Here is a 57,671-nt window from a genome sequence, read left to right as displayed (position 1 = left end):
CCTTTCTGCTACTGTAGCCAATTATGAGAGGGAAAAAAATGGTAGATGGTTTCAAAGGACGAATGAAGTCCGGAATGAACAAATACAGCAATTAAAAGAAATTGCCCAAGAACTGAATAAACTTGCAAAAGAACCTGACAAAGCAAAAAAGGAAGAGGTCGTTAATTCGCTGCTCAAGTCCATCATGGTTTTAGATAAAATTGATGCAGACATTGGAAAAGAACGTAATCTTTTCAAAAGTTCACTGCAGCGAGAAGTTATTGGGTTTAAAAAGCAACTTCAAGACATGTGTCAATTGGAAAACTATGCGATTAAACCTACTGCCAAGGGAAAAGGATTTCAACAACAACTTCAAGAAGTGCACTTGAAAAAACCTAGTGGTAACACCCCATTAGAACTGATTACTACTTTTGCTCAAGAAGAGCAATTTAAGAAAATAGCGAATCAGGAAGTACAAAAACTAGTGAGAGATTTACCTCATCATTGTCATACCGATCAGGCCATTGAGTTCTTTGCCCGCTTAACACCTGAAGAAGCAAATAAAGTAGCCTCCTATTTAAATTTAGAGTACCAAGAACTTACTCAATCAACAGACAAGCAAAAACTTTTAACAGAAGATATTCCTCAAGCGTTTAAAGAAGTCAATGAGAAACTTCTTTCCGGATTTAAAAAGGAAGGGATTATCAATGAAGAGGTTCATGAAAAATTAGTTGCATTAGCTGACAAAATTCCACCTGAGTTGGTCACTACTAAAAATCTTGAAAAGTGGTCACAGAAACCAGAAATGCTGAATGAAGCAGGAATTGGTAGTTTATTAAAAGAAGCCCAAGCCTCTTCTCCTTCAATCGTCTATAGAAGAAGTATAGATGAGATAACAGGAAGAACTGATCTTGGTTCGACACATACCCATACTATGAATTAACAGACCAGCAGAAGCTCCAAAACAGAGATAATGGGCTCTTCATTCAGGAGAGGCCTCACATACTAATGTGATATTAGCGTAGCATAAAACAAAAAACTGCTTTTTGGGTGGTGTTTATTCTTTATTTAGGGACTTTTCTTCGTTTATGAAAGACATAATATAATCCAGGCAAAACAAGCAAGGTTAAAAACGTTGAGGAAATAATACCGCCAATTACAACAGTTGCTAAGGGTCTTTGTACTTCAGAGCCCGTCCCTGTTGCCAAAGCCATAGGAACAAAACCTAAAGAGGCGACAAGGGCAGTCATTAATACAGGGCGAAGTCGTGCCAAAGAACCTTGTAATACCGCATCCTTTAAATACAATTTTTTTTGTTCCCGGAGCTTGTTGATAAAGGTAATCATGACTAAGCCATTTAATACAGCTACCCCTGAGAGAGCAATAAAGCCAACACCTGCAGAAATCGATAACGGAATACCGCGGCTCCACAAAGCAAATATGCCCCCGGTTAAGGCAAGAGGAATACCTGAAAATACTAATAATGCATTTTTTACATTGCCAAAACTCATAAACAACAGTAGAAAAATTCCAAGTAATGTAATAGGAATGACTATTTGTAACCTTTGTGAAGCGGATTGCAATTGTTCAAACTGCCCTCCCCAAGTAATCCAATAACCACTAGGTATTTTAACATTTTGTTCGATACGTTGTTTGGCATCATTCACGAATGAGCTTAAATCCCGACCACGAACATTGGCGCTCACTACGACACGTCGCTTGCCAATCTCACGACTGATTTGATTAGGGCTTTCACTACGCACCATTTTGGCTACTTCACTTACAGGAATATAATGACGTGCTCCATCTTTAGTAAGAGGCAATGGAATAAAAATCTGTCTCAATACATCAGAGCTTGAGCGTAAAGACTCCGGTAAACGAACGATTAAATCAAATCGCTTATCTCCTTCAAAAAGCTCTCCACCTTTTTTTCCACCTGTAGCAATCACAATGGCATCTTGGACCGCTCCAATTTGTAAGCCATATCGCGCTAAAGCATCACGATTAATTTCTACGGTCAACAGAGGCAACCCACTTACCTGTTCTACCTTGACATCTGCAGCTCCGGGAACTTTTTTAAGTTGAGTACTGATGTTTTCAGCAATAGCCAATAAAGTATTCATATCATCGCCAAATACTTTAACAGCCACATCGCTACGCACTCCTGAAATCAACTCATTAAAGCGCATTTGAATAGGCTGCGTAAATTCGTAATTATTACCTGGAATTTGCTGCACTGCATCTTCAATTTCTTGTACCAGTTTTTGTTTGGTTTTCTTAGGATCTGGCCAATTTTTTCGTGGTTTTAAAATAATAAAGGTATCGGCAACATTCGGTGGCATGGGATCCGTAGCCACTTCGGCGGTTCCCAGTTTAGCAAATACTGTTTTGACTTCAGGAAATTGTCGCACACGTTGCTCAACCAAGTCTTGCATCTCTATGGCTTGGGTCAGACTCGTTCCTGGAATACGCATAGCATGCATCGCAATGTCGCCTTCATCAAGGCTCGGGATAAACTCCCCTCCCATACGAAAAGCAATTAAAAAACTAATCATCACTAAAACTACAGCAGCACTTATAACCCCTAACCGAGCGTGAAAACAATACCGTAATATGCGTGAATAAGCTTGCGAAATATAATGAACTAACTTATTTTCCTTTTCTTGTACTGGTCTCCGTAAAAAAATTGCAATCGCGGCAGGGACAAAAGTTAATGCAAATAACATTGAAGCCATAAGGGCAATAATGACTGTTTCAGCCATAGGTAAGAACATTTTTCCTTCCACACCTGTCAATGTAAGGATAGGAAGATAAACTACCGTGATAATAAAAACCCCAAAAATGCTGGGTCGAATAACTTCTGTAGTAGCATAGGCAATTACCTTCAAACGCTCTTCAAGTATTAAGGGACGCTGTACTTCATGCTGTTTTTCACCCAAATGTTTCATGCAGTTTTCAACGATGATCACGGCACCATCTACAATTAAACCAAAATCAAGTGCGCCTAAACTCATGAGATTAGCACTGATTTTATTGGTCACCATACCTGTAATAGTGAGCAGCATGGATAAAGGTATCACCATGGCCGTAATCAGTGCTGCGCGAATATTCCCCAGAAATAAAAAGAGAATAATACAAACCAGCAAAGCCCCTTCCAATAAGTTCTTTTTCACCGTATTAATCGTGGCATTCACCAATACCGTACGATTATAAACGGTGGTCGCCTCTACTCCCTCAGGAAGCGACTTGTTGATTGCTTTCATTTTAGCAGCGACTCGTTCGGAAACAGTTCTGCTGTTTTCGCCCATCAACATAGACACAGTGCCTAATACCACTTCTTGGCCGTTTTCGGTAGCGGCTCCAGTGCGTAGCTCTGTACCTAAAATCACCTTAGCCACATCACGAATTCGTATGGGGGTTCCTTCAAAGCTGGCAATGACAATATTTTCAATATCAGGTATGTTTTGCACTTGTCCAGGAACTCGAATAAGGTTTTGCTCTCCATTATGTTCGATATATCCTGCACCCACATTTGCATTATTGCGTTGAAGCGCTTCAACTACCTCATTTAAACCTAAATTATAACGAACCAATTTAGCCGGATCAGGGGTAACATGAAATTGTTTTTCATAACCACCAATGGTGTTGACCTCAGCAACACCTTCTACATTGCGCAATTGAGGCTTAATAATCCAATCCTGAATCGTGCGCAATTCCGTGGGATTATGACGTTGAGTTTTAGGTACATTCGACTTATTGGTAATCGTGTACATAAAAATTTCGCCTAAACCCGTAGAAATGGGTCCTAAGGTTGTTTCTGCTTCGGGCGGTAATTTATCTTTAACCTCTTGTAGGCGTTCATTAATTAATTGCCGAGCAAAATAAATATCTGTCCCGTCTTTAAAAACGACTGTAACTTGTGATAACCCATAACGCGATAGAGATCGAGTATAATCAAGATTAGGTAACCCACTCAGTGCTAATTCAATGGGAAAAGTAATACGTTGTTCTACTTCAAAAGGAGAGTAACCAGACGCTTCCGTATTAATTTGAACCTGAACATTAGTAATATCAGGAACCGCATCTATAGGAAGCCTTTGAAAATTGTAGATCCCAAGTAAGACAATAATGAGCGTAAACAACAGGATAAACCAGCGATGTTTTAAAGAAAAGTGGATGATTTTTTCCAGCATCTTTGATCCTTAGTGCTCGTGGCTTGCGCCTTCTTTGCCAAGTTCGGCCTTAATATAAAAACTGTTTTTAGTCACATAGCACTGTCCTGCATCAAGTCCTGATAGTATTTCAACCCATTGCTCATCTCGTTGCCCCAACGCTACTGGTGTTGCTTCAAAATAATCGCCTTGTTGTACAAAAACTACATCTTGTTCATCCATACGCTGAAGCGCAGAAATTCGTACCGCTACCGGCACTATTCTTTCTTTGATTATAATTTCACCATTTACATACATACCAGGCAGCCAAAGACGGTTTTCATTGGGGAGAACAGCTCGCGCCAAAGTCGTTTGTGTATCTTCGATCCCTAAAGGTGCTATATAAGAAATAGTACTGGTCGACTTGGGTGTTCCCTCATCTCCCATTACAATAATATTCATCCCTTGTTTTACCAACGGCGCTTCCTTGCGATATAACGTAAAATCAGCCCAGACATTGTCTAAATTTGCAATTTCATAAATAGGTTTAGTATTTTGTGCTAACTCACCATTGGTTGCGTACTTTTGCACTATAGTACCGGTAATGGGTGCAGTGATGTTGTAATTTTGTAAACTTTCATTACTTTCAATGATTGCTAATAGCTCTCCTTTAGTCACTTCATCTCCTAAGTTTTTGTTCATGGATTTAATAATCCCTGAATAACGTGCATAAATAGGAGCCATTGTGTCGCGATTAGGAGTAATTTTTCCCACTACTTTGAGTTGTGTTTTAATGGTTTGACTTTGTGCTATTACCGTTTTTATTTCTGCTGCTTGAAGCATGGCAGGTACAAGTTTTACTCGCCCCTCATAAGTTGAATAATGCCAACTATAGGATTTTCCAGAATAGCTTAGTTTAAGCGACACATCAAAAGAATGAGGCTCTTGAATTACTTGTTTACTTTGTAAAAAATGCTCAACAGGAATAAAGGTAATTACCTCTTTTTTTTGATTAAACCGGGTTAATTGCAAAGTCAGTTGTGTTTGAACAGGAGAAATGGGTTTACCCTTCTGATACATATAGGCACGAAAATGAGGCGGCATTCCACGCTCAAAGAGAAGCAATTCCAGCGTCAAATCACCTTCTTTAAAAAGTCGACCGCCCTGAGGTCCTTTTTCAATTTCATGGTGCTCGTCTTCTTCTATTACCTGATTATCCTCACTAGCCCACAGAGAAAAAGAACTTGTTCCAAATAAAAAAATAAATAGAAATAAAAAGGAAATGAATGTTTTTATAAATTTCATTTACTCTCCTTAGTAGGATGCAACCCTAAAAGTCCAGTGAGTTGAATCAATGCCTTATGGTAATCAGCATGGGCTTGTTGGTAGTGGCGCTCTTCTTCATAGAGCGTATTAAGGGAGAGGGATAATTCAATATAAGTATAGCGTCCCATTTGATAACCTTCTTGAGCCAATTTGATTGATTTACGCGCTAAAGGCAATAATGAGCGAGTGACTTGTGTTGCCTCATACTCGCTTTGTTGAGCCTGTAAGAAAAGAGTATATGTGTTTTGCCGAACATCCAACCGCGTTCCTTGGTATTCATGGGCCGTTTGCGTGTATTGTGCTTCCGCAGTCAGAATTTTTCCTTGATTTCGATCAAATACAGGGACTTGTGCATAAGCAGACATCACTGCGGCATTACTCCCATCATCTGAAAAATGCCGCCCGCCAAGTTGGATGTTTAAATCAGGCCATACCGATTTTTTAACAGCTGTAATGGTTGAACGTTTGGCTTGGAGTTGTAATTGCATTTGTTGAAGTTGTGGGCTTTGTGGTAGTTTCTTCAATAACGCGTCCCATTTTAATTCTACATCAGGAAATCCTTTATCAATCAACGGTCGCTCTATCCTTAAACCATCACCTAATAACCGAGATAATTTAGCCCTTTGCGCCAACTCATCTCGCACTGCCTTATTTTCTTGGATACGCGCCTCGCCTAAACGAACTTGTGCTAATCGCAAATCCAATTCAGCGCCAGCGCCAGCCTTAACCCGTCGCTCGATAGCAGCCACAATATCTTGATTAAGGCGAACTAATTTTTTAGTCACTTGACGCCATTGCCCTGCATAAAATGCATCAACATAAGCAACTCCAACCGTTATATAGAGCGTGGCTTTTTGAACCTGAATTTGTGCTAAAGATACTAAATAATCAGCATAGGTTGCCTTTTTCAAATAGGCCAAACGATTCCCTAAAGGAATGGGTTGGGTCACAGAAGCAGTAGTTTCTGCCGCCTCATAGCTTGAATAAGAACCCGAGCCCCCGAAATTTTCAGCAGTTAAAGTAAGTTGTGGATTAGGGTAGAGACCGCTTTGAATAAAATATCCGCGCATTGCTTGTGCTTTCTCTATTTCCGCTTGTAACTCAGGATTATTACGATACGCAATTTCTAATGCTTGTTTAAAAGTAAATGGCTTCGCTGCAAGAGCTTCGCTCATCAAAAAGCTCATGGCTATAAAAAGAACAAAATAGAATCGCTGACGCATCCCACAACCATTAAGTAATCTATAAAATATGGATTCCCTAGTGTACCTTCATTTTAAATATTGATATAGCCCAATGATGCTCTATAAAACAGTAATTCATCGGTTTCTAAATAAATCATAATCTATGAAATTTTGTGAGGAATTTGCGTTGAGGAACATAGTATGAATACATATAAATTCATTTATGAAAAGTAAGTGGCAACTATTCAATACAGTTGCTACTTACATTCCGAAATAATTAAAATTTTAGTGTATTAATCGCTTCTACACGTTGGTTATAACCAAGGAGCTCGATTTCTATATCTTTGAATGCTTTTTCGCCATCTTCCTTAGTAAGCTCTGCCCCTAAACCTGCAAGTTTATCTTCGTTAAGATATCTCTCATAATTAGGATATGTAAGTAATATCTTTTTCAAGGCATCAATATAATCATCAACTGAGCTTAATTCTTCTAGCTCTTGAAATACCATATTCTTAAGAAGTTTTTGTAGTTCGGGGTGTTCGTTGTATTTTGGTCCCCGAAATAAAGAGTAGGTTCTGAACGTATGAGTGTGAGGAGGACCGCCTGTTACTTTTATTTCCCGATCCTCTTCTTTGGGTATATATATATCTTGAAATAGATGAACCAAGGTAATTCCCATGGCATATATATCGGTTTTTTCATCAAATTTCAAATAGAGATCGCTTGAGTTATGCGCAACATCAAAGCTCATTTGTGGTGTGGGAAGAAAACGTTCGGAATACATAGGAGTACTACCAACTAGGGGCATTTCGTTTTTGGGTCTAATCGAATCTAAATCCACAAAATTTAGCTTTCCATAATTCACCAATACATTACTTGGTTTTATATCATTATGAATTAAACCTTGTTTATGTAAAATACTAAGTTCTCTAAGTAATGAAATTGCCATAACGATACGTTGAGGAATAGGCATAGATTGTATTTGTTGCTGATCTGCAATATCGAGATTAACTCCTTGTAACCATTCAGTAACCATATATTGTTTGCTATTTCTTCGAAATGCATACCCTTGTCGTCCAAATTGCTTGGAGCAATAAGCTGCCCGCATCGCCAATCGTAATTCGTGGATAGTATTTCCAGAAAACATATCTTTATGGTAGATTTTTATGGCCAGTTTTGGCTCAAATACCGATAATTCTAAGCTACCCTTCTTAATTTTTCCAAAGCCCCCTCTGGGGTAGCTTTTATCATCTTTATGCTCCATAAAAAAATTAAGTATTGAACTACCATTATCACTTACTACTTTGTAACTCGAATAAGGTAATCCTGTTATTTTTCTCGAACTTTTAACACAGAAAAAACTATGCTTAGCAGGTGGTAAAGCCTCTGATTTTTGACGCAGTTCTTCTGTTGAGGGATAATATGTTTGCTTAGTAATTATTGAGTAGTATTTCTCAGGAATAATACCCGACTCAAGGATCAAATCTAGCTTTTTCAATTCAGCGCGATTTCCTGCTCTGGCAGCTGCTAATGCTTTCTCTAAAGCTTCTCCTGTTAAGCGAATTCCATTGCTAGTGACTGTCGTACAATCACTTCTTAATGTATCAATTAAGTTCCTCAAGAAATTAGCATCACTTCTAATTTGCTGTAAAATTCCCAAAATATACTCCTATAAAACTATAAACCGTGCGAAGTATATAGTTTGAATTAATGCAATGCAATTGCATGCTAGGTCAATCATTGTGACTATTTATCTATTAATATGGATATGATTTTAATGTGAGTTTGAATGCAATAAATGTTTAAACAGCCAACAAGGTAAGTTTCTAACTCTCTGAACAATGCGGTTTTGAACTATAGCGCACCCAACCAAGTTCTATACATCGCTGCAGGCTCGTTCGGCTCAATTATGTTTGATATATCCTTCGCCTTACTTTACTTACGCTTTGCGTAGAAAGGACTTAGTGGATAACGCAATACAAGAGGATTTTGATGAATAAGAGCTTCTCTCAATAATTAATGATAAAAGAAGCTCCATAACAATGTGAGAAGAAATGAATAATTACTTCACTATTTTTCTAACTTTTTGAATCGCACGAATTTGAGCAACTGCTCGTGCTAATTCAGCAGCAGCAACAGAATAATCCATCTCACCGCCTTTATTAGCCATTGCTGCTTCAGCATGAGCTTTTGCAGCAAGAGCAGCTGCTTCATCAAGATGATCAGCACGCTCAACCTCGTCGGCAAGAACAGTAACATAATTAGGTTGTATTTCCAGCATACCGCCCTGAACATAATAAATTTGTTGGCTACCGCCAGGTAAAGTAAGTCTCACTTCACCTGGTTTCAGAACAGTAAGTAGAGGGGCATGACCAGCTGTAATACCTATCTCACCTAATTCTCCAGTTGCAACAACCATTTCAACTAAACCGGAAAATATTTCATGTTCAGCACTAACTATATCTAAGTGCGTTGTTCTAGTCATATTTGCTTACCTCATAGGGTTTTAGCTTTAGCAACCGCTTCTTCAATGCTACCAACCATATAAAATGCTTGCTCTGGTAAATCATCATATTCACCAGCAAGAATGCCTTGGAAGCCTTTAATCGTATCTTTTAAAGAGACATATTTTCCTGGAGAACCAGTAAAGACTTCTGCAACGAAGAATGGTTGTGATAAAAATCTTTGAATTTTACGTGCACGAGTTACAACACGCTTATCTTCTTCAGAAAGCTCGTCCATACCAAGAATTGCAATAATATCTTTTAGTTCTTTATATCGTTGTAATGTCTGTTGTACACGACGGGCTGTATCGTAATGTTCTTGTCCCACAATGAGTGGATCTAATTGACGTGAGGTTGAATCTAATGGATCGACCGCAGGATAAATTCCCAGCTCTGCAATTTGACGTGACAATACGACTGTAGCATCTAAGTGAGCAAATGTTGTCGCTGGTGATGGATCAGTTAAGTCGTCTGCTGGTACATAAACAGCTTGAATTGAGGTAATAGAACCGGTTTTTGTTGAAGTAATACGTTCTTGTAACATACCCATTTCTTCCGCCAATGTCGGTTGATATCCCACTGCAGAAGGCATACGGCCCAGCAACGCAGATACTTCAACCCCTGCGAGCGTATAACGATAGATATTGTCAACGAATAACAATACATCACGACCTTCATCACGGAATTTTTCAGCCATAGTAAGACCAGTTAACGCAACACGTAAACGGTTACCTGGTGGTTCATTCATCTGGCCATAAACTAGTGATACCTTATCCAATACATTAGAATCTTTCATTTCATGATAGAAGTCATTTCCTTCACGAGTACGCTCTCCCACACCCGCAAATACTGAATATCCACTGTGCTCAATCGCGATATTACGAATTAATTCCATCATATTAACGGTTTTACCTACTCCGGCACCACCGAATAAACCTACTTTACCGCCTTTAGCAAATGGGCAAAGTAAATCAATAACCTTAATACCTGTTTCAAGTAGCTCTTGGCTACCTGCTTGATCTTCGTACGAGGGTGGCTTACGGTGAATAGACCAATGTTCCTCAGCACCAATAGGACCTGCATCATCAACTGGACGTCCCAAAACATCCATAATCCGTCCCAAAGTCTTTTTACCAACAGGGACTTGGATAGGATCACCTGTATTTTCAGCTTTTAATCCGCGCTTAAGTCCATCCGTTGTTCCCATGGCAATAGTACGAACAACACCATCACCTAATTGTTGCTGTACTTCAAAGACCAGATCACCATCAACAAGTTTCAATGCATCATTAATTTTAGGGACATTATCACGGGGAAACTCTACGTCCACAACCGCGCCAATAATTTCTACTACAGTTCCTAAGCTCATTTTATACCCTCTTATAAAGCGCTTGCGCCACCGACAATTTCTGCCAATTCTTGTGTAATAGCAGCTTGTCGAGCTTTGTTATAAGCTAATTGAAATTCTTTAATCAAATCACCAGCGTTTTCTGTTGCATTTTTCATCGCAATCATTTTAGCCGCTTGTTCACAAGCAATATTTTCAACTACAGCTTGATAAATTTGTAATTCGATATAACGTTCTAAAAGATTATCCAGTAACTCTTTAGCATCAGGTTCATAAATATAATCCCAATGATGCCCCATTGTCTTACTGTCTTCTTCTGATTTTGGCAATGGTAATAGTTGCTTCACCACAGGCTTTTGTGTCATGGTGTTCACAAATTCATTGTATACGATATGCAATGCATCAATAGTGCCATTGTTAAATGCATCCAGCATTACTTTTACAATACCAATAAGGTCATTAATGCTAGGTGTATCACCTAGATGATCTTTTGAACCGAGAACATTACTCCCAACACGCTTGAAAAATGCCTGTCCTTTACGACCAATAACAGCAAGATCTACTTCTTTTCCCTGCTCTTTCCAACTACGGATTGTTTTAACCGTTTCACGGAGTAAGTTGACGTTTAAACCACCACACAGACCTCGATCTGTAGTTACAACAATAAGACCTATGCGATTAATTTCGCGGTGACTCATAAACGGATGTCTATATTCTGAGTGTGCACGAGCAATGTGTTTTACCACCGCATAGATCTTATTCGCATAAGGTTTAGATGCGCGCATTCTCTCTTGAGTTTTGCGCATTTTACTTGCTGCTACCATTTCCATCGCACGAGTAATCTTTCGAGTTTTGTTAATACTCGAGATTTTCGAACGGATTTCTTTTGCTCCAGCCATATCTCATTTCGCCTTAAAATTGACTTACCAACTTGCTGTACGTTTAAAGTCTTCTACAGCATTCTTCAATTTCATTTCAATGTCATTATCATAACCGCCAGCTTCATTAATCAACTGCAACAGGTCAGGATGTGACGTACGCATGTAGTCATGCAATGAGGCTTCAAATGCTGCGATTTCATTTACAGGCACATCATCCAAATAACCTTTTTCTACGATGAACAATGCTGTGCCCATTTCTGCAACGGATAATGGCGAGTATTGTTTTTGTTTCATAAGTTCGGTAATTCGTTGGCCACGCTCTAATTGCTTTCGTGTTGCATCATCAAGGTCGGAAGCGAATTGAGAGAATGCCTCTAACTCACGAAACTGAGCAAGCGCTAAACGAGTTCCACCACCTAGCTTTTTCATGATCTTAGTTTGTGCAGCGCCACCCACCCGTGATACAGAAAGACCCGAGTTGATCGCAGGTCTAACACCTGAGTTGAATAAATCCACATCAAGGAAAATCTGACCATCGGTAATAGAAATTACGTTCGTTGGTACGAATGCAGATACGTCACCTGCTTGAGTTTCAATAATTGGCAATGCTGTTAATGAACCTGTTTTTCCTTTAACTTCGCCATTAGTCAGTTTTTCTACTTCATCAGCATTAATTCGTGCTGCTCTTTCTAATAAGCGTGAATGTAAATAGAAAATATCACCTGGATATGCTTCACGACCTGGCGGTCTTCTCAACAACAATGATATTTGTCGATAAGCCCAAGCTTGTTTGGTTAAGTCATCGTATACAATTAAAGCATCTTCACCATGCTCCATGAAATATTCACCCATGGTACAACCAGCATAAGGCGCAATAAATTGCAATGCGGCTGAATCAGAAGCTCCAGCGACGACAACAATGGTATGCTCTAAAGCATCATGTTCTTCAAGTTTACGTACAATTGCCGCAACAGAAGAAGCTTTTTGTCCCACTGCCACATAAATACACTTAACACCGGTACCTTTCTGATTGATAATCGCATCAATTGCAATTGCTGTTTTTCCTGTTTGACGGTCACCAATAATCAATTCACGTTGACCGCGCCCAACCGGAATCATCGCATCAATTGCTTTTAATCCAGTTTGTACTGGTTCATCCACTGATTTACGTGCAATAACGCCAGGAGCAACTTTTTCGATTGGTGACATACCGGATGCTTCAATTGGTCCTTTACCATCAATTGGATTTCCTAATGCATCAACAACACGACCTAGAAGACCTTTTCCAACTGGAACTTCAAGAATACGACCAGTACATTTACCTTTTTGTCCCTCAGCTAAAGAAGAATATTCACCTAGAACAACCGCGCCTACTGAATCTCTTTCAAGGTTAAGGGCCAGACCGTAAGTACCGCCTGGGAATTCTATCATTTCACCAGCCATTACATCTTCAAGACCATGCAAACTTACAACACCGTCTTTCAAACTAACAATCGTACCCTCATTACGTGCTTCGGATACTACACTAAAGTGTTCTATTTTCTTTCTGATTAATTCGCTGATTTCAGAAGGATTTAACGCGACTTGTTCTGACATGGAAACTATCCTCTAAATTAAGCGGCTAAGTTGGTGCTAAGCTTATTAAGCTTGCCTCGAACTGAACCATCTATAACTAAATCACCCGCTCGAATTATTGCTCCACCAAGCAAGGAAGGATCAATACTGATTTTTAACGAGACCTTACGCTTTAAGCGCTGACTCAATGATTCTATTAAGCGTTGTTGTTGTGCACTTGTTAACTCAGAATAACTACATACATTCACATCTAGCGTTTTTTCTTGATCTGCACGATGTATTTCATAAAGTGCGTAAATCTCTGGTAATAACATTAGTCGCTTATTTGTAGCTAATAACGCGATGACATTATTTATTGGTCTGTCGTCATTTGACTTTGTACCAACTGCTGTTTGCAACAACTCTATATGTTGTTCAACAGTTGTTGCTGGATTAGTTACAAACTTCTCCGCCTCTGGAGTCAACACAGCTAGAACAAGATTTCTCAAATGAGCTGACCACTCAGCTAATTTATTTTCCCCTAAAGCATATTCAAAAATCGCCTTAGCATAGGGTCTGGCTATGGTGGTGCTATCAGACATTTTAAATCTCTTCTATCAAGTTATCTAACAATGCGGTATTTGCTTTGGCATCCACTTCACGCATCAGAATTTTTTCAGCACCGGTTATTGCTAAGCTTGCCACTTGTTTGCGCAACTCATCTTTTGCATGATTTATTTGTTGCATCAATTGCTCTTGGGCAAGCTTCATCTGAACCTGAGCCTCATGCTTAGCTGCGTCCTTTGCTTCTTCAATAATTTGAGCAGCGCGCTTGTTTGCCTTTTCAATGATGTCTGTCGATTGAATTTTTGCTTGCTTTAATTCATCTTTGACACGATGTTGTGCTAGCTCGAGTTCTTTTCGACCACGTTCTGCAGATGCTAAACCATCAGCAATTTTGTCTTGTCTCTCTTCCATAGCTTTTGCCAAAGGAGGCCAAACTAATTTCATAGTAAACAAAACAAAAGCCGCAAATACCAGCATTTGTACTATTAGTGTTACGTTAATTTCCACCGTTTATCTCCTGTAACAATTAGGGCGCTTTGCGCCCTGAACTATGTGTTATCAAGAACCTATACCGCTAAGGAAAGGATTTGAGAAAGTAAAGAATAACGCGATACCTACTCCAATCATAGTTACGGCATCTAATAAACCAGCAACGATGAACATCTTAACTTGTAGCATTGGAACCATTTCTGGTTGACGAGCTGAGCCCTCAAGGAATTTGCCACCAAGCAAACCAAATCCTATCGCTGTACCCAACGCACCCAAACCAATTAACAAGGCAACCGCAACAACGGTCATACTTTGAATTTGTGCTATTAAACTAGCGGCTTGCATATTTATCCCCTTTACAATGGATGAAAATTAAAATCGGTTAGTGATCTTCATGCGCTAAACTAAGATAAACAATAGTTAGTACCATGAAAATAAATGCTTGCAATGTGATCACCAGGATATGGAATATTGACCAAGCCAAAGCCAAAATAAATTGAGCTGTGCCTAAGGTCGCAGTACTTACTGGTGATGATGTTGCAGCATTTAAGGTTAACAGCGCGATTAATATAAAAATCAATTCGCCTGCATATAAGTTTCCAAATAACCGGAGTGCCAATGAAATAGGTTTAGCAATGAGGCCGACCAACTCAAGCAACAGGTTAAATGGTATGAATCCGGGATGATTAAAAGGTTGTAGTGTAAGCTCTTTTATAAACTTTTTAGGACCTTTTATTTTAATGCTATAAAAAATAATAAGCATAAATACTGAGATTGATAGTGCAAAAGTCAAGTTTAAATCTGTTGTTGGCACTACTTTTAGGTAATGAATACCTCCAGCCTGAGCTAGATCGGGTAATATATCTACTGGCAGGATATCCATAAAATTCATTAGAAAGACCCACATGAATATAGTTAATGCCAGAGGGCCTATTAAATTGTTTTTTCCATGAAAACAATCTTTAACCTGGTTATCAGCAAATTGCAGCATGATTTCAGCAAAATTCTGCAACTTACCAGGAACCCCTGTTGTAACCTTACGGGCACCAAAATACATCAGAGCACAAACGATAACTCCTAATGTAATAGAAAAAAACAGTGTATCAAGGTGTAAAGTCCAGAAACCACCTGAACCAAATGTCATATCACTAACATTGTAATTAAGATATGTTAGATGATGTTTAATATAGTTTGAACTAGATACCATTTCAGTCACTTTCAGGCCTATTCTGTTTATTAATAATCAACGGGGCAAACCAATGCGTCATCAGTATCATAATATAGGATACAAAAAACGCGAGCGGAGTTATTTTAAAGAAAAGAAACACCGCAGTGAATAGGAATATGGATATAAATATTTTTAGCGCTTCGCCTTTATAGAAACTATTTACAATTTGCCTAGCTGAGCGTGCACCTTGATACTTAAATAGTTTAATTGCGAAATATGCATTGGGAATGATACAAACCATCCCACCAAGCAATGCCGAAATGGCTGCATTAGCACCATATGCTAGCACACAAAAAACTGCAAAAACCAATGTAACGCTTATTTGCACAAGCCAAAGCCGAACAATGCCGCGCTTACTTAGCTGTTTGTTCACATATTCACCTAAGTTTCACCGCGCGAATTATAATGCAACCCGAATGAATAATCAATGTCCTATTTTATTCGCTGCTTGCCCCAAAAAAGTTCCAATACACTAAATCATAAATAAACGTTAGGCGCTTTGACGGTTATTCCATTAGTCAATGTGCGCTGCGGTTTAACCCTGTTTATGTTAAAAATCATTAATTTCCAATATTAACCCACTGAAAATAATAAGTTATTAAATATTTTGATATAACATATGCATATATTAAATTGGACTAATATTGCACTATACGATTTAATGGTAACCATAACAACAATAACTGCTTATCCAATACATCCTCCTAGAGGTAAGTATTAAATTTAAATCAATTTAATTTTTTATCACGTATGTGGTATACAATGAGGTTACTAAAATGTTTGCACTATCCAGAAAGAACTATCCTAAAATCCATCGTGATAAATTTATTGCTAACTCTCTGGACGGAATGTTTAGCCGTGGAATATCCTCCTATGCTTCCGAACGATTTACTCAGGAGTGGGACAACCCTGAAAAGCGCTTGATTGCAAAAGCGATGACATTATCAACGATTGTGCCAACACTTCATTCATCACGACAAAATATTGCCTTACAGCCACCATTTCCAAATGGAAAAAAGCAACATCCTTCCGTTGCACATGCTTTAGGAAAAACTTATGGTAAATTATGTGCAATTGATAAAATATCAGCTGTCTGTCCAGAACATTATTTATTAATGCGTACAGCTGTTGGAATTGCTAGAAATCCAAAACCTGAGATTCTTAATGCCGCTACTATTATTGGTTTTGAGCTGGGTACAGAATTAGAAAAATTGGATCGAAATACGCTTAAGAGTCTTTTTGAGATAGGATCTAGCGTCCCAGAAAGCCGCTCTAGAGATGTACTGGAGAACCATGATTTATTAATAAAAATACTAAAGGGAGAGCATCAAGTACCACCTCAACAATTTTTAAGAGTACTTGAAGTGGTCCTTTCTCCTTTGGGTATGATTGCTAATTCTTATGGAAGTAACAACTGCAAAATTGAAAAAGCTAAAAAGGCAGGGAAGGACGTAGCTGGCTTAGAGAATTTCATAAACGAATTAATGGTTTCATTAAAGAATTTTCATGTTCCATACATCAAGGCGCCGGGGTCGCCTTTTGCTCATTTACAAATGCAACTATACACACAAGGCGCTCAAATATCAGATGCAGAACTTGTTACGGTAAGCCATTATCTTGAGTCTCTGTCAAATAACGTTACTGATGATTGTCTGATGCCTAATATTCCCCTGATTCGTAGTGTCATAGTGTGTGATGCAACTGGTAGAACACTTCACCTCCATGACCATATGAATCTTCCCCATTTTTTTGATGTTTCTGGAACTACGGGGGCAGTAATGCAAGCATCATTAGGTCTTTTGTCTAAAGCTGGCAGATTAGATCTTGTAAAAGATCCACAGGGAACACTGCTTCTTGGCATGGTGATAGCTGGCTGTAATTTTTACAAGCAAGGATATCATAATTATTATGAAGTTCTACCGGCCTTAAACTGGGTTAACCATAATGTATGGAACGAGGAATACAAACAATTAACCCCTATGGAACTTCTTCATGCGATTCCAAACTTGTTAAATGAATGTGTTGATCCCTCATCTCAAATGGCTGCAATAATTAATGACACAACCAGTTTAGTTACAGAACATTTCGAATTACACTATCAACTATATAAAGAAGATCTTCAAAATAGAGCCAAAATGGAACAAGCCCCAGCAGTCCCTATGTTAGGCATGAAAAACGAATAAGGATATTGATAGAAGAACTTCTCGTTAGTCTTAGGAGAGGATATCCCCTCCACATTTAAAAGTTTACCCACTGGCTCAGAAATTTTGCTCTAAGTTTAGATTTCTGGAGTCAGTGTAATTTCCATTGCTCTAAAATATAAATTCACTTTTACATCAACGTTAATTATTAAAAACCAGATTTAGCTTATTCCTTTAAATCTTCTACTACAAGATTAAGTGGAGTATAAGACTTTGCTTCCAGTAAACCATGATCAATATAGTACACAGATATACCATTTTCTGATTTGCTTGAGAGACAATTGACATCACATAATAGTTCGTATCTACCTACTTGGGCATAATAGTTCTTAGCCATTTCCAACCATTCTTGTTTTTCGTTTTGGGAAAGCGATTTTAATATTTGCGGTTGATATACTGGGGCGGTACTTAAAAAATATGGCTCTGCCTTAGTTATATTTAATCCAACAAGCTGTGTGCCTGAGGGTAAAAAAGTCACTTCTATGGGTATTTTTTTAAATTGAAATAACTTTTTTTGTAACTCAAGAAACTCTTTACTATGTGGTTCAGGTATACTACTGTTTGAAAACATACGGTTATTGTAGGTCCTAATGCCTTTTACTGTTGAATGAACGAAAGAATTAGCATATTTCGAAAATATGACTATTCCTTGTTTAAAAATCATTCATTTATGAGTTAATATTATATCACATACACAAGACAATCTGGCATTAACTCAGGCAAAAACGCCCCCCAATCTATTATCGCTTAGTCACAAGTTAAAAACTGAGAGAAAAACCAAGCCAAGTCAAGAAGGTGGCATTAAGCAGAACCACTAGCACAGCGGTTCTTTTAAGTATATATCTGGATAATGTTTATTACCAATGACCAATATTTGGATCAGATGCCCATGGTTCTTGGGAAGGTAGCGCTTCTCCTTTTTGAAGTAATTCTATAGAAATATTGTCTGGAGAACGAATAAATGCCATATAACCATCGCGTGGCGGTCTATTAATGATGACACCTAGTTTTTTTAATCGTTGGCACGTTTCATAAATATTATCAACGCGATAGGCTAAATGACCAAAATTACGACCTTCATGATACGCTTCAGGATCCCAGTTATAAGTAAGCTCCAACATCGGAGCGTTAGACTGTTTTGCTTGTTCTAAATCATTTGGAGCAGCGAGAAATATGAGTGTAAATCGACCTTTTTCATGTTCTGTACGTTTTACTTCAATAAGCCCTAATTTGTTGCAGTAGAAATCAAGTGATTGCTCTAAGTTTGACACTCTAACCATTGTATGCAGGTAATTCATTCATTTTCTCCCTAAAATGATTGTGATTCGATCACCGCTGGAACAGCGAACGATTTTGAGTCAGACAATGAGTCTACTATTGCTTTTCCTGGTGCATAGGAACGTAATATCAAATAGAAGGATTGACCGTCTTTGCCCGAAGGCAACCAATTTGCTTCCTTATCTTTTCCTGGACTCGTATTTTGAATATAAATTGTAAGCGATCCATCAGCATTCAGTTTCATTTGATTATCGCTACCGAGTGAATATCGATGAATTGGATTTTCAACAGTATAATTATTGTCCCAATTATATAAAGTTAAAGACCAAAATCCTGGAGCAATATACGGAGGCAACTGTTTGAAAGTCATTGTATATTTTTTATTACTCAATAGATCGTTCGATTTGCTGTCTCTTTTTGTCATAAAATAAATCGCTTCACGTGGAATATTCGCTGTTAATCCAACACGTGCGATGATTGCCCGCAAATAATAATTGGTTTTCGCATTACCAATATCTAGTGGTGGAATGAACCATCCGTTAACAAACATACCGAGAGGTAAATTTGCATTAAGAGAACCAATTTTTTGTGCGGCGCGTTTCATAGATTCTAAAATAGTAGGTGAAACTTTTGTCGCATCCCATTGTTTTCCATATTCAATTCCCAGCGGTTTAAATAGGGGTAATAGAGCACTAATTTGATCTTTTGGCGGTGGATTTTCATTAATTGCCGCCGATAAAATCTGCCAAAACTGCACAGGATCTTTAAAATCAACCGCACTGACTGGTAATTTAGGATTCACCAATTCAGGCTTAATAAAATTGTATGTGGGTAAAGGCGTCGGTGCTTGCCCCAGATATTGGGCCATACCTGTAACAGTTATCTCATTCAATACCTTTTGGGCACCTGGTAAATCGGCATCATTAACAACATGGACTCGTGGCTGGATTAAAATCCAAGGTGTAGGCGCCTCAATACGGGTGATGTGGTTAGGTAGTTTCCCTTTCCAATGAGGTCCTACAAGTGCATAAGTTCCTCCTTTATAGCCTGTACTAATCCCACCTACATAAGCAAAGGAATTAGTATACATATCTAAAATCTGAACCATATAATAACGATTATTTGAATCAGGAACACTTAAGATGATTGGTTCTTTGGATAAATCTAAGAAACCAAATCCATAGATGACATTTGTATTTGGAGTAACATAACCCGCTTGTTCAGAAAGAGATGGAGTAGCTATATTTTCCAAACGCCAAATTGAGTTTGGCCTGGATTTAGCATCAGGCTTCAAGGCATCGTTATAGCGTAGATTATACATAGTAACAATAGGTAATCCCCAAGTAGCAGCTTGTAATGCTAATGAATAAGAATATTCACTTACATTTTTATCCATATTTTTGGGTAATTGCGCAAATGCGGTTGTAAAAAAAGGAAGAATTATGCAGCAAGCTAACAGAAATATACGTATGCAATGCGCCATCGTGATCCTTATATGAAATACGCTTTTTTTCAAAACACTATCAAATGATTCTTTAATTGTAAATGAGGAGGCCCTCATTTGAATTTACCGTCTATACTTAAAGTGTGGAGCTTATTATCACCATTCAGGTAATAAGTAGTGTTTATTAACCTCGAAAAAGGAAACAACATGCCTGATAAGATCCAACATACAGCAGCTAATCTGCAACAAAAAATGCTCGTTCGTTATGGCGATGGCATACACCATAAACATAACAAACATCATCTCGAATACCGACAACACTGTAGAACCCACCCTTGTAATCCGAACAATAAATTCGACGAACTAGATATCAATGGCTCTACGGGATTGTTGCGTCAATCTAATTTAAAGAAAATGCGTAAACGACCGGATAGAGGACAGTTTCATTAAAAGTATATCCTAAGAAAACAGTTGGGTTTATTTTTAAGCTTAATTGTTTTTTTAGGATTCTCAAGAATAATGTCTCCAAAAAAAGTGAACACTAAAGAATAATAATTGTTCGAAATTTTTTTTGGAGGGTTTATTGCTAGAACTCCTTAAACGAATACCTTTTCCAAAGTGGAATATCTAATGAGCCAAATATTCATTGCTGATTAAGAATTCACTAATCTTACATATCTACAATATCTTAGTAGTTTCTAGAACTATTGGATCCTGCGAAAAAGCCACTTGCCCAGACTTATTTGAGAGGCTACATCTATAGATCTAATAACGAGTAACTTCTAGAAATAGATTTGGAGATTTAACATGAAATTTAAAGAACTCACAGCAGAAACATTAGCAGATGAAATTAGAAAACAAAACAAGGCTATTCAATGTCATAGGATGTTTCGAACAATTTTCTACAAGATAGACCATAACCCAAATAAATACTTACCTTTAAAATTGATATGTAATGCTGATGATGATTTTGTGGGACCAATCACAGAATTTCATAAGTTACAAACCGCGAATGATGAGTTAAAAAAATTAGCTGAACAAAAATTAATGGATAATTTCTTCTTCGGCATGTCTTATGAGAACGCAGATGCTTCTCTTAAGTTTCATATTAATATCAATGAGATTGGCGAGCTAAATGAAGAGGTTCTCTTAGGTTTAGTGAAACTTTTAAGTGAAGAGGCATTGGAAAGAGGCAATTGTGTGAATTTTAATTATAAAATTATTGAGCCCTCCTATTCCTCCGATAAACGCTTTAAAGACACCGATCAAATCACAATTTATTTTAATAAGTACTCTTCTGTCGATGCAATGATGCTTCTGGCAAAAAAAATTGAAACCTATCTTGGCATCCAAGGAGTTCCTGAAAACAAGACCAAATTGGGTCCTAAAGATACTCTTAGTCTTAATTCCTTTGTTTCTGCAAGATTTGATAATAATAAGTTGACTGAAGCATATGATGTATATACTTTTTTCGATCTCGAGCTTAAAAAGTTTTTTGAAAAATACGAAAATAAAGCGGAATTAAAAGGACTGCCTGTGGGTGCTATTGAGGCTGTTTTTAATGCGATACTCACAAACAAGGAAATTACTAGACTTAGAAACGAAACTTCCAAAGAATTGTGTGAGAGTAATAGTCGGATTGTCCAAGATGAATTTGATAAGTTAGTAAAAGATCCAATAAATTATATGCGGAAAGCTAATAATCAACCAGAAAAGACTCTAATGAAGCTCGATTTGGACATGATTACAGCATCAGAAAGCCATCAACAGCCCCAAGAGTCATTGGATGCTGTTTCTACGGGTACAGTGCCTCAGAAGTTATCAGAGCCTGCAGCAAAACAACAAAATAGGCAACAGCCAGTTCAAATACCTCAGACAGTATTTACTTTAGAAGATAGGATATATGGATTTTTCAGAAAATGGAATCCTTCAAATATTTCTAGTATTTCTTACGAAGAAATCCCAAAGATACCTCACTCTTGTAGAATAAAATCCTAATTAAGGTTCATGGAGAAAATGCGAACTGAATAACGATGCTCCGACATAAGCGGAGCATCTACTTTACGCAATCTGACAGGTAGAGTGACTTTTTATATCGATGATTGAAAGAAAGTAATTTTATAATACTTTTGCAAAAGCAACCCCATCAATAAAGATGCTGCCGCAGGACAAAAAATATACTCAGACAACAAGGTACAGACTTAATAATTTGTTAATATTTTACTGTTAAAATATGGGCAAATTTTGACAACCATTTGATTTTAAGATGAATTTTAATTTAGAAGCAAGAACTGAATTAGCTGCTTTCATTAAAGATATTTCAAATGAATCAGGTTTTTCAAAGCGTGAAATTGAGAAGAGCGTTCATAAATCACGAGCATTATTTAAAAAATATAGTACCTCACCTGAACGAAGTTATCTTGCTCAGCAAGAATATTTAGCAAAACTGCTTACTCCACTTAACAAAGTCAACTCTATAATCTACAACAAAAAAAATTGGTGGGAAAAATTCGTTGGTTTTTTTGGATTTATTTCTCCTGAAGAAGAAGAGTTACAATCAATCATTGGAATAATTGAAAAGTCACGTGCAAATGCCACCACAACCTATAATAACATCCATTATCCCAATTTTATTTTTCGCATACTTCACTTTTTTGGTTTTGATTTAAGACAAGTATGGCAACGTGATCATTATGATCAATATCAAGAAAAAGAAAAACTTACCTATCTTTCACATCATTTAATGGGTAATACAGATTTAAATCATCATGAAATCTTACAGGGAAAAGTAAGATCGAGTGCTTATCAGCACTTCCTCAATGACTTAAGTGATTTTGTTAACATCCAAACGCTTAAACTGGATAACCAGACAAAAAAGCTCTTTAATGATTTACAAAAACAAATCGAAGAGTGCTCTAAATTTTCTTATGAGCTGGACACAATTCATGTTATAAAGCAATTAAATGAGGATAAAGAGGCGCAACAAGAATTAGTTTATGATTTATCTTATCAAGTGCAAAAGTCTCTATTTGAACTACCACCTGGTGATTCTCTAATTATTCCGCATGGATATGTCACCGCAAATGGAGGCCATGCAACTGTGATTGAATGTCAAAAAATAAACAACCAAGAAGTTATTTTTAAAATAATTAATACAGGTGCTGGAGAAACACAAACTGAAAGTTATAGAACTCTTTTCCTATCGCTTATAAGCGCCACACTAACCCGTCCAGTTAAAGTTACAAGTAACATGTCCATAGAGGAAATTTTTGGCACTAATTTCATTGAAGAATTATTAACTCCTCTAATCATTGAAGATGGACAGTCCATGGAAAAAATGACTGCTTTGTTTCTCCGTTTATATCATGAAGGGAGACTCCATGATGACAAACATTTACTCACATTACAGGTTAATGGAGTCTGTGCTCATTCCTCATTACTCGCTTGGTTTAAAACGAAAGTTCCTGAGCCAACTTTTTTATTGTTTCAATTTATTACAGCACAAAAAGCACTTCAACGTCTTGATCAATTTATTGCAAACTATAATGAGTCCGAATTTACGGAAGATATAAGTCAAGTTTTATTAGAGCTTCGTGAAGCAGGTAAAAGAACCGTAGAGGATGCTTCAAGTCAGCTTGCTCATGAAAAAAAACGTATCATAGAAGAAAAAATGCAATTGCAATCGCAATTATCCAGCTTATTGGATAAAAAAGGGAAACAGATTGAAGCGATACCCGATTTACCGCAATATTTTGAGAAAAAATTACAAAAAGAGCAACTAACTCCTATAGAAAGAAAAGATATTGCAGAAACGGATTCGTTAACAAAATGGGTAACACCTACACAAAGAAGGGGTTTCTGGCCATTTTTTACAACCGAAACTCAACCCTGTGAAAGGCCATTGAGTGACCAAGCTCAGAAAGCAATTATTGCTAAAAAAATAATTGGTCATGACGCATTTATTAATGCGACCGAATCAGCTTTCAGAATTTAGATTCAAAAATTAAGAAAATTTCTTGCGTTTACGGTTCATTCTTAGCTTACTTTATTTGGATTCTCCCATCCAATAATTAATGCAAGTTTTTAAGACACTTGTGCACGCTCCCGCTCTTGAATGGCAATTTATTGACGGAAGCAGGATGAGATCCTATTACGTTTATATCATGGCGAGCAAGCGCAATGGGACATTATACATGGGTTCAACGGTAGATTTTGATCAAATGCGTTTGGGAGCACAAAAGCAAATTGGTGCCTGGATTTACAGCTACTCACAACTGTTAATTAGATCGTCTGGATGTCGCGGACAAGCCGCGGCACGTAGGTGGCGGACAATTGTCAACAGGCCCTACATTATTCATATGTAACTTCCTTTTTTTGACAGAGCTTAAATAAGTCGTTTAGCCCTTTATAATACGTATGTTTTGATCGACCTTTTTATTTCAAACGGTATTATTAGACTCACCAAGCTGATTTTGATAAGTAAAATATTTAAGTAACTTTACGACGCGAACAACATCGGTTGTTTTTCTCGAAATATTAATTACTTTTACAGCCTGCTCCTCATGCGCATCCCCCATTAAATAAACAACTCGCTCAGAAGTAATCACTTTAAATGCATTTGGATCTATAGATCCATCAGCAAAAATTTGACTTCTAATTTTGGCAGTTATCCAACTATCTTCCATTGAATTAGATGATGCAGAACTCACCCCCACTTGGTTAAACATCCGTCTATAACCCTTTACCATGGTTAATCGCCGACGTAATTCATTCTTCATTGCAGGAGTTGGTACATGGCCAACCAACAAAATATCTCCTTTGAAAACAGCTATATCGATAACACATTGATTATTTTTAAATAAATTATCAACCATTATCGCGTTATTCACCTTTAAAAATAAACTGTAATCATCGAGCTTTTTATAAACATCGTGCCGATCATAAACTAAAGTAGCACCCGTCCATAATCCGCTAACGCAGCCTGGAAGCAATAAGAAAATTCCTAATATGAATAAAATCAAACGTCCTTGTTTTAACATATTTAACTAGTGTATATACTGAAACGTTTTGACAACTTTACGTACTCCATTAACTCGACGTGCTGCATCCACTGCAAGAGCTGCTTGCTCGTCATGAACAATACCCATCAGATAAACGACACCATTTTCTGTTACAATACGTATCGATCCTGACTCAAGACCTTTTTTGGCTAACATTTTGCTACGCACCTGACTTGTAATCCAACTGTCCTTAGAGCGTTCGGTGAGCGGAATAGGGTAGCCTACGGTGATTTCGTTATAAACGCGATGAACCCCTGGAGTTCCTCGAGCTATTTTTTCCGCTAAAATACGTAAAGAAGGTGTTGGAGTTTGTCCTACAAGTAATACTACACGATTAAAGCTTGTGACAATAACACGCGAATCACTAAACTGATGATTTGTTATTATGGCTTTATGAATAAGATGAAATAAACGAGCATCAGCTTCCATTGTTACGACACCACGCCGATCATACACCATGCCCGCGACTGCACCTGCACCTGTAACCACAGCAGCGACACACCCTGTTAATAAAGATATTATTAAAAGAAAAAAGATTGATTTTAATTTTAAATGCATGTTTTACCCCAAAAGTTGGCCAAATAACGATTGGTCAATTAAATCACAAAAGCAATGTAAGATGAACAAATGCATTTCCCTAATGCGGGCGGAATGGTCAGATGTAACACGTAACTCAATATCTTCGGGTCCTAAATGATTTGCAAGAACGCCGCCATCACGTCCACTTAAAGCAATAGTATCCATACCTCGCTCATTTGCGGCATGAAGTGCATGTAACATACTATCCGAGTTCCCTGAAGTAGTTAATAAAAGCAATACATCATTTTCTTGGCCTAAGGCTTGAATTTGTCGGGCAAAAACCTGATTGTAATGATTGTCATTGGCTGAAGAACTTAAACTGGTTGCATCAGTACTTAAATTAATTACCGGAAGCGAGGGCCTTTCCACCTCAAATTGATTGAGCATGGCACTCGCGAAATGCATGCAATTAGCACTTGAACCACCATTCCCACAAAGTAATATTTTGCCATCAGTAAGCAAACAATTGACTAAACGTTGCCCTGCTCTGGCAATTGAATCGGATAAAGCATCAGCAAGAGCAATTTTAGTTTCAATATTTACACCAAATAAATGCCTCACTCGTTCTTCCATTTGTACCATAATATTAAACCTCTACCTCAGTAAAAAACGAGGGTCTGTTGACAATCGATCCCCACCGCTTAAGTGCGTTTTATGCTCGAGACATAATAGGAGATGAGGGTGAATTATCAACAAACCCCTAAATGTTAAATCAATAATCTGTTCCAAAAGCATCTTTTATCCAGTTAATCGATGCTGTATCTCCATCAATACTTACAACATCAAAACGAAGAGCAAACTGATTATACTTTTGATGTTCAAGTATAAAACATGTGGCTGTTTTTATTATTTTTCGCCTTTTTGTATAAGTAACACTTGAAATACCACCACCAAACTGATTGGAAACTCGTGAACGAACCTCTATAAAAACAAGGTAATTATTGTCGTGCATGATTAAATCAATTTCGCCAAAACGACAACGATAATTGTTTACAACCAGTTTAAGACCTTGTTTTGTTAAGTAGGCTAAAGCTTTTTCTTCAGCCGCACGCCCTTTCTCTTGCGTCATCAATTAAACTGTCTCGCCCAAAGAATGTACAAGACCATCTCTAAACTGTCCCCATTCTAATACATATGCTACTTGTTGTGATGGCTTGAGGTATAAAATACCGTCTCCCGTGTGCGCTTCATCTGCAGGAAATAACATCAACTGATTCAGTTGAGTTGCCAAAGTATAACTATCTGTTCCCAATGCATACAGCCTATTATAACTATTAAATTGTTCTGGCCAATTTCGTGAACCTGCTTGATGCGCAAAAACCCAAGGAATATCACAAAAAATAACCCCATCAAGATCTTTATCTTTCAATGGATTTGCGCTGCCTCCATAAACACTCGCAGTGGCATAAACAGGGACATCTCCAGCATAATAATAATTTAACAATGGCATAATCTGTCGTGCTTTAGAGGGATATGCCAATAAAAAAATCATATCAAAATCTTGTCTACGACTGGTCATAGGTTGAATTTTTTGACCTAACAATTCTCTTATTTGTCTTTCGCGCTTTTGGCTATTGCTAATTTGTAAAAAATCTTTCATTTTTTTATTTAAATCATCATTGGAACCATATAAAAATGTATCAACAATACGACCCCCACTTTTTTGCCATTGTTGACTAAAGGATTTCCTGATCTCATTACCCCAGGCATTTCCAGGTGCAATAATTAAGGCGCGACTATATCCTTTATTCTTTGCTTTTATTGCCACTTGAATTGCTTCATTCGCCGGTGAAAGACCGAACGAATAAGAATTTTCTTGAATAGGGGCATCTGAATCATTTAATAGCAAAGTAGGAACGGGATGCGATAATGCTGCAACTGCAGCTGCCTGTGATTTTGTTAAAGGGCCTACAATGTAATCTGCACCCTCATTGAGGGCTTTTTGGTACAATACGGTCACATCACCACTGTTAGTATCATAAGTTTTCACATTTATGGACGTATCATCCTGGTTATTTTTAGATGCGGCCATAAATCCATCACGTACAGCAGTTCCTGGCCCTTGTAATGGGCCACTTAGAGGTAGTAAAAGAGCTACTTGTTTTGGTCGATCATGAATTTTATTTGCAATCGAATCCAATGGGTTAGGTAGAATATAGTTTGCTGGATGATCGCTAAAATGAGATTGCCATTGATCTAAAGCCGCAAGTAGGGATTTTGAATGATCCCTATATTTATGTGAAATCAAAGCTAATTGGATCCATCCTTGTAACACCGATTGTTCGGGCAGCTTAGCTGCTAAAACAGTTAATTCAGTCTGAGGTATACGCATGAGTGTCAACCAAAGCGCACGACGGTTATTTGTTTGGTTTTCCTCATCGGTGATTAACGATTCAAGTTTTATACGTTCCTTTACTGAGTCTAAAGAACTACCTGCAGTGCTGTAGGCTTTTGCAAGAAGCTCATGATATTGGACCTGTTGATAAAGAGACAAGTCGTCTTGCTCTGTAATTTTTGCTAATTGACTTAACGCCTTTTGCGGACGATCACGAATCAAATCAATTTGTGCCAATAAAAGATTTTTTTCATCCGCAAGTATCGGCGTCAAATCCGAAGTCTGTGTTAAAATAGCAGAACCTTGTCGCCACTTGCCTTCCGAAATCAAATGGCCTGCAGCTTTAAGTAAAGATTGTTGCTTTTCTATTCCCTCTTGGGTTTTAGCTTGAGCAAGGTAACTAGAAGTAGGTTTAGAATATGGACTTACTAGTTTTTTCTTTTCTGCTTTGGGTTCTGACATTGATACAGGTATCGCCATTTCGGGAGGTGTCACTGCTGTGGTGCATTGGCAAAGAAAGGAAGTAGAGATCAGTAAAAAAAAAGCCCTAATTTTTATTGAATTTATTAACATGTTTCATGACATTAAGTAAGCAATAACCCAAGAGGATAAACTATGAATAACTCACTAGCAACAGGCATAGGAACTCTCTATATTGTTGCCACTCCTATAGGAAACCGTGAGGATATTACGCTTAGAGCACTGGAAACACTTAAGTCTGTTGATTTTATTTTAGCTGAAGATACACGTCATTCAGCACAATTATTAAATGCTTTAGGAATAAAAAACCATCTTGAATCTTTGCATGCACATAACGAAAACAATAAAAGCAAAGATTTGATCGAGCAAATTTTAGGAGGAAAATCTGCAGCCTTAATCAGTGATGCAGGAACTCCTTTAATTAGTGATCCTGGGTTCTTATTAGTGAAGCTAGCACACCAACATGCTATCCCTGTGATTCCTATTCCTGGTCCTTGTGCGCTCATTACAGCACTTTGTGCCGCTGGAGTTCCTTGCGATTCATTTCTCTTTCTAGGCTTCCTACCTGCAAAACAACAAGCGAGAAAAGTAAAACTTGAATCTTTACGCGCAGAGCCTCATACATTAATCTTTTATGAATCAACCCATCGTATCGTTGATTGTCTCAATGACATTGGCGACATTTATGGTGAAGAATGTGATATTGTTTTAGCAAAGGAATTAACCAAAACATTTGAGCGCTTTCTTATTGGCACTATTTGTGACATCAAAAAGTGGTTATTAGCAGAACCTGCTCATATAAAAGGAGAGTTTGTTTTGATTATTCCTCCACGCCCCGCTCCTCTGGAACATGATACTCATGAAAAATTACTTCACGTCTTACTGGAAGAACTTCCATTAAAACAAGCAGTAGCTATTGCCTGTAAACTTAGTAATGCAAGTAAAAATGAATTATATGAAAAGGCATTAATTTTAAAAAATAAATAATAGGAGCAACATTATTTAACCCACAATAAAATCCTCTCCAACTCCGGGTATAATCTTCCATTGACAGGTTGCTCCGTGGTAAGCAAGCGCCTGAATATCTGGTTGTGCAGGACCATTGGCCGTGACTACAAAGACACAGGCCTTTGATTCAAAACTTGAACCCGTCGACTGTACAGCAGTCACCGTATAGGCAATATCAAAAGTGGCATCCTCCTTAAAACCAAATCCGTAGGTGAGCGGATTAGCTGTTGAAATTCGTACTCGATTAATCGGCTGGCACGTTTGATCAACAAAGAGCCCTTCCTCGTTAATCATACGCAAATTGACCTCCCACTCGCTATTCAAACTGCTAACTTTATGCCAAGTGTGAACAGGACAATAAGAATGATTAGCAAATGCGTATGGGGTCAGACTAAGAAATACTGCGATTTTGCAAATACGTTTCATTTTTTAATGATCTTTTCTTTAATCTAATGCTATGTTATTACATAAATGAGAATCATTTGCAAATACACTGCTGATTTTTTCTTGATTTTAGCTGAGCAATCGCAAGTTACTTTGTACCCATTAAAAAATGGGTAGGAAGAATTATGGATTTATATTAGACATTAGAAAAGTAGATTACAATAACCGATTTTACATCATTATAATTATGAGGACTTTTATGGAAGAGCAGGATGATAATCAATTAGATTATATTATAATGAGTGAAGAACCTTTACCTATATGGGATTCACTCAGAGATTCCATTATTGAAAAGGTTCAAAATGTCGCTTCGTACGTCTCTAAAATATGGAAAGATAGTTCAGCCAAAAAAGAAAAAGATACAGTTGCAAAATTAACCCATCCTTCAGTAAGCCATTATCTTACATTTCTAAAAGATATTGCTTTATTAAAAACTAATCCTGCTAAAAAAGCACAACTGCAAGCTTATTTCATGACTTTTGTTGCGGAGCTCGGTGCTCGCTCTCTTGACGAAGGTTCAGGCATAGCCTGTTTCAGTTTACCTGATTTAACGAAAGTATTTGTTCTTTCTAATCAACAGGCAATTAAGCAACTCTACGAAAAATCTAATGAGAAAAAATTTGGTCAAAAACCCTTTTTTCAACGTTTAGCGCTTATATTAGGCCCTGACAATTTAATGTCTTCTACTTTAGGATCAGAAATGCACTCGAAAATTCGTGCATCCATACTTTCTCGTAACGAATCCAATAGACGGCATGTTGCCAAAATTGTTGCTGATTTTTTTAAAGAATATGAATTGGAACAAATTGTTCAAAGACAACCATTAAGTGAAATAATGGATAGACTCTCACGCAGGGTATTGATTGCAACTTACTTCGGAAAAGAAGTCGTTCAACCTTTTGAAAAACTTTATAGTTCAACCATTACAAAAGAGTTAATAGATTGTTTATTTAGCTTAGATCCTATTAAAAAATCAGAGGAAGAAGAGCTATTAGTTCTAAGAAGCAAAGTATTAGACTTAGGTTACAATCTCATTTTTTCATTAGAAGCAATTTCACAACAATTAATGGTGGAACAAAGCTGGCTTAATTACTTATTAAAAGTGCGTGTTTTAAGTAATCTGGATGTAGCCAACCAATTGAAGGAAATGGGGATCGATTCAACAACAAAACTAACTGCAGAGCAATGTGAATCTTTGATCAAATACTCACAACAGCACTTAGATGATACTTCTCTATCTACCTTGATAAGGGACGTCATCAATGAAAGCTTGTTTATCCCTTTATTAGGTTTTGATGCGACCTCTACAGCCTTAATTGCAGCTCTAAAAATCGCACTCCAAGATAAAAGAGTCTATGCCATAATCAAACAAGAAATTAAGCAAAAAATTTTAGCAGGAGAGCCCTTCGAACTGCATTCTCCTTGGGATGTTGTTAGAAAAGAAGATGCTTTATCTTATACTGAGGCTGTTTTACTTGAAGCGTTACGATTATCCCCACCTGCTCCTATTGTACCCGAGATAATTAATGAGGCGATCACTCTTACTATTGATGATTTTTCTTTCACCTTACCGGCGGGTGCCTTAGTATTTATTCCTATGCAAAGTTTACACACCCATGAGAAGCATTTCCCAGACATTGTCCTTTCTGAAGAAGGGAAAAAAGCTGTTGGTAAAAAATTAATTACTGCAAACGACATCTTTCCAGAACGATGGGGACCTAAACAAAAGAATAAAGAAATTTATAACGCCAATTTTTTTCCCGAAATCCCAAACTCTTATAAACCTAGTGCATTGCAAAAAGAAGGCAGATTTCTTACGTTCAAAACGGGAGCAAGACGTTGCCCAGGTCTTCGAATTGCGATGACGGAATTACTTTCTTTATTTCGTATCTTGGCAACATATAAAATTGAACTCATTGGAGAAGAAGATTTGCAGTTATCATTCAATTATGAAACCCCTTTGCAGAGAAATGGCGGGATGGGTTTAGTGAAAATTACCCCTAAAAAGACATTAACTACAACATCAAACGTTTCCTCTAAAGAGGAGCAAAATGCTTCTTCACGAAATGGTTTCCATTTCTTTTCTCAGGCACAAGCCCCTGAAATACAAGATATTAGTACAATAGAACCTCTATCAGAGAGTTCAAATTTTTTGAGGATCACTCAAGCATAAAGCGCGAAAAGGGGCGCAGAATGAATTGTCGACAATCCCTAGAATTTAATTGTTGTGTACAGAACTCGCGGGAGTAGAATTATCATCAGTCGAAATGGTACTGCAATATGCTTCCTTGAATTTATTAGAAAAGCAGCGTTGTGGTTGCTCCTCTGTCTGCTGCTTATTTTTCTGACCCAGCGGATCTCGTCGATCTGATAGAATGTCTTTTTCAAGTTCATTAGCTTGGGCTTCCAGTTGTTTGTATTCATTGCTCAAGGAATTAACATTTATTAACTGTTTATTTATTTCAGTCCATTTCTTTAATTTCTCCTTCTTTTGTTGCACTTGTGCTAAAAAAGCACCCGAAGCTGTTGAAGGAGCAACCGAATTTAATGACGGAGGATTTTTGATATTACCCTTAATTTGAGACAAAGTTTCCGCTATACTCTTTAAAGATTGCGAAGCAGGATCTGGGGATTTATTAGAAAAGCAGCGTTGTGGTTGCTCCTCTACCTGCTGCTTATTTTTCTGACTCAGCGGAGCTCGCCGATCTGATAGAATGTCTTTTTCAAGTTCATTAGCCTGAGCTTCCAGTTGTTTATATTCATTGCTTAAGGGATTAACATTTATTAACTGTTTATTTATTTCAATCCATTTCTTTAATTTCTCCTTCTTTTGTTGCAATTGTGCTAAAAAAGCACCCGAATCTGTTGAAGGGACAACCGAATTTAATGACGGAGGATTTTTGATATTACCCTTAATTTGAGACAAAGTTTCCGCTATACTTTTTAGAGATTGCGGAACAGGATCTAGTTGAGATATTGAATTAGGTTGGGTATCAATTGGTGACTCATATAAGGCATTCCATGCTTTGCTTATGCTATTTATCACCTTAGAACCAGTAGTAACGAGCCCACCACCAGCAATAAAACCGCCAACTGCAAATACAGCAGCAACTAAACCAACCTGGGCTATTAAGTTGGCGCCAGCTAGAGCCCCAAGAGTAAGGCCATAGATCCCAAAACCCAGAATAACAGATGCAACAGCCGGCCAAGCAAAGAAGGCAACTGCACCTACAATAGCAGCAGCCAACACAGTAGCGCTTACAGCAATGATTGCTTTTTTATGTTTTTTGAAAAAAGACTCTTTAGCTTTGGGTATCTCAAATACAAGTTCTTGGGGATATATCTTCTGAATGATGGGTGAACCTAATGGTGGTGGTGATATTATTTTATTTGGTTTTGAGTCTTTAATTGGCATATTTTACTCCAAATCTTATAAAAATTATTTAATAGCTTGGGACCAAGAATTCTATTCTTTTTCATCAAAATAACTCTTCATATCCCTTTTATTTCTACCTTCAAAAGATCTTTTTTTGTATAACCAGTTGGCTTAATGACCTATTGATTTCCTGCTATAAAATTTGTTTTCAAGTATCAGATGATTAAAATAAAAGCATTTATCTGGAAAAATAACCAATGGATTAATTTTATGTGTCATATCAACTTTTTTGATATTTTATTATTTTCAATAAATTGAATCTAGATTCGGTAATGATTGCTCCTTTCAGTAACCCCTTCTTTAAATTTAAACGAGAAATAAAATATCGACCTACATACAATGCCTCATGTAGGTGCCATAAACTGAGTGATTATTATTTATGTGGAATTAAGGATAGCAGTTCTACACTTGCTTTCCCCATCCGTCTTTGCTATTCAAAGCGGCTCTTAAGAACATCATGAAATGGTGATTTTGTTTACCACATTTTACAAACAAGCTTACCTGTACAATTTGAACTAGGACAATGGCGATCTTGCTTGTCAGCAAGCAGTGCTAATTTTTCATTTAAAACATTATTCTGAACTTGACCCATCTCTTTTGGGGATAGTGGAGATTGATGCTTACTCGATTAGCAAGTGAGCTATAGAAGGATGTTATGGAATAAGATATTCCATAACATCCTACATCTATTAGATATCAATAAACACAGGTACCAGACCCGAAAATTGATTTTCCCCCTGAACTGTATCGTTAAATTGACAAGAACTAAAGGTATCGTCCGAGTTAATCGCACACATCCCAACAAAACCACTTTCATCAGCAATGTACGCTATATTATTATTAATCACAATTCCAACAGGTTGAGGAAAATTAACTAAATCGTATGTCTGCCCTATGCATCCTTCAAGACCCCCACTACTACCATCTAAAGGACAGAAGTTGATAATATTACCTCCATTCTTGTCTGTTGTATAAAGACCCAAATCAGACGAAAGTAATGCAATTCCCCATGACTGACCAGGAACATCATAACGCGTACATGAATCAAACAAGCCAGTACCAGAGTTGATATTGCACACATAAATACCACGTACCTTGGCACTCACATAGGCTTTAGTATCGTTACTATTTATTTTAACATCATAGGCTGCCGCTCCATCACCCGCAAAATTAAATCCTGAGTCAACACAGGAAGTAAAATCAGCACTGCATACTATTACCGATGCACCATTCCCAATATAAATCCTAGAATCAGCATGGTTGACTGCAATTCCCCCCAAGCTTAATGAAGTACTTGATAAAACCTGGGTACAACCACTTAAAGCGCCGTTTGACCTATTACATTGAATAACGCCTCTTGTCGATACCCCTCCAAAACCATTGACAACATACGCAGTATTTCCTGAACTATTCAATGCGACACCCTGTGGTTCATTAAACGTTGGGGTTCCTCCTGTATTCACAGTACAAGATCCAGGGCCAGGTGAAAATCCATCGTCATTAACAACACAACCTTGGACCGTATTACCGACTTGCATTGAAGCAAAGTAAAAGTTTGAAAGCACACCCGCTGATGTGAATGGCGTAGTACCAGAAACTCCACTCAAGGAGGAGGCAGTAATCGTTGCTGTTCCTGGTGTTATCAAAGCCTTTGCTAGTCCACCCTGCTGCACCTCCACGACGTTAGTATTATCAGAACTCCAGAAAACTTGATCAGTAACATCGTGGGAAGAACCATTATCGAATGAGCCAATAGCAGTCAATTGTACAGAGGTACCAGCGAGAAAAGTACCACTACCAGTGATACTAATGGAAACGAGATTAGGATTACTTACCGTTAGTGTTGCAACACCTGTAATACCGCTTTGAGTCGCGGAAATAGTTACAGTACCCGTCGAAACCCCTGTAGCCAGACCTGGTGATTGAGGATCATTAGAAATCGTAGCAACATTATTATTTGACGAAGTCCAGGTCACGCTTGAGGTTAAGTTTTTGACAGATGAATCTGAAAAAGTACCTTCTGCATAGAAGTGTTTCGTTAAACCTACTACAGTTGTCGTTGAGTTCGGTATTACTGTTATAGAAGATAAAACCGCATTGGTCGCAGTTATATTCGTACTTCCAATAACTGAATCTAACGTTGCATTGACTGTCGTTGTTCCTGAGCTACCAACAGCTGTTAATAGTCCTTTAGAGCCATCCGCATTTGAAATTACAGCAACGCTTTGATTCACCGTACTCCATACAACTTGAGTCGTTATATCTTGTATTGAATTATCACTGTAATGCCCTGTAGCAGTGTACTGAAGTGTTAACCCACTGGCTAAAGTAGTATTATTAGGCGATAGAGATATACTTGTTAATGTTGCCGGCGTCACAGTTAAGCTAGCATTTCCCGTTACACCATTCAATGAAGCACTAATAGTGGTAGGACCTCCTACAGCAAGGGCAGTTGCCAAGCCTTTAGAGCCAGTTGCATTATCAATAGTGGCTATGCTGGGATTTGAGGAACTCCATGTAACAGAATTGGTTAGGTCTTGCGTTGTTCTATTTGAATAAACACCTGTAGCAGTGTATTGAAGCGTTGTACCATTGGCAATAGATTGACTGACAGGCTTCACTTCGATTGTACTCAAAGTTGCTGCGGTTACTGTTAATGTCGTATTGCCTGACACTGAATTTAAACTGGCTGTAATAACGGTTGAGCCAACTTGAATACCAGCAGCCAATCCTTTACTACCTGTCGCATTTGAAATCGGCGCAACGCTAGGTGTTGATGAAGCCCAGGTGACTTGGTCAGTTAATAACCGGTGCGTGCCATCAGAATACAAGCCGATGGCGATAAATTGCTGAGTCGTACCACTTGCAATAGAACGATTTAGCGGTAAAACCTCAATAGTTGTCAATACAGCGGCGGTAACTGTAAGGTTTGTTGTCCCAGATGTACTACCCAACGTTGCGGTGATTGTTGTTGCACCAGGACTTACTGACTTAGCCAATCCTTCTGAACCTGCTGCATTGGAAATTGTCGCAACATTGAGAAGTGATGAGTTCCAGGTAACCATGGTAGTTATATCTTGAGCAGAACCATCCGAATAATTACCTATCGCGGTAAATTGCAGATTGGTCCCATTCGCAATACTTGGATTAACAGGAGTAACGGTAATAGAGTTAAGGGTTGCTGCAGTCACCGTTAATGTTGTTGAACCAGATACAGAACCGAAAGTGGCAGTGATAGCAGTAGTACCTGGATTTGTTCCGACCGCCAGCCCTTTAGAACCCGCCGCATTAGAAATTGCAGCAGCGTTGGTCGATGAAGTCCATGCCACAACCCCCGTCAGATCATAAGCAGCTCCATCCGAGAAATTACCTGTTGCCGTAAATTGCAAGTTAGTGCCGTTTGCGATACTTGGATTAACGGGTGTTACGGTAATAGAGTTAAGGATTGCTGCAGTCACTGTTAACGTTGTTGAACCAGAGGTAGAACCCAAAGTAGCAGTGATGGTGGTATTACCTGGATTGGTGCCGGTTGCCAATCCTTTAGAGCCTGCTGCATTTGAAATTGAAGCAGCATTGCTCGACGAAGTCCATGCCACAATCTCCGTTAAATTGTGAGCAGATCCATCCGAGAAATTACCCATTGCTGTAAACTGTAAATTTGTCCCATTCGGTATGCTCGAATTAACAGGAGTAACAGTAATTGAAGTTAGGGTTGCTGGTGTTACTGTTAAGTTGGTATTTCCAGTCGTAGCACCAAATGTTGCACTAATCACTGTCGTGCCAGCAGCAGTCCCTGTCGCTAGCCCTTTTGATCCTGCAGCATTAGAAATACTCGCCGCACCCGTCGATGAAGCCCAGGTTACAAAGGCTGTAAGATTCTGATGACTACCATTAGAGAAAATACCTGTCGCTGTATACTGTAACGTCGTACCATTAGGAATAGAACTGTTGGTAGGAGTTACTTGAATACTCTGAAGTGTGGCATTCGTTACCGTCAAAGTCGTATTACCGCTTACACCTCTTAAGGTTGCCGTGATCGCAGTCTGTCCGGCATGGTTAGCGGTAGCTAATCCTTTATTACCAGCAACATCGGAAATACTCGCCACACTTGTATTAGCGGAGGTCCAGGTCACTAGATTGGTTACATCTTGCGTTATTCCATTAGAAAAAATGGCAGTTGCTGTAAATTGTAGCAATGTACCATTGGCAATGCTGGGGTTGACTGGAGTGATTGCAATTGAATTTAAAGTAATTGATGGATGAATAACGACAATATTTAAACTATTTGCCGCTGAGGGCTGACTACATAAAAAACGATCGGGTGTATTATCACCTGGCCCTCTGGTTTTACAGATCTCGGGCCCACTGGTCACCCGTTCAGGAAGCGTGCTGCCATCAAGACTTAACGTTAACAAACAGGATTCATTCATAGCCAGTGTAAACGGGTTGCTACACCCCCCTGCTGTGATTTGCGAAACACCAGGAATAGGCTTCATGGTGAGGGTGCGTGTTATTTTGGTATTATTGGTTACCCTATATTGCACCGTGTCATGAGAAAAATTGGGGATCTGCTTTGTTGTTGCTGTTGTTGGAACAATATTGAATTTAACCTGAGTACCCGCATGCAATCCATTTACCGTGAATAAGAGCAGTAGGCTCCAAAGAATATAATAAATCGCATTTTTAATTGTCACTCTTATCATTCCATGTCCTTAGTTATTCCAAACAAAAAATATCAGCTGTATTTTTATGTTCCCATAAAACCACTATGTATTCCTAATGTCAATACAATTAAGAAAAACAAATTTAATCAGCTTGTTACGTGATCATCAATAGTGTTTGGATGCACCGAGAACCGCAACAAAGAATTTCACCCGTGACTGAATCAATCACATCAAGTATGGAACCACATAATCAATTTTCTGCTTGGGCTTGGCGTTCACGATCGAATGGAATATGCAGTTATAGGCTCTTAGCTCCACCAAAGACTGCATATTGCCAATATCGTCTTGTGCATATGGGGGAACAAAAATACATTATCTGTACTTCTTTAACCATCGAGTAACTTCATCAAATGTTTGCTGATTTACTTCTATTACCTGATGATAAAGTTTATCCCGCATCACTTGATTTCCCGCTTTAGAGTATTGTTCTAGATATTGACAGGCTAAAAACATACGCTTAGTTCCTATACAGGCAACTCCTCCCTTTATTTTATGCGTCAAGTGACTAATTTGATTCCAATCCTGTTCCAGATAAGCTTTCTTCATGTTTTGGATGTCTTGTTGTATGGTTGGTGAAGTAAATTCTTTTAATAACTGAAACAATAATGAGACGTCATTAATGTATCTCATTCCTTCTTGCGTATCAAAAAGAGAAACTGAATCAAGGGAGAGTAATTCTTCAGTTACAAGATGTTCGAAACCAATACTAGAAATAGATGGTTGTGAACTTTGGTTTACAGTAATCTCCTCGCTAGATACCTGTTTATTCAAATGACACTGCTTAACAATATCTCTTAGGATCTCAATGTTGATGGGTTTTCTAAATACCTCATTCATTCCTGCATGAATACATTCAACTCGTGCTGTTTCTAGTGCATGACCGGTTAATCCCACAATGGGAACCAAAGAAAAATTATTTATTTTTTCCCAATGCCGAATTTGTTTTACTAATTCGATTCCGGATATTTCCGAAAGACCAATATCCGTAATAATGAGATCGAAATGCGTTGATTTAATGCATTCTAAAGCCTTATTAGCATCCGTAACTGAGGTGAATCGATATCCTTCACGAGTAACAAACGATTCTAAGACTTTTAAAGCAATAGGATTGTCTTCGACTAATAACAAGTGAAGAGGATTCCCATAAAAATGAGATGGAAGTAATACAGTACCTTGAGATTCATTGTTTTGATTCACATACGACTCATTGCTTTTGTCGTTGGATATTAAATTTTCTTTAAATCCAATACGGCAACTTAAATCAAAAGAAATAGTAGTTCCCTCTTCTTCCTTACTTTCTAAAGTAAGATGACCGCCTAATAAAGTAACGTAAGATTGAACGATATGAAGACCTAGACCGTATCCCATTTGATTTCCTTCGTAAGAAGGATTAACACGAAAAAATTGCTCGAACACCTTATCTTTTTGCATTTCAGGAATGCCAATACCCGTATCTGAAACACTAAAATGCAACAGAGTATGAAAGGCCGTAAAAGATAATGGCTTGACAGTAAGAGTAATACCTCCAACTTGAGTAAATTTTACTGCGTTTCCCAAAAGATTTAATAAAATATGATGGATTTTTTTTCTATCACTGACAATAAATTGAGGTACATTGGGATCAATAGTGCATGTGAAGGTTAAATTTTTTGTTGCAATTGTTGGAGCTTCCAGTTTTATTAAATCATCAATGCATTGACGTAATTCAAAAGTTTCCTCATGGATGTCCATTTCATTGGCACTACCTGCTCGCACATCCTCTAATATCTCATTAAGCATCGTTAAAAGTTGATTGCCACTTTCATACAATAAGTGCGCCTCTTCCTTGTGCAAAGGATTGGTTAAATTCTTTTCCAATATCTCGGAAAGACCAATTACTCCTGTGAGTGGCGTACGAATATCATGGCTCATATTGGCAATAAATTCAGTTTTAGCAATTTCTGCTTGCTTTTCTTTGGTAATATCAATTGTGATACCTAATACACCAACCGTTGAACCATTTTCGCTAGTAATAGGTACTTTACTCACTAGAGTATGAAAGATTTCTCCATTATGGCGCACCAAAATTTGCGGCAGTTTCAAAACAGGTTTTCCATGTTGTAATATTTCCTTATCGACTTCACGATAACTTTCAGCAATTACCTTATCTGAAAACAAATCGAAATCGGTCTTTCCAATGATATCATCGGAGGATTTTAGGCTAAAAAACTCCGCAGCCATTTCATTACAACCAACGTATTCTAGATCTTTATTTTTCCAATACACATAACAGGGGATTCGATTGATCATGCTTGACAGAAAATGGCGAATTTCATCCACATACTGATTCACGGGAAGATGCTTTTCAAAAACATGTCCAGTCATTTTTTCTATTTCATGTTCTAAAGTGATGTAGGTATCATCGACTTCTGAAATATCCTTATCGAGTAAAAACCAATGTGTTTTATTATCTATAATGACTCTTACTTTACTCCATACTCGATAATATTTATTAATAATCATGATCTTATGACAAATGAGATTCATATTTTTATCAAAAATAGGCGGAAGCCTCGCTTCTTCCCAAACCGATAGCAAAGGCTTTCCTATCCAAGAAGATGCCTTAATATTTAATATTTTTTTAGCACAACGATTAACCAAAACCACATTCATGAACCGATCGATGACGATTAAGGAACATGAGGCAATGTCATAGGCTTTAGCCATCACAGGCAGTTCTTCTTGGGTTATTCTCATAAATTAGTTATTTTCATGATTAAAAATTTTTATCCTTTCATTGATAAAAATCGTTTTTTTGCAGAAATTCAGCAATCATTTTGCTATTTTCTTCATTCATAATCGTGTCATGATTCGCATTAATAGTCTGACACATAATATTTCCTTTATTAAATTTAGCCCACCCATTATAAGGATCATCAATCTCTTGATAGCCTTCGTTCAATTCCTTAGCTTTAAACAGTATCATATCCTGGCTTGTCATTGTTGGTTCATGCTCTAATAAGAGCCTCATCCGTTCTGCAGCCAAATCAGCAAGCGCTTTAGTTTTTTTATCGTCCATTGAGAAAAGGTGTTCTATAGAATAACTGTCCTCACGCTGCCTCGGTGAAAATACAGACCAGCTTTCAATTAAAGCTAATAAACCTATTTTATGGTGTTGTTTTCGTAAAAGGTAGGCTATTTCATAAACCATTGTCCCACCAAAAGAGTAACCAACAAGATAATAAGGCCCTTTAGGTTGAATCTGTAAAATCGCATCAACATACTGTTTTGCCATAGAATCAATACTGTCATACAACATTTTTCCAACGGAAATGCTTGGATCTTGTATGCCGTAAATCGATGCAGATTTCCATAAGGATGCTATTTCATTAAAACAATAAACCAAGCCGCTCACTGGATGACAAAAGAATAGTTTAGGTTTTACCTCATCAATTTCATTTAAAGGCACAATAATATCAATAGATTGTTTCTGACTTTCGCTAATCAATTGACGCAATAAAGCAATAGTAGGTGCTTTGTACATATGTTGTATCGATAAAGAACAATCGAACACCGCATTAATTTTCTCAATCAATGTCATCGCCTTTAATGAATGACCACCTAAAGCAAAAAAATTATCTTCTCTACCTATGGAGTCTATGTGTAAACACTCCTGCCAAAGTTTGGCAAGCTGTTTTTCCAATTCGTCCTGAGGCTCTGAATAAGTATTTTTAATGTTCAAATACTCCCGTGAGACTCTGTTTTTTGTCTCTTCATTCTCATTCACAGGATTTGCCAAAAGCTCTTGATATCGAGCAATCTCATAATTGGAAACGATAAGATGTTTATATGAGGTAGACAATGCGTTTAAAAATAAAGATTGGCCTTCTTTCGAACTAATGTCGTTACCAAGATCAAATAAATTTAAAGCATCAGTTTTTGATGCATGCATACTCATACCCACATCACGCCAAGTATTCCAATTAAGACTTAAGGTAAATTTTGAATGAAACAAATTCGATTGTGCTATAGCATCCAAACTCGCATTAGCTGCACTATAGTCTATCTGACCTTTGGTTCCCACTATGGATGCGATGGAGGACATCAACACCACAAAATCAAGTATCGGTAGGTTTTGAGTTTCTTTTGCAAGATAATAAGCTCCATAAATTTTAGAAGAGAATACCTGATGCGCTTCCTCACGAGTTTTTAATTGAACAACTCCTCCTCCTGCTCTCCCTGCCGCATGAATAAGTCCATTCAGTTTTCCATAATTTAGAAAAATCCAATGAAACAATTTAAATACATCTTGTTCATTACTTACATCACAAGGATAGAGATTTATTGAAGCGCCTAAGCTTTGGATGCGTTTTAATTGGCTTATCGTGTTATGGTCTTGATGGATTTTGTCTTCTAGAATATGCGCCCATTGTTCTTGTGGAGGATATGATTTTCTCGAACTTAAAATGAGAATCGGTTGGTGCACCTGGCTTGCTATCGCCTCACTTAGTGCCAGCCCTATTCCTCCAAGGCCCCCAGTAATAAGATAAATACCCTTATCTGAAAGTCGCGACTTTAAAAAATTATTTTCAGTAGCTACATAAGCAGGAAGCCAACGATAATTATTGCGGTATGCAATAAGAATATCCTTGGATTTATCAATAAGCGTGACTAGAATATCCGCAAATATCGCTGTCACATCAACTCCTTTTACATCATGCGCAATATCAACCATAAAACAACGAATTAATGGATGTTCTAAGGGTACTACACGACAAAAACTCGATAGAGTTGCATTAACGGGAGATAAACATTCCGTTCCTAAAATAGATTGCGTTCCATGCGTCATGATACAACAACTCAATTCACGGTGAGCTCCAATGACTTCAACATAGGATTGGATCACATACAAGAGACTATAAAATCCTTTATCGAAACAGGTCTCAATAGTTGTGTCATCTTGCGGTTCTTCAATTTCATCGAGTGACCAACAATGAATAAATTTTGGATGATTTAATGCCTTCTTTAAACACTTAAAACAGTCAATATAATGCTCTTTCACCACAGGATTAATGGTAAAGTGGGTTTGAGAATGAATGATAAATTCATCACCCGCTTCAATAATAATAGGTCGTACGTTATAGAAACTCAAAACATTAATAATTTGTTGGCCTATATCCATTGTGTCTTTAAAAACTACCCATTGATAATCGCTTACCTTTGTATGATTTACCTCACTTAAAGCCCCACGTGTCCAAACAGAACTATATAACCTTGTCTGTCTATGAGGCTTTAAAGAGCTTTCATCGGGATTTATCCAATAGCGTTGTCTTTGAAATGCGTAAGTAGGTAAGGCTATACTCTTTCGAACTGAAGATGCGTACAAAGGCTCTAAAAAAACGGGAACTCCTTTTGTCCACAATCGTCCCAGTGTAATAAGAAATTGAGTCCGGTCGGATACAGACTTATAATGACCTGGAAGTGTGGGCGTTACAAATGCATGTCTCGATGCTATGGCGTTGACAAACCCACATAAAGACTGCCCCAAACCTACCTCAATAAAAAGTGGATGCTCGTCTTTTAATAATAGATGAACACCTTGAGTAAACTGAACTGTATGACGTAAATGGCGATACCAATAATCAGGATTCATCGCATCTTCAGCAGAAAGCCAATCTCCTGTGACATTCGATACGATAGGTATTGTTGGCGGTGAGAGCATGATATTAGAAAAAAGCTCTTTAAATGGTTTTTCCAAACATTCCATCATACTACTGTGAAAAGCATGACTTACCTTTAATTTGTGATACTGTTTCTTGTGTTTTATCAGGTATTTTTCTAAGACCCCAATGCTTTCAGTACTTCCTGCAAGCACGTAGTGGTGTGTCGCATTATGAAGTGCCAGGTTCACACCTGCAACTAATTGATATTCTTGGCACTCCTCATCCGAACACTCTAGTGACAGCATCTGTCCTGCAGGTACATTAGCCATCAAAAGACCTCGTTCACATACAAGTGCAATACCGTCTTCAAAGGAAAAAACACCAGCAAGACAAGCTGCTACATATTCCCCAATACTATGTCCTATAAGTACATCAGGTTGTACGCCGCACTCCATAAGTAATCGTGCCAATGCGTATTCAATAATAAATAATGCCGGTTGAGTAAATTGTGTTGGTGCTAATGAATCCGTGTCTGAATTTTTTATAAGATAAAGTAAATCACAATTTAAATAATGATTTGCTGTTTTAATACCCTGTAATACATAGTCCCTAAAACGAGGAATAGCATCAAACAACTCCATAGCCATTCGAGGATACTGCGTGCCTTGGCCACTAAACATCAATACGATACTGTGCTGTATTTCATCATCACAATATGCGGAATGATTTTCCTGCAACCCCCTTTGTATTTCGATAATGCTCTTACCAACACTAAAACGACGCCAATTGAAATCATCTCGTCCCCTATGCAAAGTGTAGGCGATGTCTCTAAGCATGCCATCATTACATTCATCTGCACTTAAATACTGATCGAGTTTTTGAATTTGTTCTTCAAGAGCACGTTGTGTTTTTCCTGATACAAACACCAATTCTTCGGTTTGCAAAAAGCGTGGTGTAAATTGTTGGTGCACATCATAATCGCTTAAAATCATATGAACATTGGTTCCCCCAACACCAAAAGAACTTATTCCTGCATAACGTGTTTCATGATCGTTTTCCCAATCCATTAACTGGTCATTCACATAAAAAGGACTTTCTTCAAGACCCAAATCGGGATTAGATTTATTAAAATAAATCATAGGAGTAATTTTTTTATGATACAAACACAATGCAGTTTTAATTAATCCTGCCATGCCTGCCGCCACATCTGTATGTCCTATATTGGCTTTCACTGAGCCTAAGGCACAATAATGGCTAAGCTCGGTTTGTTCACGATAGACTGCAGATAATGCATGAAGTTCAATAACATCACCTAGAGCTGTGGCAGTTCCATGTGCTTCAACAAAACTCATTTGATCTGCGGTCAATTTTGCCTGGCTTAAAGCATCTTTAATACAAGACATCTGCCCACTCATGCTCGGGGCAGTAAATCCTAATTTATCGACACCATCATTGTTAACACCCCGTGATTTAATAACTGCATAAATGGTATTGTGATCTTTTATAGCATCTTCCAAACGTTTAAGGACTACCACTCCTACCCCATTGGAAAATACAGTACCATTTGCTTCGGCAGAAAAAGGCCGACAATAGCCATCAGGTGAAACAATACTTCCTGGCTGATAAGTGTATCCATTGATTTGAGGAACCGTAATGCAACTAGCACCAGCTAAAGCAATATCACTATGTCCTAGAATCAAATCCTGACATGCATGATCCACAGCAATTAATCCAGTAGAGCAGGCTGTGTTCACATTCACGCTTCTTCCTTTTAAATTAAGGCGATATGAAGTTTGGGTACTTAGCATACTGAGACTGGTAGCTATACGTTGGTGAAACAAATCATATTCACGACAAAATCGATTATTTTTTAAAAGATTTTCATGTAAATAAGTGCTGTCTGTCATTCCAGCAAAAACACTAATCGTCTTTTCTTTTTGTTTTTTAGGAGCTACAGCAGCATACTCTAATGCCTCCCAGGCACATTCTAGAAAAATTCTTTGTTGAGGATCGGTAATGTTTGCATCTACAGGACTAAAATTAAAAAATGAGGCATCAAATTGATCTATGTCTGAAAGGACTCCTTTAACAGGTACAAAATTTGAAATTTTTTGTAACGACTCCCCAAGCTCTTCAGAATTAAATCGAGTTAAACAATCCTTTCCCTGGCACAGGTTATCCCAAAATTGATCGATATTGTTTGCGCCTGGAAAACGACAGCTCATACCAATAATGGCAATATCCGAGGAGGTAGTGGAGTGTATTTCTCGTACCATAGGAACATCAATATCCCCTTCGATATACTTTGTTAGTTTATGAATTGTTGGGTGCTCTAAAAGATCGACGACTTGCAACTCGGTATGTAATGCATGATTAATAAGCGTGCATGCTTCGGTAATCAGCAGTGAAGTAGCACCTAAATCGAATAAATTTTTATTAACCTCAATATGAGAACGATTTAACAGATGATTCCAAATGTCTTTTAAAGTTTCTTCGGTTTTGTTGGTTAATGATTTATCGATATGAAAGGATAAATCCGTATGGGGTATTTGATCTAGCTTTGTCTTATCAATTTTACCTATGGGTGTTAACGGTAACTCCTCTACCATGACGTATTTGGCTGGCAACATGTAGCTTGGCAATTCTTGACTTAAAAATTCTCGCAGCTCGTCTGCATAAATTTTCGTATGAGATGAAGAGAACACGATATAAGCGGTAAGCATTTTATGCAGACCGCCACCTATTTCGACAACCACGGCGGCAAGACTCACCTCATTATACTTCATGAGTTTCCGCTCTACCTCGCTAAGATGTATACGATAACCTCCAATTTTTACTTGATCATCAACTCTGCCGGTATATAAAAGTTCACCTGTAGGCAGTTTCTTTACCAGGTCGCCGGTTTTGTACATTTTTTCAAAAGGAGGAGTTTGGCAAAATGGATTTTTAATAAATTTTTCAAAAGTTATATCCTCACTACGATGATATCCCAATGCCAAATGAATGCCACTTAGATATAACTCACCCTCATCTACTTCATTCATCTGCTCATCAAGCACATAAGTTTGAGTATTTTTAAAAGGGATTCCAATCGCGGAAAGATGTTCGTCGCTAGAAAGTAATTGTTCATTAATAATATGACGACACGCAAATGTAGTGCCTTCTGATGGTCCATACCCATTAATCAATGTCACTGGTTTGTTTATTTTATTGCGATGTATTATAAATTGTCTTAAAAGAATAGGATTTATTTGCTCTCCACCAAAAAGGATGGTTTTAGGTTGATTCAGGGTTTTGGGTGCCGATTTGATTAATTGATGAAACAATGCGGTTGGTAAGAGTAAATATTCCACTGCATTATCTTCAAGAGTTTTTTTTAACGCCATAGGATTTGCACGAACCTCTTTTGAAATCACACTGAGCCTTCCTCCATTTAATAATGAGCTCCATATTTCGAAAGTACTGGCATCAAAAGCCAAATTGTTACATTGGGCTACGATTTGACCAGGCTGCACTGAGGCATAATTTTCAACAACTGCTAAATTCACCACGGCTTGGTGAGGGATAATTACTCCTTTAGGTTTTCCAGTTGATCCCGATGTATAAATCATATAAAGAGGTTCGTCAGGATGGATCATTTCCTTAATATTTTCTTTAGAGTAACTGATCGATTCGAAGTAAAGTTGCCTCACGAGATACTGAGGTACACTAATTTCTTGCAGCTTTTGCTTTAATTCATCGTTGGTTATAACAAGCCTAGGATTTGTATCCTTAATCATATGATTTAATCGTGGTACTGGAGCTAATGTATCCATAGGAACATATACAGCACCAATTTTGGCGATTGCTAAAATACACAATATAAAATCGGTGCTTGGATCAAGAAGAATCGCTACAAAATCTCCTTTAATTATGCCATTTTTCCTTAAGCATTGAGAAAACTGGTTTACTTTTTCATTTAATTCATAATAGGTATATTGTGATTTTTTATCACTTAAAGCAATGTAATCTGAAGTTGTTTTGACTTGAGATTCAAATAATTCAATGACGCTGTATTCATATGAGCGTTTTTTTTTATTCATTATTTAACCTCATTTTCAGGTTTACTATTCGTGGTTAATCCATAACTTAATTTCTAAAATCAAACATAAGTTCATTAACATATAGTACAAAATACATGCAATTGAATATTTTATCATCAATAAATAATAAAAAATATTAGGAGCTGCTCTCACTATCATTGACTTAAGGAACTTGTAGTGAGCCTGAGAGAAGCACAGGAGGATGCTATTGAAAGGTCTCTTATCAGACTGGAAACACTCAACAGATAAAAGAATGAAGCTTGATTAAAAATTAATCTAGGGCATGTTGGCTCATTGTCAACACGACCTATTCAACAGTCAGAGCTTTTTTAATAAGAATATGTTTTAGGAATAACAATAACTGCCCTCAGTTATTTTCTCTTCAGAAGGAGCAGTTAAAGCAAGTTGTGCCGCTTCTTTTTTACTCTTATGTTGATCATAAGCATGATAAATTTCATAACCTACATACATCACTGTTAACGCTATTGCTGCAGGCCAACATATAGCAAAAGTAGTAATCAAGAGTGCAGGCATTACTGTATTTTTCACCATAGTAAATATAAAATCATTACGTGCAGCTTGATATTCCTTAAGTGTCATATCAAGATCTTTTCCTACAAGTTGTGCTTGCTCTAATCGTAAACTTTTCTCTTGGAATTTTGAATAAGCCCCTGCAGAAAGATACATTGCTGTAGCAAACGTACACACAAAAAAACTCGCAACAATAATGCCAGGAGGAGTAAATAACAAAGCAGCCGTAAATCCAAGCATCAATAAAGCTGCAGCAGCTGCAACGAAATAAAAAGTTCCCTGTTTGGTTCGCCAATCAATTTCCAATTCTTTTAATTGATCCTGTAACATAGCTATATGTGCTGCTGCATTTTTAATTTCAGTAGCATCTTTAAGTTGCATTAAGCGTTTATTGTACTCTTCGATTTCCTGCTCATACTGCGCTTTCTTAATGAGATATTCTTGTTTTGCCAACTGACATTTATATAAAGTCATACATACATCAAATCCTAAAAAGACCGCAGTAATTGCTCCTGCAATAGGACCTGGAATATGAGTAATTTGGTTAAAGTTAGTCAAGAAATTAACAGTTGCCCATACCAAGTCATTTGCAAAATTACAATGACGCTTATAGAGTTCATATTTAAAACGCTCAAGCGCTGTTGTTTTATCCTTTTTCTCACCATCAGTTGGAAAGAAAGTATGCCTTATCAATAGGCCTGCATCGATCATGAAACGCATTAGAAAAAAGCCAACACTAAAATAATTAAGTATGCCATTTGGTGCTTGAATAACTGAGATTATTTTATCAACATCTGTATGTGTGCCTAAAACTGCGTCTAATTTGTCAATAAGTTGCAGATCTTTTGCTAACGCAAGACCTGTTGTTAAAGTAAGTCGACAAAAAACCCAGTACACGCGACATAAATTAGAGAAGGCTACATAATCACGAATTTGTGATATATGAAATGGTGAAGACATTAAATTGCGGAAACCTTTCAGATAACTTTCTTTTAAAGACTCAATAAAAGCCTCTTCAGAAGCTGCACCTTCTTTAATATTTAATAAACGATTTTTAATTTTTAGCCTTAAATTTTTATATTCCGCCTCTTTGCTTTGTTGTGAATAGGCTTTATAAAAATTTTCCAATAAGGTGGCACAGTAATAACAATACAACCAAAATGCTTCATTATTTTTATCTTTTTGTTTTTGCAAAACTGCAAAAGTATGTGCAAATTCGGCTTCAAGTGCGTTTTGGTTTTGTAACAAAAAGGTATAACCAATCTGACTCGCTCGGTTTTCTACCTTTTCAATTTTATTGATTACCATATCTGTTTTAGGAAGTTGTAGAAAAAACTGGTTTTTGTCGCTTTTAAAGGCCATATTTTGCTTTGAATAAACCATCCCAAACTCCACAAAAAATATACAGTAAGTATCGTACGTTATCATTTGATTTTGCTTTTGACAAGATATTTATGTATGTTTTTATTACACAATGTTTCAAAAAAAATAGCTCATTAGCCTATAATGTGTGATCTATTTGAGTGAATGATTTAGGATTAGCGCTTGAGGTATTAAGATGATTATTTATTTACCAATACAAAAGCTTGAAAAAATACGTCCTAATAAATCATCAGAACTGAATTCGCCTGTTATTTCGCATAAAGTTTGATGAGCAAGACGCAAATCTTCTGCAAGTAATTCTCCAGCTCGGTGTTCTGCCAATTGTTGTTGCCCCATAAGGAGTATATTTTTTGCCTCATCTAGTGCTTGAAGATGGCGTCTTCTTGCAAGAAACTGTCCTTCATTAGGCTGATAACCTACCACCTGTTTTATTAATTGTTTTAAGGCATCAATTCCTTCACCAGATTTAGCACAGAGGTATACTGAATGATGCTCCACTTGTGCAGCTCGGCCTAATGTATCAATTTTATTAAATAAAGTAATAATAGGAACTTCTTCCGGTAAAGCAGCTCGAATTTCTTGTGTTAAATCGTAATGATGTTCTAAATCATTAATATCAACAACTAATAAAACACAATCCGCCTTTTTTAATTCTTGCCAAGCTCGTTTGATTCCTTCTTTCTCCACTAAATCATCAGAATCTCTTAATCCTGCTGTATCAATGATGTGTAAAGGAATATCATCTAATAAAATATGCTCTCGCATTACATCACGAGTAGTTCCTGCAACTTCAGTAACGATGGCTACATCTCGCCCCGCTAAACAATTAATTAAAGTTGATTTGCCTGCATTAGGTCTTCCAGCAATAACAACAGAAAGTCCCTCGCGCAAAATTACACCTTGATTCGCTTGAGAACGTATAACATCTAATTTAGTTAATATGTTTTGCAACAATTGCGCAACATTACCATCATTTAGAAAATCAATTTCTTCTTCTGGAAAATCAATTGCAGCTTCAACATACAAGCGTAGATATATAATTTGCTCATTTAACTGATCAATTTTAGCGGAAAACTCTCCCTGCAATGATTTGAATGCCATTCTTGCAGCTGTTTGTGAACTGGCTTGAATTAAATCAGCTATAGCTTCTGCTTGGGTCAAATCAATTTTATCATTTAAAAAGGCACGTTCAGAAAACTCTCCAGGTCGTGCTAAACGAGCCCCTAAATGGATGCATTCCTTAGTTAACATATCAAGAACAATAGGAGAGCCATGTGCTTGAATTTCAACTACATCTTCACCAGTAAATGAATGCGGTTGTTTAAAATAAATCATTATTCCTTGATCGATTACCGACTCAATATACTCTTCTTTCTTAGTGGAGGAACATACATAAAAGGAACAAAATGTAGCTAATCGAGGTTGTAATGTCTTATTACCATTTAAGGAAACTGCAATAGAATATGCTTGAGGCCCTGATAATCTAAGAATACCTACCCCACCTCTTCCAGGTGGGGTAGCTATAGCTACAATCGTTTCTGTGAACATTTATTTAGCAACAGCAAGTTTTTTAGCCGGCTTTTCGTCAGAAAATTTACGTGTGATATACCATTGTTGCAATATGGATAAAGTGTTATTTACAATCCAATATAATACTAAACCAGCAGGAAAACCCCAAAACAAACCGGTGAATAATACAGGTAAAAACATCATTACCTTCGCCTGCATTGGATCAGGTGGCGCAGGATTTAGCTTTTGTTGAATCAACATCGTTGCACCCATAATCAATGGAAGCACATGGTAAGGATCAGCATCTGATAAATCTTTAATCCAGAGAATAAAGGGTGCCTGTCTTAACTCAACACTCTCTAATAAAACCCAATAAAGAGCAATAAAAACAGGAATTTGAATTACAATAGGCAAACAACCACCTAAGGGATTAACTTTTTCCTGCTTATATAACTCCATAGTAGCTTGACTAATTTTTGCTTTATCATCCCCATAGCGCTCACGTAACGCTTGTAATTTGGGTTGTAACTTACGCATCCCAGCCATTGATTTATAACTTGCTGCAGATAAACGATAAAACGCCAACTTAATCAAAACAGTTACTAAGACAATAGACCAACCCCAATTACCTACAACATTATTAATCACTTTCATCAAAGAGAAAAGTAATGAAGATAAGAACCATAAAATTCCATAGTCAACAGTGAGATCTAACGAAGGAGCAATATCTTTTAGAACGCTGGTAATCTCTGGACCTACATAAAGCTTAGAGCCTATTGTCTTATCTTGATTAGGTTGAAGAGTAATTGGCTGACTTACGGCTCCTATCGTGTAATCATTATTAACCGATCGAGTATAAAATTTATTGGTTGAATTAGCATCAGGAATCCAGGCACTTAAAAAATAATGTTGTTGCATGGCAACCCAGCCGCCTTTGCTGTCTACATCTAAATTCGCTTTATTCATATCGTTAAAGCTTACTTTCTGATAACGATGTTTCCCTGGTTCAGAATAAGAAGCACCAGTGTAAGATCCTACATGAAATACACTTGATTTATCTTCTTTTGGAGAACTGCGTATCAATTGGGTATTCATATACCCAGTCCATTCATGATTTCCTTGATTAGCAATTTTATAGTCTATATCAATAAGATAACTACTCTTAGTAAAAATAAATTCCTTTTTTACATCAAGTCCATCTTCATTTTTTCCATTAAGGGTTACAACAAGTTGCTTTTGATTAGGGTCTAATTCGTATTGTTGTTGTGGTGATGTAAAATTAAAATTTAATGCCTGAACATTTTGTCCTGAAGCTACAAAAAGATTACTACTTGCAATATAACGCTCACTGGGTTGATTTTGCAAAAGAAGAAAAGGTTTATTTTTTTCTTCGATACTTTGTGGGTAGGCAAGTAATTGGCTTGAAACAATATCACCTTGCTGTAAGTCAATACCCACATCTAAAACGTCAGTTTTAACATGAATGATGGGGCCGTTATTTGTTTTTACTTCTGTAGTTGGTGTTATTGACGTTGTAACAGCATTAGATGGAGCCATTTTGGGTAATAAAGGCTCACCGTTTTGTTCATTATTGATGGCAATTTCTGTTTGCGCAGGCTTAGTAGGATAGTCTATTTGCCATGCATTCCAAAGTGATAAACTTACTAGCGCGAGCGCCATGTATAAAATAACTCGTCGTATATCCATCAAAAATTCTCATTGTTAGGAAGTACAGGATCATAACCACCCTTAGACCATGGATGGCAACGCAATAATCTTTTAAGAGCCATCCATAAACCTTTGGTTATGCCACATTGCATGATAGCACTTTCAGCATATTGTGAACAACTCGGGTAATAACGGCAGCTTGGTCTCAGCAAAGGACTAATCAAATATTGATATAATTTAACGGGAAAACATACTATTTTTCGTAAAGTGAGGTTATTTTTTTCCATGTTTTGCCCAATCTAGCGTTTATATTTGCATTTGTTTGTTTTGCAACGCCTTGTCTTGCTAAAAAAACTACATCGACTGCAGGTAATTCTTCATATCGGAAGCTTTCTCTTAGCAGTCGTTTGATGCGATTTCGATCATGGGCTTTTGCTATCATTTTTTTTGATAGTGCAAGCCCTAATCTTGCATAGCCTAAATTATTTTTTCTATAAAGAATAATAAATTCAGAAGTTACAATTTTGCTCGCTTGTTCAAACACATGACTATAATCAATTTTTGTTAGTAATCGCTGTGCTTTTTTAAATGCAAACACTTAAGCAGTCAAACGTTTACGACCTTTAGCTCGACGACGCTTGATTACTAATCTACCTGCACGAGTAGCCATACGCTGACGAAAACCATGATCGCGTTTGCGCTTTAAATTACTGGGTTGAAAGGTGCGTTTCATGATGAACCTGTTAATAAAATTCTAAGGCTCGCAATGATAGAGAACTTTTTTTCTACTGTCAATTTAGCAGTTGATTATTTTTTGTATATTTATCGTGTCGTGTTGAAATTTTGTTTGCTTGCTAATAACAAAATCATTTCTTTATTTTAAAATTTTTTATTGTTATTACGGACAATGACTTCTGTTGATAAGTATAAAAATCATATATAAATCAATAGGTTTTTGTAAAATAAACTCTGTTTACAACCTCTTTTTATTGTTGTGATCTTTCTGTATGTATTTTTTCGAACTGATTTATACACAATGTTATTATCATCTTATACTCTCCTTATGATCTTATTTATTCATAGATCTTTCCACATTTATTAACCTATGCGTTAATTCATTTAATGATTAAAATATGTATTTATTGGTTATTTTTGAAATATTTTATGAAAATATAGATATATTGTGGTGAATCGTTTTAGAAGGGTGTGCAACTTCATTATAAATAATATAAGTCGATATAGCATAGGTGAACTTACTATGGATTGTTTGTATGTTCTAATGCAGCAACTAAAACTTTTGATTTTATAAAGTCTATACTTTTTTTGTGGATAACTTTCTTTTATATTAAAGCCTGAGTATAATTCGAATGCAGCTGCACCTTAGTGAACCGAAGAAAATTTTCTCTATGGTCTGTTGACAATTGGTTAACATTACTACGTGTCGTGCTTTATTAAGCCACATCCAACTTTTGCATGAACCTAATATTGGTTTAAAGAGATTCACATCGTTTGGATCTCGCGCATAAAACGCGGGATGTAGAGAATCAGAATGAATTGCCAACAAACCCTAGCTTCATGCAAATAATTTTCATGCTTAATTATCTTGCTGTCCGGGTACTTTCAGTGGCATATTTTAATACTGTGGATAATTAGTTTTTAAATATTCTTTTTACCATTCTTCTTTGATGAGGAGTTACGTTGTGTCAGCATCCGTTTGGCAAAAATGTTTAGGTCTATTGCAAGATGAGTATTCTGCTCAACAATTCAATACTTGGTTACGCCCTTTACAAGCTCATACTGATGAGCAACGTTTGATTTTGTTTGCACCTAATCGATTTGTAGTCGATTGGGTTAAAAAGCATTTCTTTTCTCGAATCGAAGAGTTAATTAATCAGCTTTGTGGTGATGAAATCAAATCAGTTTCTATTGAAATTGGAAGTAAAACTTCGAATACTGATTCTGATTCAAGCTCCTCAGGATCATTTAGATCGCAAGTTAATGTCTCTGTTAATTCTCCTGAAATTAAAGCGCCTCCTAAAAAGGCAGTTGATTACAAGAGTAGTCATTTAAATAAAAAATTTGTCTTTGAAAGTTTTGTTGAGGGGAACTCCAACCAATTGGCTCGTGCTGCGTCAATGCAAGTTGCCGAGCGACCTGGTGATGCATACAATCCTTTATTTATTTATGGTGGGGTAGGCTTAGGAAAAACACATCTGATGCATGCAATTGGTAACTCCATATTAAAAAATAATCCTGATGCCAAGATATTGTATTTACATTCAGAACGTTTCGTTGCCGATATGGTCAAAGCGATTCAGACAAATTCAATCAACGAGTTTAAACGTTTTTATCGTTCATTAAATGCTTTGCTTATTGATGATATCCAGTTTTTCGCGGGTAAAGATCGATCCCAAGAGGAGTTTTTCCATACTTTTAATGCATTGTTAGAGGGACAGCAACAGATTATTTTAACAAGTGATCGATACCCTAAAGAAATTGAAGGTATGGAGGAGCGTTTGAAGTCTCGATTTGGTTGGGGGCTAACTGTAGCTGTAGAACCTCCTGAACTTGAAACTCGAGTCGCTATTTTAATCAGTAAAGCGGAACAATCAAATATTGAGTTACCCTATGAAGTGGCTTTTTTTATAGCGAAGCGTATCCGCTCCAATGTTAGGGAACTTGAGGGTGCATTACGTCGAGTTATTGCCAATGCTCATTTTACTGGAAAGCCAATTACTATCGAATTTGTACATGAAGCTTTGCGTGATCTTCTCGCGTTACAAGATAAATTAGTTACAATAGAGAATATTCAAAAAACTGTTGCTGAATATTATAAAGTCAAAGTAGCTGATTTGTTATCAAAACGTCGTAGCCGTTCTATTGCAAGACCTCGGCAAATGGCCATGGCTTTGAGTAAAGAGTTAACAAACCATAGTTTGCCTGAAATTGGTGATCATTTTGGTGGTAGGGACCATACCACTGTGATCCATGCATGTAGAAAAGTTAAAGAATTAATTCAAGATGATAGTGATTTTGCAGAAGATTATAAGAATTTAATGCGTATTCTATCCTCTTAACACAGCGTGTAACATGTAATAAGCACTCTATATTAGAGATTTTAATCTTTTCCCGAATTAATTAGGAGTTCCATCTTGTTTGAATTCACTATTAAAAAAGAGGATTTGCTTCCTCTATTACTTGCTGTTGCTGGCGCTGTAGATAAGAAGCAATCTTTAGCTATATTGTCTAATTTTTTTCTTAAATTGTCTGATGGTTTATTAAATATCACTGCTACGGATTTAGAGATCGAAATTTCAGCCCAAGTCGTTTGTGAGTCCAAACAAAATTCAGGAAGTATCACGGTTCCAGCAAAGAAATTTATTGATATTATTCGTTCTCTTGATGATGAAACAAGCCCTGATGTGATTGTTAATAATGCTCTTTTAACGATTAAACAAGGACGTAGCTCTTTTAAACTTACAACCTTGTCTGCGGACGGTTATCCTCTTAGTGAAGATGAATGTAATGAGGTCGAGTTAAACCTACCTCGTTTGGTTTTATTGAAATTATTACAGTCAACTCATTTTGCAATGGCGCAACAAGATGTCCGTGTTTTTCTCAACGGCTTGTTTCTTGATTTTGAACCTAACCTTATTTCTGCTGTTGCTACAGATGGACATAGAATGGCTATTTGTCGTTATCAATGTTCTAATATTAGTGATAAAAAATTGTTGTTACCTAAAAAGGGAGTTCAAGAGTTATTGCGAATTCTTAACTATATTGATGATGAAGAAGTTTTATTAGCCGCTGGCAAATCTCATTTTAAATTAGTAACGAGGCAGTTTGTGTTTTTATCTAAACTAATCGAAGCGCGTTTTCCTCCCTATACTAAAGCGATACCAAGAAATCAAGATAAGCATATTCTTATAGACTGTTCTGTTCTTAAGCGCTCTTTATCGCGTATCGTTATTTTGGCACATGAAAAATCAAAAGCAGTTATGCTCCATTTGCAACCAGGTATGCTTACTTTAATTGCGAACAATAACGAACAAGAGGAAGCTGTAGAATCACTAATTGCTGAAACACAGGGTGATGAATTAAAAATTGGATTGAACGCAACCTATTTATTAGATGTTCTTTCTCATTTTGGTGAGGGCCAAATTCGCTTGTCTTTATCAAATACGGATAGTAGTATTTTAATCGAGTCATTAAATGATGATCATTATCAATATATTATTATGCCAATGAAAATATGATTCTTACTGAGTTAAAAATCCATCATTTACGGAATATTGTATCAGCTCACCTGAAATTAAATTCTCGATTTAATTTTATTTTCGGACCTAATGGAAGTGGAAAAACGTCTGTTCTTGAGGCATTTTACCTCTTAAGTTGCGGCCATTCTTTTCGAACTCGAGAAATTTCACCGATTATTTCACATAATCAATCCTCTATGACTGTATTTGCCAGAGGGAACAATGAAGAAACAATTAGTATCCAAAAGTCTTATTCGGAAACTACTCAAGTTAAGTTGAATAATCAATTTTGCTCTACTACCAGCCAATTAGCTTATGCGTTGCCTTGCCTAATTTTTTACTCGGATTTATTTCAAATTATTGATGCAGGTCCATCTGTAAGAAGAAATTTATTGGATTG

43 protein-coding genes and 1 pseudogene (2 of these 44 running past the window's edge) are annotated in these 57,671 nt (G+C 37.2%); 12 read left to right on the top strand and 32 right to left on the bottom strand.

Annotated features, from left to right (window positions below):
- On the top strand, positions 1–922 hold the final stretch of the coding sequence (locus tag Lsan_RS20190; RefSeq protein WP_058515892.1) for a hypothetical protein. 1,835 nt of this gene lie to the left of the window's left edge; the window shows 922 of its 2,757 coding nt (coding positions 1,836–2,757); its start codon lies off the left edge, out of view; it ends in the stop codon at positions 920–922.
- Positions 923–1,043: 121 nt separating this feature from the next.
- Here the strand turns inward: Lsan_RS20190 and Lsan_RS20185 are convergent, their stop codons facing one another.
- From Lsan_RS20185 to Lsan_RS20125, 13 genes are all read right to left on the bottom strand, one after another.
- Positions 1,044–4,172 (bottom strand): CusA/CzcA family heavy metal efflux RND transporter, encoded by a 3,129-nt coding sequence (locus Lsan_RS20185; RefSeq protein ID WP_058515891.1) that lies wholly within the window; start codon positions 4,170–4,172, stop codon positions 1,044–1,046.
- Positions 4,173–4,181: 9 nt separating this feature from the next.
- Positions 4,182–5,435, bottom strand: a complete 1,254-nt coding sequence (locus tag Lsan_RS20180; RefSeq protein WP_058515890.1) for an efflux RND transporter periplasmic adaptor subunit — start codon at positions 5,433–5,435, stop codon at positions 4,182–4,184.
- Positions 5,432–6,679, bottom strand: a complete 1,248-nt coding sequence (locus tag Lsan_RS20175) for a TolC family protein (protein ID WP_058515889.1) — start codon at positions 6,677–6,679, stop codon at positions 5,432–5,434. The genes Lsan_RS20180 and Lsan_RS20175 overlap by 4 nt, the downstream gene beginning before the upstream one ends.
- 238 nt (positions 6,680–6,917) lie before the next feature.
- On the bottom strand, positions 6,918–8,300 hold the full coding sequence (locus Lsan_RS20170; RefSeq protein WP_058515888.1) for a protein kinase domain-containing protein: 1,383 nt from the start codon (positions 8,298–8,300) through the stop codon (positions 6,918–6,920).
- Between the two features lie 402 nt (positions 8,301–8,702).
- Complete coding sequence (locus tag Lsan_RS20165; RefSeq protein WP_058515887.1) at positions 8,703–9,125, bottom strand: F0F1 ATP synthase subunit epsilon; 423 nt, start codon at positions 9,123–9,125, stop codon at positions 8,703–8,705.
- 11 nt (positions 9,126–9,136) lie between these two features.
- A complete protein-coding gene (gene atpD / locus Lsan_RS20160) occupies positions 9,137–10,513 on the bottom strand; it encodes a F0F1 ATP synthase subunit beta (RefSeq protein WP_058515886.1) in 1,377 nt (458 codons plus the stop codon).
- An 11-nt stretch (positions 10,514–10,524) separates the two neighbouring features.
- A complete protein-coding gene (gene atpG, locus Lsan_RS20155) occupies positions 10,525–11,391 on the bottom strand; it encodes a F0F1 ATP synthase subunit gamma (protein WP_058464258.1) in 867 nt (288 codons plus the stop codon).
- A 24-nt stretch (positions 11,392–11,415) separates the two neighbouring features.
- Positions 11,416–12,969 (bottom strand): F0F1 ATP synthase subunit alpha, encoded by a 1,554-nt coding sequence (gene atpA / locus Lsan_RS20150; protein ID WP_058515885.1) that lies wholly within the window; start codon positions 12,967–12,969, stop codon positions 11,416–11,418.
- A gap of 17 nt (positions 12,970–12,986) precedes the next feature.
- Positions 12,987–13,529: a F0F1 ATP synthase subunit delta gene (locus Lsan_RS20145; RefSeq protein WP_058515884.1), complete on the bottom strand. Its 543-nt coding sequence runs from the start codon at positions 13,527–13,529 to the stop codon at positions 12,987–12,989.
- Position 13,530: 1 nt separating this feature from the next.
- Positions 13,531–14,001: a F0F1 ATP synthase subunit B gene (locus Lsan_RS20140; protein WP_058515883.1), complete on the bottom strand. Its 471-nt coding sequence runs from the start codon at positions 13,999–14,001 to the stop codon at positions 13,531–13,533.
- A gap of 51 nt (positions 14,002–14,052) precedes the next feature.
- Positions 14,053–14,328 carry a F0F1 ATP synthase subunit C gene (atpE, locus tag Lsan_RS20135; RefSeq protein WP_003633911.1) on the bottom strand — a complete coding sequence of 92 codons (276 nt, stop codon included), beginning with the start codon at positions 14,326–14,328 and terminating at the stop codon, positions 14,053–14,055.
- A 37-nt stretch (positions 14,329–14,365) separates the two neighbouring features.
- Positions 14,366–15,190, bottom strand: a complete 825-nt coding sequence (gene atpB / locus Lsan_RS20130; protein ID WP_058515882.1) for a F0F1 ATP synthase subunit A — start codon at positions 15,188–15,190, stop codon at positions 14,366–14,368.
- 1 nt (position 15,191) lies between these two features.
- Positions 15,192–15,584 carry a F0F1 ATP synthase subunit I gene (locus Lsan_RS20125; protein ID WP_058515881.1) on the bottom strand — a complete coding sequence of 131 codons (393 nt, stop codon included), beginning with the start codon at positions 15,582–15,584 and terminating at the stop codon, positions 15,192–15,194.
- Positions 15,585–15,987: 403 nt separating this feature from the next.
- Here Lsan_RS20125 and Lsan_RS22735 point away from each other — a divergent pair, with 403 nt between their 5' ends.
- A complete protein-coding gene (locus Lsan_RS22735) occupies positions 15,988–17,394 on the top strand; it encodes a hypothetical protein (protein ID WP_058515880.1) in 1,407 nt (468 codons plus the stop codon).
- Between the two features lie 184 nt (positions 17,395–17,578).
- Here the strand turns inward: Lsan_RS22735 and Lsan_RS20115 are convergent, their stop codons facing one another.
- The 3 genes from Lsan_RS20115 to Lsan_RS20105 all read right to left on the bottom strand — a co-directional run bounded on the left by Lsan_RS20115 (position 17,579) and on the right by Lsan_RS20105 (position 20,173).
- Positions 17,579–17,983: a hypothetical protein gene (locus tag Lsan_RS20115; protein ID WP_058515879.1), complete on the bottom strand. Its 405-nt coding sequence runs from the start codon at positions 17,981–17,983 to the stop codon at positions 17,579–17,581.
- A 286-nt stretch (positions 17,984–18,269) separates the two neighbouring features.
- Entirely contained in the window at positions 18,270–18,710 is a 441-nt protein-coding gene (locus Lsan_RS20110; RefSeq protein WP_058515878.1) for a VOC family protein, read from the bottom strand.
- 11 nt (positions 18,711–18,721) lie between these two features.
- Positions 18,722–20,173: a DUF1254 domain-containing protein gene (locus tag Lsan_RS20105; RefSeq protein WP_058515877.1), complete on the bottom strand. Its 1,452-nt coding sequence runs from the start codon at positions 20,171–20,173 to the stop codon at positions 18,722–18,724.
- A 168-nt stretch (positions 20,174–20,341) separates the two neighbouring features.
- On the opposite strand from Lsan_RS20105, the gene Lsan_RS20100 reads away from it, so the two are divergent.
- The 4 genes and pseudogenes from Lsan_RS20100 to Lsan_RS20085 all read left to right on the top strand — a co-directional run.
- The gene (locus Lsan_RS20100; RefSeq protein ID WP_058515876.1) at positions 20,342–20,584 is read left to right on the top strand and encodes a hypothetical protein; all 243 of its coding nucleotides are present in this window, start codon (positions 20,342–20,344) and stop codon (positions 20,582–20,584) included.
- 357 nt (positions 20,585–20,941) lie between these two features.
- Positions 20,942–22,132: a hypothetical protein gene (locus Lsan_RS20095; protein ID WP_058515875.1), complete on the top strand. Its 1,191-nt coding sequence runs from the start codon at positions 20,942–20,944 to the stop codon at positions 22,130–22,132.
- Positions 22,133–22,400: 268 nt separating this feature from the next.
- A complete protein-coding gene (locus Lsan_RS20090; protein ID WP_058515874.1) occupies positions 22,401–24,128 on the top strand; it encodes a hypothetical protein in 1,728 nt (575 codons plus the stop codon).
- A gap of 145 nt (positions 24,129–24,273) precedes the next feature.
- Positions 24,274–24,409 (top strand): annotated as a pseudogene (locus tag Lsan_RS20085) (GIY-YIG nuclease family protein); the annotation flags it as partial.
- 164 nt (positions 24,410–24,573) lie between these two features.
- Here Lsan_RS20085 and Lsan_RS20080 read toward each other — a convergent pair.
- From Lsan_RS20080 to Lsan_RS20060, 5 genes are all read right to left on the bottom strand, one after another.
- Positions 24,574–25,173, bottom strand: a complete 600-nt coding sequence (locus Lsan_RS20080; RefSeq protein WP_058515873.1) for a BON domain-containing protein — start codon at positions 25,171–25,173, stop codon at positions 24,574–24,576.
- 6 nt (positions 25,174–25,179) lie between these two features.
- On the bottom strand, positions 25,180–25,752 hold the full coding sequence (locus tag Lsan_RS20075; RefSeq protein WP_058515872.1) for a BON domain-containing protein: 573 nt from the start codon (positions 25,750–25,752) through the stop codon (positions 25,180–25,182).
- Between the two features lie 3 nt (positions 25,753–25,755).
- Positions 25,756–26,355: a D-sedoheptulose-7-phosphate isomerase gene (locus Lsan_RS20070; protein ID WP_058515871.1), complete on the bottom strand. Its 600-nt coding sequence runs from the start codon at positions 26,353–26,355 to the stop codon at positions 25,756–25,758.
- A gap of 130 nt (positions 26,356–26,485) precedes the next feature.
- Positions 26,486–26,842 (bottom strand): YraN family protein, encoded by a 357-nt coding sequence (locus tag Lsan_RS20065; protein WP_058515870.1) that lies wholly within the window; start codon positions 26,840–26,842, stop codon positions 26,486–26,488.
- A gap of 3 nt (positions 26,843–26,845) precedes the next feature.
- A complete protein-coding gene (locus tag Lsan_RS20060) occupies positions 26,846–28,681 on the bottom strand; it encodes a penicillin-binding protein activator (RefSeq protein ID WP_058515869.1) in 1,836 nt (611 codons plus the stop codon).
- A 42-nt stretch (positions 28,682–28,723) separates the two neighbouring features.
- Between Lsan_RS20060 and rsmI the strand changes: the two genes are divergently transcribed.
- Positions 28,724–29,575 (top strand): 16S rRNA (cytidine(1402)-2'-O)-methyltransferase, encoded by an 852-nt coding sequence (gene rsmI / locus Lsan_RS20055; protein WP_058515868.1) that lies wholly within the window; start codon positions 28,724–28,726, stop codon positions 29,573–29,575.
- Positions 29,576–29,590: 15 nt separating this feature from the next.
- On the opposite strand, the gene Lsan_RS20050 is transcribed toward rsmI, so the two are convergent.
- Complete coding sequence (locus Lsan_RS20050) at positions 29,591–29,890, bottom strand: hypothetical protein (RefSeq protein WP_237762222.1); 300 nt, start codon at positions 29,888–29,890, stop codon at positions 29,591–29,593.
- Between the two features lie 349 nt (positions 29,891–30,239).
- Between Lsan_RS20050 and Lsan_RS20045 the strand changes: the two genes are divergently transcribed.
- Complete coding sequence (locus tag Lsan_RS20045) at positions 30,240–32,213, top strand: cytochrome P450 (RefSeq protein WP_058515866.1); 1,974 nt, start codon at positions 30,240–30,242, stop codon at positions 32,211–32,213.
- Positions 32,214–32,258: 45 nt separating this feature from the next.
- Here the strand turns inward: Lsan_RS20045 and Lsan_RS20040 are convergent, their stop codons facing one another.
- Positions 32,259–33,455: a DUF5336 domain-containing protein gene (locus Lsan_RS20040; protein ID WP_058515865.1), complete on the bottom strand. Its 1,197-nt coding sequence runs from the start codon at positions 33,453–33,455 to the stop codon at positions 32,259–32,261.
- Positions 33,456–34,165: 710 nt separating this feature from the next.
- Positions 34,166–38,179, bottom strand: coding sequence for a beta strand repeat-containing protein (locus Lsan_RS20035; protein ID WP_058515864.1), 4,014 nt, complete (start codon positions 38,177–38,179; stop codon positions 34,166–34,168).
- A 140-nt stretch (positions 38,180–38,319) separates the two neighbouring features.
- On the opposite strand from Lsan_RS20035, the gene Lsan_RS22275 reads away from it, so the two are divergent.
- Entirely contained in the window at positions 38,320–38,541 is a 222-nt protein-coding gene (locus tag Lsan_RS22275; RefSeq protein ID WP_133134233.1) for a hypothetical protein, read from the top strand.
- Here Lsan_RS22275 and Lsan_RS20030 read toward each other — a convergent pair.
- The 8 genes from Lsan_RS20030 to rpmH form a co-directional block, all read right to left on the bottom strand.
- Entirely contained in the window at positions 38,513–40,936 is a 2,424-nt protein-coding gene (locus Lsan_RS20030; RefSeq protein WP_058515863.1) for a PAS domain-containing hybrid sensor histidine kinase/response regulator, read from the bottom strand. The two genes, Lsan_RS22275 and Lsan_RS20030, sit on opposite strands and share 29 nt — an antisense overlap.
- A gap of 37 nt (positions 40,937–40,973) precedes the next feature.
- Positions 40,974–47,924 carry a type I polyketide synthase gene (locus Lsan_RS20025; protein WP_058515862.1) on the bottom strand — a complete coding sequence of 2,317 codons (6,951 nt, stop codon included), beginning with the start codon at positions 47,922–47,924 and terminating at the stop codon, positions 40,974–40,976.
- Between the two features lie 345 nt (positions 47,925–48,269).
- Positions 48,270–49,838, bottom strand: a complete 1,569-nt coding sequence (locus Lsan_RS20020) for a hypothetical protein (RefSeq protein WP_058515861.1) — start codon at positions 49,836–49,838, stop codon at positions 48,270–48,272.
- A 183-nt stretch (positions 49,839–50,021) separates the two neighbouring features.
- Positions 50,022–51,386: a tRNA uridine-5-carboxymethylaminomethyl(34) synthesis GTPase MnmE gene (mnmE, locus tag Lsan_RS20015; RefSeq protein ID WP_058515860.1), complete on the bottom strand. Its 1,365-nt coding sequence runs from the start codon at positions 51,384–51,386 to the stop codon at positions 50,022–50,024.
- Positions 51,387–53,054, bottom strand: coding sequence for a membrane protein insertase YidC (gene yidC / locus Lsan_RS20010; protein WP_058515859.1), 1,668 nt, complete (start codon positions 53,052–53,054; stop codon positions 51,387–51,389).
- Complete coding sequence (gene yidD, locus Lsan_RS20005) at positions 53,054–53,302, bottom strand: membrane protein insertion efficiency factor YidD (protein ID WP_058515858.1); 249 nt, start codon at positions 53,300–53,302, stop codon at positions 53,054–53,056. The genes yidC and yidD overlap by 1 nt, the downstream gene beginning before the upstream one ends.
- The gene (rnpA, locus tag Lsan_RS20000; protein ID WP_058515857.1) at positions 53,269–53,613 is read right to left on the bottom strand and encodes a ribonuclease P protein component; all 345 of its coding nucleotides are present in this window, start codon (positions 53,611–53,613) and stop codon (positions 53,269–53,271) included. The genes yidD and rnpA overlap by 34 nt, the downstream gene beginning before the upstream one ends.
- Entirely contained in the window at positions 53,614–53,748 is a 135-nt protein-coding gene (gene rpmH, locus Lsan_RS19995) for a 50S ribosomal protein L34 (protein ID WP_003633859.1), read from the bottom strand.
- Between the two features lie 967 nt (positions 53,749–54,715).
- Between rpmH and dnaA the strand changes: the two genes are divergently transcribed.
- The 3 genes from dnaA to recF form a co-directional block, all read left to right on the top strand.
- Complete coding sequence (gene dnaA, locus Lsan_RS19990; protein WP_058515856.1) at positions 54,716–56,092, top strand: chromosomal replication initiator protein DnaA; 1,377 nt, start codon at positions 54,716–54,718, stop codon at positions 56,090–56,092.
- Between the two features lie 75 nt (positions 56,093–56,167).
- Positions 56,168–57,271, top strand: a complete 1,104-nt coding sequence (gene dnaN, locus Lsan_RS19985; protein ID WP_058515855.1) for a DNA polymerase III subunit beta — start codon at positions 56,168–56,170, stop codon at positions 57,269–57,271.
- A protein-coding gene (recF, locus tag Lsan_RS19980) for a DNA replication/repair protein RecF (RefSeq protein WP_058515854.1) crosses the window boundary here: on the top strand, positions 57,268–57,671 show its 5' end (the start). 676 nt of this gene lie beyond the right edge of the window; the window shows 404 of its 1,080 coding nt (coding positions 1–404); its start codon is at positions 57,268–57,270; its stop codon lies off the right edge, out of view. The genes dnaN and recF overlap by 4 nt, the downstream gene beginning before the upstream one ends.

Origin of the sequence: Legionella santicrucis, assembly GCF_001468135.1 — a bacterium.
Classification (GTDB): domain Bacteria; phylum Pseudomonadota; class Gammaproteobacteria; order Legionellales; family Legionellaceae; genus Legionella; species Legionella santicrucis.
Note: the sequence above shows the minus strand (reverse complement) of the source record. Positions and strands in the feature narration are given on the sequence as shown.

Excerpts from the sequence above, each read along its gene's own strand:
- Lsan_RS20185 (WP_058515891.1), bottom strand. The coding sequence starts at position 4,172 with ATGCTGGAAAAAATCATCCACTTTTCTTTAAAACATCGCTGGTTTATC.
- Lsan_RS20180 (WP_058515890.1), bottom strand. The coding sequence starts at position 5,435 with ATGAAATTTATAAAAACATTCATTTCCTTTTTATTTCTATTTATTTTT.
- Lsan_RS20175 (WP_058515889.1), bottom strand. The coding sequence starts at position 6,679 with ATGCGTCAGCGATTCTATTTTGTTCTTTTTATAGCCATGAGCTTTTTG.
- Lsan_RS20165 (WP_058515887.1), bottom strand. The coding sequence starts at position 9,125 with ATGACTAGAACAACGCACTTAGATATAGTTAGTGCTGAACATGAAATA.
- atpD (WP_058515886.1), bottom strand. The coding sequence starts at position 10,513 with ATGAGCTTAGGAACTGTAGTAGAAATTATTGGCGCGGTTGTGGACGTA.
- atpG (WP_058464258.1), bottom strand. The coding sequence starts at position 11,391 with ATGGCTGGAGCAAAAGAAATCCGTTCGAAAATCTCGAGTATTAACAAA.
- atpA (WP_058515885.1), bottom strand. The coding sequence starts at position 12,969 with ATGTCAGAACAAGTCGCGTTAAATCCTTCTGAAATCAGCGAATTAATC.
- Lsan_RS20145 (WP_058515884.1), bottom strand. The coding sequence starts at position 13,529 with ATGTCTGATAGCACCACCATAGCCAGACCCTATGCTAAGGCGATTTTT.
- atpE (WP_003633911.1), bottom strand. The coding sequence starts at position 14,328 with ATGCAAGCCGCTAGTTTAATAGCACAAATTCAAAGTATGACCGTTGTT.
- atpB (WP_058515882.1), bottom strand. The coding sequence starts at position 15,190 with ATGGTATCTAGTTCAAACTATATTAAACATCATCTAACATATCTTAAT.
- Lsan_RS22735 (WP_058515880.1), top strand. The coding sequence starts at position 15,988 with ATGTTTGCACTATCCAGAAAGAACTATCCTAAAATCCATCGTGATAAA.
- Lsan_RS20115 (WP_058515879.1), bottom strand. The coding sequence starts at position 17,983 with ATGTTTTCAAACAGTAGTATACCTGAACCACATAGTAAAGAGTTTCTT.
- Lsan_RS20110 (WP_058515878.1), bottom strand. The coding sequence starts at position 18,710 with ATGAATTACCTGCATACAATGGTTAGAGTGTCAAACTTAGAGCAATCA.
- Lsan_RS20105 (WP_058515877.1), bottom strand. The coding sequence starts at position 20,173 with ATGGCGCATTGCATACGTATATTTCTGTTAGCTTGCTGCATAATTCTT.
- Lsan_RS20100 (WP_058515876.1), top strand. The coding sequence starts at position 20,342 with ATGCCTGATAAGATCCAACATACAGCAGCTAATCTGCAACAAAAAATG.
- Lsan_RS20095 (WP_058515875.1), top strand. The coding sequence starts at position 20,942 with ATGAAATTTAAAGAACTCACAGCAGAAACATTAGCAGATGAAATTAGA.
- Lsan_RS20090 (WP_058515874.1), top strand. The coding sequence starts at position 22,401 with ATGAATTTTAATTTAGAAGCAAGAACTGAATTAGCTGCTTTCATTAAA.
- Lsan_RS20080 (WP_058515873.1), bottom strand. The coding sequence starts at position 25,173 with ATGTTAAAACAAGGACGTTTGATTTTATTCATATTAGGAATTTTCTTA.
- Lsan_RS20075 (WP_058515872.1), bottom strand. The coding sequence starts at position 25,752 with ATGCATTTAAAATTAAAATCAATCTTTTTTCTTTTAATAATATCTTTA.
- Lsan_RS20070 (WP_058515871.1), bottom strand. The coding sequence starts at position 26,355 with ATGGTACAAATGGAAGAACGAGTGAGGCATTTATTTGGTGTAAATATT.
- Lsan_RS20065 (WP_058515870.1), bottom strand. The coding sequence starts at position 26,842 with ATGACGCAAGAGAAAGGGCGTGCGGCTGAAGAAAAAGCTTTAGCCTAC.
- Lsan_RS20060 (WP_058515869.1), bottom strand. The coding sequence starts at position 28,681 with ATGTTAATAAATTCAATAAAAATTAGGGCTTTTTTTTTACTGATCTCT.
- rsmI (WP_058515868.1), top strand. The coding sequence starts at position 28,724 with ATGAATAACTCACTAGCAACAGGCATAGGAACTCTCTATATTGTTGCC.
- Lsan_RS20050 (WP_237762222.1), bottom strand. The coding sequence starts at position 29,890 with ATGATTAACGAGGAAGGGCTCTTTGTTGATCAAACGTGCCAGCCGATT.
- Lsan_RS20045 (WP_058515866.1), top strand. The coding sequence starts at position 30,240 with ATGGAAGAGCAGGATGATAATCAATTAGATTATATTATAATGAGTGAA.
- Lsan_RS20040 (WP_058515865.1), bottom strand. The coding sequence starts at position 33,455 with ATGCCAATTAAAGACTCAAAACCAAATAAAATAATATCACCACCACCA.
- Lsan_RS20035 (WP_058515864.1), bottom strand. The coding sequence starts at position 38,179 with ATGATAAGAGTGACAATTAAAAATGCGATTTATTATATTCTTTGGAGC.
- Lsan_RS22275 (WP_133134233.1), top strand. The coding sequence starts at position 38,320 with ATGCACCGAGAACCGCAACAAAGAATTTCACCCGTGACTGAATCAATC.
- Lsan_RS20030 (WP_058515863.1), bottom strand. The coding sequence starts at position 40,936 with ATGAGAATAACCCAAGAAGAACTGCCTGTGATGGCTAAAGCCTATGAC.
- Lsan_RS20025 (WP_058515862.1), bottom strand. The coding sequence starts at position 47,924 with ATGAATAAAAAAAAACGCTCATATGAATACAGCGTCATTGAATTATTT.
- Lsan_RS20020 (WP_058515861.1), bottom strand. The coding sequence starts at position 49,838 with ATGGTTTATTCAAAGCAAAATATGGCCTTTAAAAGCGACAAAAACCAG.
- mnmE (WP_058515860.1), bottom strand. The coding sequence starts at position 51,386 with ATGTTCACAGAAACGATTGTAGCTATAGCTACCCCACCTGGAAGAGGT.
- yidC (WP_058515859.1), bottom strand. The coding sequence starts at position 53,054 with ATGGATATACGACGAGTTATTTTATACATGGCGCTCGCGCTAGTAAGT.
- yidD (WP_058515858.1), bottom strand. The coding sequence starts at position 53,302 with ATGGAAAAAAATAACCTCACTTTACGAAAAATAGTATGTTTTCCCGTT.
- rpmH (WP_003633859.1), bottom strand. The coding sequence starts at position 53,748 with ATGAAACGCACCTTTCAACCCAGTAATTTAAAGCGCAAACGCGATCAT.